Genomic DNA, 55,871 nt, shown 5'->3' on the forward strand with positions numbered 1-55,871 from the left:
CTGCGCGGTCGCCTCGGCGACGGTGCCGACCTCGGCGCCGTCGGCGGGGCAGACGATGGTGCGGGTGCCGCCCTCGGCGGCGGCCTGCCACTGGCCGTCGATGAACAAGGTGCTGCTCACGGGTGTGCCTCCTTCGCCGCGGGGATCTGCCCCGTCGGCACGTCGTGGATGTCGGTGGACCAGTCGGGGTGGCCCTGCTCGCCGTCCTGGATGACGGACGGCCCGTCGTGGATGCTCAGGAAGGCCAGGTGCGCCTCCCAGCTGTCGAGGACGTCGTTGATGACCTGCTCGTGGCTCCAGTCCATGACGTCCGTGCCCTGGGAGCCGGTCTCGTTGAAGACCTCCAGGCGGTAGTACAGGTCGGAGTCCGGGTTGGTGCGGAACCCGCCGAAGGCCGGCACGGGCGTGGCCACCGGATAGATCTGGTAGCAGAAGTCCCGGTCCTCGCCCATCCGCACGGTCAGCGTGTGCTCGGACAGGTCCTGGTAGCCGACCACCGAGCTGGTGAGCTCGGCGTCGAGGCCCTGGGCCCGGAACTCCTCGACGACCTCCGCGAGGGCGGGGACGAGCGCCTCGTCCTCGTAGCGGCGCACGGCCTTCGGGCCCGGGAACGAGCCGGTCCGGGAGAGCCGCCGGCGCCAGTGGCTGTCCGGGCCGGGGATGCGGGACGCGGCCGCGGAGCGGCGGGTGGAGCTGCGCCCCTCGCGCTGGGAGCGCTCGGCGCGCAGGGCCTTCCAGAACCCGATCATGACCAGGTACATCACAATCGAGAAGGGCAGGCCGATGATCAGCGTGGCGGCCTGCAGGGTCGGCACCCCGCCCACCAGCAGCATCGCCAGGGTCAGCAGCCCGGTGGCGGCGGCCCAGAAGATGCGCAGCCACTTGGGCCCGTCCTGGGTCGGGTCCTGGATCGTCGAGGTGAACGTCGACATCACGAGCGCGCCCGAGTCGGCGCTCGTGACGTAGAACAGCAGTCCGGCCAGCGAGGCGAGCGCGATGAGCACCGGCGCGCCCGGGTACTGCTCGAGCAGCGAGTAGAACGCCCGCTCGGGGGTGTTCATGGCGGCCTGGCCGAAGGCGTCGTCGCCGCCCGTGACGATCGCCAGGGCGCTGTTGCCGAAGACCGAGACCAGGATGAGGATGAACAGGAACGGCACGGTCAGGGTCGCGATCACGAACTCGCGCAGGGTGCGGCCCCGAGAGATCCGCGCCAGGAAGAGCCCGACGAACGGCGCCCAGGCGATCCACCAGGCCCAGAAGAAGAGGGTCCACCCCGCCATCCACTCCGCCGCACCGGTGTAGGCGAACGTCTCCATGGTCATCCCGGGCAGCGAGGAGACGTAGTCGCCGAGGTTCTGCACCGTGGCGTCGAGCAGGAACGAGGTCCGGCCGGCCACGAGCACCCAGACGATCAGCGCCACGGCCATGAGCACGTTGAGCTCGGAGAGCCGGCGGATGCCCTTGTCCACGCCCGAGACGCACGAGGCGGTGGCCATTACCACGGCCACGACGATCAGCCCGATCTGCGCCGCGGTCCCCTCCTCGATCCCGAAGAGCAGGTAGAGGCCGTAGTTGAGCTGCACCACGCCGATGCCCAGCGAGGTGGCCACGCCGAAGATCGTGCCCAGCAGCGCCGCGATGTCCACGACGTCCCCCGTGCGCCCCTGCACCCGCTTGCCGATCAGCGGGTAGAGGGCCGAGCGGATGCTCAGGGGCATGTTCCACCGGTAGGCGAAGTAGCCGAAGGCCATGCCCATCAGCGCGTACATCGCCCAGCCGGTGACGCCGTAGTGGAACAGCGTCCACACCACGGCCATGCGGGTGGCCTCGGCGGTGGCCCCGTCCCCGGCGGGCGGGCCGTAGTACTGGGTGACGGGCTCGGCCACGGAGAAGAACAGCAGGTCGATGCCGATGCCGGCGGCGAAGAGCATCGCGGTCCAGGTGAACAGGTTGTACTGCGGCTTCGAGTGGTCGGGGCCCATCTTGATGGTCCCCTCGCGGGAGAACGCCACGACCAGGACGAACACCGTCACCACCGTGGCGGTGAGGACGTAGAACCAGCCCATGTTGGTCGCGATCCAGCCGACCACGGCGTTGATCACCGCGGAGGCCTGGTCGGGGGCGAGGATCGCCCACAGGGAGAACAGGATGATGGTGACGCCCGAGCCGGCGAAGACCGTCCGGTTCACGGCCGGCCGGGAGCGCCCGGCGGGTGGGGTGCCGCTCTCGGGCGGTGACTGGTGCAGGGCGGAAGTCATGGGACGAGTCCTCCTGGAAGTGGTGATCCGGGTCGGGGAGCACCCGCCGGATCCAGCGCGGACCGGGCAGGGGCGGGACGTCGTCGTGCCCGCGGACCGGTGCGGCGGCCGAGGCCCGCGCACCGGGGATGCTCAACATCGTGTCACCACCCTTCCGGTTGGTAAAGTTCTTTCTCATGAGCACCTCCTCCCGCGAGCGCATCCTCGACGGCGCCCTCGAGCTGATCCGGGGCGGCGGCACGGTCTCCCTGGCGTCGGCCGCGCGGCAGGTGGGCCTGACCAAGCCCGGGGTGATGTACCACTTCCCCACCAAGGAGGCGCTGATGCTCGCCCTGGTGGACCGGGTGATGGACGGGTGGGACGCGCAGATGGCCCGCCGCCTGCCCGGCCCGCCGGAGCAGGTGCCCGCGGAGGAGCGGCTGCGCGCCTACCTCGACTGGTGCCTGTCCGGGGAGGTCGACGAGACCGACCTCGTGATGCTCACCGACCAGCGGCTGCGCGCCACGCTCAAGAAGCGCTGGGTCGCGCGGGTGGAGCCGTGGGTGGATCTGCCCGCGGACCTGCCCGCCGAGCGCCGGAGCCGGCTGCTCGCCGTGCGGCTGCTCGCCGACGGCGTGTGGTTCGCCGACGCCGCGGGCGTCTTCGCCCCCGACCCGCAGGAGCGGGCCCGGATCAGGGTGGTCGCCGACGAGCTCCTGGCGGGCTGAGCCGTGCTGCGCCGGCTGCTGCTGCTCGCCGCCGTGCTCGCCGAGGTGGCGGCCACGCTGTCGCTGAAGGCGGCTCTGGACGAGCCCGCCTGGTACGTGCTCGTCGTCACCGGCTACCTCGCCGCGTTCACCCTCCTGGCGGCCGTGCTCCGCCGCGGCATGCCGGTGGGCGTCGCCTACGGCGTGTGGGCCGCCCTCGGGGTGATGCTCACCGCCCTGGCGGCGGCCGTGGTCTACGGTGAGCGGCTGAGCCCGGCCGTGCTGGCCGGGATCGTGCTGGTCGTGGCCGGCGTGCTGTGCGTGGAGCTCGGTTCCCGCCGCCCTGCCCGCAGCTCTGTCGACGGCCGTGCCCCCGAGACCGGGGAGGCAGCCTGATGGCCTGGCTCTTCCTCGGCGTCTCGATCCTCACCGAGGTCGCCGGGACCCTGTCCCTGCGGATGGCCGCCCGGGGCCGCCCCCGCTGGTACGCCGCCGTGGCCGTCGGCTACCTGGTGGCGTTCACCTGCCTGAGCCTCGTCCTGGACGAGGGCATGGCCCTGGGCGTCGCCTACGGCATCTGGTCGGCCTCCGGCGTGGCGCTGACGGCGCTGGCCGGCCGGGTCCTGTTCCGCGAGCCGTTCACCTGGGTGACGGCGGCCGGGGTGGCCCTCATCGCCGGCGGAGTGCTCCTCATCGAGCTCGGCGCCCCGCCGGTCTGAGCGGTCCCCGGTTCTGAGCGGTCCCCGGTGCCGGGCCGGGTGCGGCGCACCGCCCCGGGTGGTGCGGCGCCGGATCTCGTGTAGAGTGGTCCGCAGTTGTTGAGGTTCGTTTTTGTCTTTCAAGCAGTTCGGCCCACTCGGGTGCAGCAGTTTTTCTGAGAAGACGTTTTCCATGCATCACAACTGTTTTGTTTCTCGAACGTCGGGAAACGTTCATCTCATGAAGGATCAGGTCTCCCATGACTACCGGTATCGTCAAGTGGTTCAACGCTGACAAGGGCTTCGGCTTCATCACCCCCGAGGACGGCTCCAAGGACGTCTTCGCCCACTTCTCCGCGATCAACTCGAACGGCTTCCGCTCGCTGAACGAGAACGACCGCGTCGAGTTCGAGACCCAGGACGGCCCCAAGGGCCCCCAGGCTGCGAACATCAACGTCATCTCCTAAGGATCTTCCGCGGGCTCCGGCCCGTTGATCCTCCAGAACCGTCGTCGGGCTGCGCCCGGCGGCGGTTCTGTCGTCGTACCCGTCGAGCAGCACCGGGAGGAAGCGCCGTGACCGTTCCCGATCCGCTCCCCGCCGCGGAGGAGCCGGAGGACCCCTTCGTGGTGAACCGGGTCTCCGACGCCGAGCTGGACGTCTCCGTGCCGTTCGAGGTCGAGGCCTCCGAGTGGGGATTCGACGACTCCGCCGACGAGGCCGGCGGCGGGTGGGGCTCGGCGGGGGACTACGGCCTCGAGTGAGCACCCCGCGGGTCCCGCCGGCGCTCCGGACGTCACCGTCCTCCCGCACGACGGAGGCCGCAGCCCGACGGGCTGCGGCCTCCGTGCGCTCCTGTCCGCCGGCTATGCCGACAGCGGGAGGGACGAGGGGTGGAGCTTGAAGAACGGGTGCCGTCCGGTCGCCGCGAGGGCTCCGGGAACGAGGAGCTGGCGGTACTTGGCGCACCATTGCGCCGTACCCTCCGTGTGCTCCGCCGCGGCGGCCAGGTCGTCGGCCTCGGGGCTCAGGTACTCCTGCACGTCCCCGTCGGTCGAAGTGAGACGGACGAGGTGCAGATCGGGGAGGGCGGTGACGGTCACGTCGATCCACTCCTCGCGCTGGTCGGTGGTGATGGCTGTTCTTTCTTCGGACATGGTCATGTTTTCTCCTGACGTTCTTGCAGGCATCCGATGGCGTTGCCCGCCGCTTCGTCATCCGATCCACCCGGGAACATCGGGTTGGCGCGCAGCGGGTCGGAGCCCCTCCACGGTTCCGCCGGGGATCGTCGATCTCCGGTCGAGGGCGTGGACGCCGCATCTCGAGAAGCAGGTTCAGGCTACCCCGCGGCACCGACACCTCGACAAGCGAGTCGTGAGTTGTGTCACTGAAACGTAATGCGCGGGGTCGTCGCCTGCGCCGTCCCCGGTCCTACGGGACCCATTCCAGCGCAACGATGTGTCGTCGAGATGTCCGAGCGGTGACACCCCGGGGAAGGCCTGTGCACAGGAGGGGGGCACCGGATCCGGCCGGGGTGCCGCCCGCGGACACGGTTCGGCCGATGTGGTTCAATGGAGGGAGCTTCAAGAGACCCGGTCGGCAAGCTCCGACTTGACCGGGCACCAACCCCATGTTCACGGGTGGTTCGGATGACGAAGCGGCTCGCATCGCCGCAGCAGCGGTACCCGGTGCGAGCAAGAGCGCACGAAGGATCCCGGTCATGTCCGACCCCCGCCACTCCGCCGCCCGCACGGGCGCGTTCTCCCAGCCCTCCCACGCCGTCCCGGCCACCGGGGACGGGACACGCCGCGATCCCGCGCCGAGCGTCCCCGCGATCAGCGTCTCCGCCATGAGCGTCGAGGACTACGCCCGCGTGGTGCAGGTCCGCACCGAGTTCGTGGACTTCCTGCTGGCTCCGGCCCGCGGGGAGCTCGCCGCCGCGGCCTGAGGCCCGCCGCCGTGGACCTCCTCCTGGACCGTTCCGTGCTGCTGGGGGTGCGCACCCCGGAGCGCTGCCCCGAGCTGGCCGAGGTCCTGCGCCGGCACGGACACCGGCGGCTGTTCCTGCCCGCCACGGTGCTCGGGGAGCTGCTCGCCGAGCGGCCCGACGAGACGCTGTGGGCGGAGCAGCTCGAGCTGCGCTTCCCGGGCCGGGTGCTCCCCGCGGACGCCGCCGTGGCCCGGGCGTGGGGAGCACTGGTAGCGACGGCGGCGGCCGACCCGCTCGCCGGGCTCACCGCGGCCACGGCCCTGGTGCACGGGCTGACCGTGCTGACCGCGGAGCCGGGGCGGTACGCCGGCACCGGGGCGCCCGTGCTGGACGCGTCCCCCGCCCGCCGGTAGCCCTCAGACGGCCCGGCGGTGCCGGCGGCTACGCCCCTGCCCCTGCCCCTGCGCCGAGAGCGCCACGGCGCGCTCGTAGTGCTCGAGCAGCTGCCCGACCAGCACGTCCCACGTCCGGCCCTGGACCGCCGCGTGCGCCGCGACGCCGAACGCGGCCCGCTTCGCCTCGTCGCCCAGGAGGTCAGCCACGTGCCCGCGCAGCGCCCCGAGGTCGCCCGGGGGATAGAGCCAGCCGGTGCGGGAGCGGTCCACGAGGTCGAGGGGACCGCCCCGGCCGGTCGCGACGACCGGCACCCCCGAGGCCATGGCCTCCTGGATCGTCTGGCAGAACGTCTCGAACTCGCCGGGGTGGACGAACACGTCGAAGGACGCCATGATGCGCGCCAGGTCGGCACCGCTGCGGCGCCCGGTGAAGTGGGCCTGCGGGAGCCGGCGGCGCAGGGCGTCCTCCTCCGGGCCCGAGCCCACCACCACCAGACGGGTGCCGGGCAGGTCCGCGACCGCGGAGAGGTCCTCGACCTGCTTCTCCGGGGCGATCCGGCCCACGTAGCCGACGATCCGCCGGCCGCCGCCGACCTCCTCCCGCCACCGCTCGTCCCGGTGCCGGGGGGAGAAGCGGGTGGTGTCCACCCCGCGCCGCCACAGGTGCACGTCCTGGACGCCGTGCTCGGTGAGCTGCCGGACCGCCGCGGTGGACGGCGCGAGCGTGAGCGTGGCGAGGTTGTGCATGGAGCGCACGTGCCCCCACAGGAGCTGCTCGAGGAACGGGGCCCCGTACTTGGCCGCGTAGCCGGGCACGTCGGTCTGGTAGACCGCCACGCACGGCACCCCGAGCTGCTGGGCCGCCAGGATCGCCCGGCGGCCCAGCACGAACGGGGAGGCCACGTGGACCACGTCCGGCCGGAAGCGCTCCAGCTGCCGCCGCACCCGGGCCACGGTCCCGCCGGCCACCCGCACGGCGGGGTAGCCGGTGAGCGGAACCGCGGGCAACCGGTGCACCGGCACCCCGTCGAGGTCCTGGACGACCTGCTCCGCCGGGCGCCCGAGCGGCGCGGGGTCGTAGGAGGGCGCCACGACCACGACGTCGTGCCCGCCGGCGACCAGCTGCTCGACGACCCGCAGCACCGAGTGGGTGACTCCGTTGAGGTGGGGGAGGAACTGCTCGGCGACCACGGCGACTCTCATGCTCACGAGCCTGCCGGGGCCGGGCGACCGGACGGCAAGCGGGGCGTGGCCCGCCGGTGAAGGCGCCGTGAAGCCTCGGCCGGGGTGCCGCCCGGGCGTGGGAGGATGGTCGGTGATGAACTCCCAAGGCCTGTCCTCCCCCGCTGCACGCCCGGACCGCCGGGGTGTGCCCATGCCGCTGTGGCTGCAGGGCGTGCTGGAACTCGGCTCCGTGGCCGTGGTGTCCTACCTGCTGGTCCTGCTGACCGTCCTCATGGTGTGGCTCGCCGACGGCTTCGACACCCTCGGCCTGACCGGCGGGTTCGTGCTCTCCGGTCACGTGTGGCTGCTCGCCCACCTCACCCCGCTCCAGGTGGCCCTGGACCCGGGCGCAGGGCTGCCCGCGACCACCGGGACGCTCAACCTCGTCCCGCTCGGGCTGACCCTCGTGCCGTTCGCGCTCTCCTGGCACGCCGGGAGACGGCTGGCCCGCGCCTGCTGGGAGGGCCAGTTCTGGCAGCCGTACCTCAGCGGCCTGGCCGCCTACTCCTCGTTCGGCGCCGCCGCCGCGCTGCTCTTCAGCGGAGGGGAGGTCTCGGCGAGCCCGGCCGCGGCCGCCGTCTTCCCGCTCGTCCCCGTGGCCCTGGGCGGCTTCGTGGGCGCGTACCGGGCCTCCCGGTCGCTGCCGGGACTGATCGGCGTCAACGCCGCCGCGTGGGTCGAGCGCACGAGCCAGTACTCCCGCTGGGCCGGGTCCTACGTGTGGGCGGTGCTGCGCGCCGGCTTCGTCGCGGCCGTGGCCGGGGTCGGGGCCGGGTCCGCCCTGCTGGCCGCCGCCCTGTTCTGGAACTGGAACGACGTGGTGGGCGTCTACCAGCGGCTGGGCACCGGCGTGCCGGGGGACACCGCGCTGACGGGGCTCCAGCTCGGCTACCTGCCCAACCTCGCGGTCTACGCCCTGGCCTGGGCCACGGGCGCGGGCTTCGAGCTCGGCTCCGGCACGCACGCCTCTCCGCTGGGCACCGAGGCCGGGCCCGTGCCGCTGCTGCCGGCGCTCGCCGCGCTGCCGCCCGCCGAGCTCCCGGCCTGGGCGCTCGTGGTGGTCGTGCTGCCGGTCCTGGCCGGTGTCCTCGCCGGCTGGTGGTTCCTGCGCGAGGGGGAGAACCACCTGGACGACTGGATGGCGCTGCGGCTGCCCGCGCGCTGGATCACGTACCCGCTCTCGACGCTGCTGACCGGGGTCTTCGTGGGCGCCGTCGCGGGCGTGCTGGTGATGCTGCTGAGCTGGCTCGCGCACGGTTCGCTGGGGCTCGGCCGGCTCACGGAGGTGGGGCCGGACGGTCCCGCCGTGCTGCTGCTGTTCGGCGCCGAGGTGGCCGTCGGGGCGGCGGTCGGCTGCGTGGTGGGACCGTGGCTCGAGCACGAGCCGCCGTTCGCGCCGCCCCGCGGCGGCGAGGACGGCGAGGACGGGACACCGGCCGGCCGGCGGGCGGCGCGCCGGCGGCGCCGGGAGGAGACCGCGGCCCGTCGCGCGATGCGCTCGGCCGGCCGGCGGAGGCCGCGGCCCGCACGCGGGCACGGGGCTGACCAGCACGGGACCGAAGGGCACGGCGCCGACGGAGCCGGGGCCGGCCGCAGCACCGCGGACGGGCGCCGGGACGCGGGCCCGTGGGCGGCTCAGGGGCCGGCCGTGGCGGAGACCGGGTCCGCGGAGGCGTTCGACGTGGACGCGGCCGAGGCGCCCGCGGCGTCCTCCGACGCCGGCGCCGCCGGGCCGCCGGAGAGATAGCTCCAGATCCCGTCCTCGAGCTCCTGCTGGCACTGCGCCGCCCCGGAGAGGGTCAGGGTGCCGGCGACGCACTCCTGGTAGGCCTCGGCCACCGGCCACAGGGCCAGACGGGCCCCGCCGGTGAGCAGGCTCAGCGCGCCCAGCACGATCGCGGCGACCGCGCTCAGCACCAGCAGCCGGCGCTTGCCGGTCCCGCGGGAGCGCACGAGGGCCGCGACGCCCAGCCCGATCCCGAGGGCGGCCAGCGCGACCCCGGCCACGGTCGGCCACAGGGCGGAGCCGACGAGCACCAGGGCGACCGCCGCGCACACCAGCGCGCCCCCTGCCGTGCGGGTCGCGGCGGCGCGTCGTGCGTCCGCGGGGGCTGCCTCGGGGGTCGGGCGGGGAGGGGTCATGCCCTTCACTCTAGGGCACCCCGGGGGCCCCTCCCCGCCCGCCCGACTAGACTCGGGGGCATGCGCATCGTGGTCATGGTCTCCGGCTCCGGCACCAATCTGCAGGCGGTCCTCGACGCCGTCCGGGAGGGCCGGATCGACGTCGAGATCGCCGCCGTGGGTGCGGACAAGCCCTGCACCGGCTTGGAGCGGGCCCGGGAGGCCGGCGTCGAGACGTTCCTCGTCCGGCCCGGCGACCACCCCGACCGGACGCGGTGGAACCGTGCCCTGCAGGAGGCGGTGGCCGCCCGGGAGCCCGACCGGATCGTCTTCGCGGGGTTCATGCGGATCGTGGACGCCGAGTTCGTCGAGGCGTTCGCGGGGCGCATCGTCAACACCCACCCCTCGCTGCTGCCGTCCTTCCCGGGGGCGCACGCGGTGCGGGACGCCCTCGCGCACGGGGTGAAGGTCACCGGCGTCACCGTCCACGAGGTCGTGGCCGACGTCGACGCCGGTCCGATCCTGGCGCAGGCGGCGGTGCCCGTGGAGGAGGGGGACACCGAGGCGCAGCTGCACGAGCGGATCAAGGCCGCCGAGCGCGAGCTGCTCGTGCGCACGCTCGACGCGGCGGCCCGGCAGGGAGCCCTGCACGACGCCCGGTGAGCAGGCCCGGCGAGGGTCCGTAAAATGGTTCCCGGCGGACCCCGCCGGCAACCCCAGACCTCGAACGCTTGGAGAACCTGTGAGCCCCACCCAGCTTGACCGCGTGCCCCTCAAGAGGGCGCTGGTGTCCGTCTACGACAAGACCGGGCTGGAGGGTCTCGCCACGGGGCTGCACCGGGCCGGCGTCGCGATCGTGTCCACCGGCTCGACCGCACGGCGCATCGCCGACCTGGGCGTGCCCGTGACGGAGGTCGCGGAGGTCACCGGGTTCCAGGAGTGCCTGGAGGGGCGGGTCAAGACCTTGCACCCGCGGGTGCACGCGGGCATCCTCGCGGACCGCCGGAAGCAGGACCACATGGACCAGCTCGCCGAGCTGGAGATCGAGCCGTTCGACCTCGTGGTCGTGAACCTCTACCCGTTCGTGGACACCGTGCGCTCCGGCGCGGGCCAGGACGAGGTCGTCGAGCAGATCGACATCGGCGGCCCCTCCATGGTCCGGGCCGCCGCGAAGAACCACGCGGCCGTGTCCGTGGTCGTGGACCCGTCCTCCTACGACGCGGTCGTGGAGGCGGCGGCCTCGGGCGGCTTCGACCTGCGGGCACGCCGCCGGCTGGCCGCCGCGGCGTTCGCGCACACCGCCGCCTACGACACCGCGGTGGCCACCTGGACGGCCCAGCAGTTCGAGCAGGACGAGGACGCCAACTTCTGGCCGCCCTACGCCGGCCTGGCCCTGCAGCGCTCGGCCTCCCTGCGCTACGGCGAGAACCCCCACCAGAAGGGGGCGCTCTACGTGGACGAGGCCGCGTCCCCCGGCATCGCCCAGGCCGACCAGCTGCACGGCAAGGAGATGTCCTACAACAACTACGTGGACGCCGACGCCGCACTGCGCGCCGCCTACGACTTCGACGAGCCGGCCGTGGCCGTGGTCAAGCACAACAACCCCTGCGGGCTGGCCGTGGCCACCCCCGGCGCCGAGGACCCGATCGCCGACGCCCACCGCAAGGCCCACGCGTGCGACCCGCTCTCCGCCTACGGCGGGGTCATCGCCGCGAACCGGACCGTGACCCGGGCGATGGCCGAGACCGTGCAGGACATCTTCACCGAGGTCGTCGTGGCCCCCGGCTTCGAGCCGGCGGCCCTGGAGATCCTGCAGGCCAAGAAGAACATCCGCCTGCTCGAGCTGCCCGAGGGCTTCGCGCGGGACGTCCTCGAGTACCGGCAGATCTCCGGCGGCGCGCTGCTGCAGGTCTCGGACCGGCTCGACGCCGCGGGCGACGACCCCGCCGGCTGGACGCTGGCCGCGGGGGAGCCGGCGGACGAGCGGACGCTCGCCGACCTCGCCTTCGCGTGGACGTCGCTGCGGGCGGTGAAGTCCAACGCGATCCTGCTCGCCGACCGCGGCGCGTCCGTGGGCATCGGCATGGGCCAGGTCAACCGGGTGGACTCCTGCAAGCTCTCCGTGGAGCGGGCCAACGCCCTGGGCGAGGACGGCGCCGAGCGCGCGCGCGGCGCCGTGGCGGCCTCGGACGCGTTCTTCCCGTTCGCGGACGGCCTCCAGGTGCTCCTCGACGCCGGCGTGCGCGCCGTGGTCCAGCCCGGCGGCTCGATCCGGGACGAGGAGGTCGTGGCCGCGGCCGAGGCCGCCGGCGTGACGATGTACTTCACCGGGGCGCGGCACTTCTTCCACTGAGCTATCTCCCGGGGCCGTCTCCCGGGGCCGTCTTCCGGCAGGCGCCCCAGGGTGGCATGCCCCGCGCACGGCAGCGGCCGCACTCCCCGTGGGGAGTGCGGCCGCTGCCGTGCGTGCTGCCCGTGCCGGTGCGCGCGGTCGGCCCGCGCGCTCAGCTCAGGCGATCAGCTCACGCGCTGAGCGAGGAGAGGACCCGGTTGAAGGTCTCCGAGGGGCGCATCACCGAGAACGTCTTGGCGTCGTCCGGGCGGTAGTAGCCGCCGATGTCGGCGGGACGGCCCTGCACGGAGAGCAGCTCCTCGTTGATCGCGTCCTCGTTGGCCGCCAGCTGCTCCGCCACGGAGGCGAAGGCCTGGGCCAGCTCGACGTCCTCGTCCTGGCGGGCCAGCTCCTGGGCCCAGTACAGGGCCAGGTAGAAGTGGCTGCCGCGGTTGTCGATCTCGCCGGCCTTCCGGCTCGGGGACTTGTTCTCCTCGAGGAACGTGCCCGTGGCCCGGTCGAGGGTCTCGCCGAGGATCCGGGCACGCTCGTTGTCGGCCGTGGTCGCCAGGTGGTCGAGGCTCGCGGCGAGGGCGAGGAACTCCCCGAGGCTGTCCCAGCGCAGGTGGTTCTCCTCCACCAGCTGCTGGACGTGCTTCGGCGCGGACCCGCCGGCGCCGGTCTCGAAGAGCCCGCCGCCGTTGATGAGCGGGACCACCGAGAGCATCTTCGCGGAGGTGCCCAGCTCGAGGATCGGGAACAGGTCCGTCAGGTAGTCGCGCAGCACGTTGCCGGTGACCGAGATGGTGTCCTCGCCGCGGCGGATCCGCTCGATCGAGAACGCGGTCGCCTCCTCGGGGGACATGATCTCGATCTGCAGGCCCTCGGTGTCGTGCTCGGCCAGGTACTCCTCGACCTTGGCGATGAGGTTGGTGTCGTGGGCGCGGGTGCGGTCCAGCCAGAACACGGCCGGCGTCGCGGAGGCCCGCGCGCGGGTCACGGCGAGCTTGACCCAGTCGCGGATCGCGACGTCCTTCGTCTGGCACGCCCGCCAGATGTCCCCGGGGGAGACCTCGTGCTCGATGAGCACGGCGCCGGAGGAGTCGACGACCTGGACGGTGCCCTGCACGGGGATCTCGAAGGTCTTGTCGTGGGAGCCGTACTCCTCCGCCTTCATCGCCATGAGGCCGACGTTGGGCACGGAGCCCATGGTGGTCGGATCGAACGCGCCGTGGGCGCGGCAGTCGTCGATGACCACCTGGTAGACCCCGGCGTAGGAGCTGTCCGGCAGCACCGCGAGGGTGTCCGCCTCCTCGCCCTCGGGGCCCCACATGTGCCCGGAGGTGCGGATCATGGCCGGCATCGACGCGTCGACGATGACGTCGGAGGGCACGTGCAGGTTCGTGATGCCCTTGTCGGAGTTCACCATGGCGAGCTTCGGGCCCTCGGCGAGACCCTTGTCGATCGCGGCCCGCACGTCGTCGCGCACGTCGGCGGGCAGGGCGTCGAGGCCGTTGAGGATCGCCGCGAGCCCGTTGGCGGGGGAGAGGCCCGCCTTCTCGAGGGCCGCGCCGTGGGCGGCGAAGAGCTCCGGGAAGAACGCCTCGATGACGTGGCCGAAGATGATCGGGTCGGAGACCTTCATCATGGTGGCCTTCAGGTGCACCGAGAGCAGGACGTCCTCCCGCTTGGCGCGCTCGACCTGCTCCGCGAGGAACGCGTCCAGGGCGGCGGCCCGCATCACGGTGCCGTCGACGACCTCGCCGGCCAGCACGGGGACGGACTCCTTGAGCACCGTGGTGCTGCCGTCCTCGGCCACGAGGCGGATCGTCAGGGTGTCGTCGCCGTCCATGACCACGGACTTCTCGTTGTCCCGGAAGTCGTCGGCGCCCATCGTGGCGACGTTCGTCCTCGACTCCGCCGTCCACTCGCCCATGCGGTGCGGGTTCTTGCGGACATAGTTCTTGACCGAGGCGGGGGCGCGGCGGTCCGAGTTGCCCTCGCGCAGCACCGGGTTGACCGCGGAGCCCTTGATCTTGTCGTAGCGGGCCCGGGTCTCCTTCTCCTCCTCGGTGCGGGGCTCGTCCGGGTAGTCGGGGAGGGCGACGCCCTGCTCCTGCAGCTCCTTGACCGCGGCCTTCAGCTGCGGGACGGAGGCGGAGATGTTGGGCAGCTTGATGATGTTGGCCTCGGGCTTCTTGGCCAGCTCGCCGAGCTCGGCGAGGGCGTCGTCCACCCGCTGCTCCTCGGGGAGGCGGTCGCTGAACGCGGCGATGATGCGCCCGGCCAGGGAGATGTCACGGGTCTCCACCTCGACGCCGGCGGTCGAGGCGTAGGCCTCGATGATCGGCTTGAAGGAGTAGGTGGCGAGCAGGGGCGCCTCGTCGGTGCGGGTGTAGATGATCTTGGCCATGTGCGGGCTGTCTCCCAGGATGTCGTCGGATCGGTGGTGGTGCTTCCTGGTGCCAAGATACCCGAGGCGGCGCCCCGCCCGCTGGCCGGGCCCGCCGTCCGGCCGGAGGTCGCGGGCGGCCCGGGCACGGCGGCGGGCCCGTTCCCCGCGGGGAACGGGCCCGTGGCCGTGGAGGCCCCGCCCGGGGCGTGCCGGTGCCGGGGACCGGGCTCAGCCCTCCGTGGACTGGGTGGACCCGGCGCCGTTGACGAGCTCGCCCTCGCCGATCACGCGGTCGCCGGACTCGTCCCGGCCCTCGCCCAGGGCCTGCTGCTCGCCCTGGCCGGAGACCACCTGGATCTTGCGCGGCTTGGCCTGCGCCGAGACGGGGATCGTCACCGTGAGCACGCCGTTGTCGTAGTTCGCGGCGATGTTCTGGATGTCGATGCCCTGGCCCAGGTTGAGCTGGCGGACGAACGAGGAGCTCTGCCGCTCCCGGGTGATCCACTGGACGTCCTGCACCTCGGGCAGCTCCCGCTCCGCGCGGATCGTCAGCAGCTGGCCGTCGACGTCGACGTCGACGCTCTCCGGGTCGATGCCGGGCAGGTCCGCCCGGAGGATGTACTGGTCGCCGTCCCGGTACAGGTCCATGGGCATCTCGCGCAGGCCCTGCCGGGCGAACAGCGAGGCGGCGAGCCGGTCGAAATCGTTGAACGGGGTGAACATCGTGGCCACGTCAATCATCTCCTCAACCATATGAGCAATGTCTTCGACATTTAGTTGAGTCGAACCAACTCAACTGTCGACCATGATAATCCCGCTCCCCGCGGTCTTCAACGGGTCCCGGCCCCTATCGCCCAGGGCGAACCGCCCTCAGCGGGCGTCGTGGGGATACCGCACGCCGATCTGCGCCCGCACCCGGTCGAAGAGCTCCACGAGCTCGAGGGAGTCGGCCCACGGCATCACGGGGGACTCGAGCAGGCCCTGCTGCACGCAGCGGGTGGCCTCGCGCATCTCGAACACGTATCCGGCGCCCGCCACGTCCACGCGCTCCACGACGGGGGCGGCGCCCGTGCGGGCGCCCTCGGCGGTCTGCAGCACCAGGGTGGTCGGGCAGTTGATCCGTCCGTCCACCCGCAGCCAGCCGTCCGTGCCGCTGATCGTCACCTGGTGGGGGACCGTGGCGGACAGCGTGCCGCTCACGTGCGCCCGGCCGTGCCCGAAGTCCAGGGTCAGGGCGGTGTCCAGGTCCACGTCCGTGGCGCCGAGCTCCGCGCGGGCGCTCCAGCGCTCCGGGGCCCCCAGGACCGCGGAGGTCCACGTCAGGGGGTAGACCATCATGTCCAGCAGCACCCCGCCGCCGTCGGCCCGGCGGAACAGGCGGTGGGCCGGGTCCAGGGCCCGGTGCGTGCCGATGGACCCCTCGACCGAGCGGACCCGGCCGAGCCGGCCCTCCCGGACCCAGCGCATCGCGGTGCGGAAGCCGGGGGTCATGCGGGTCCAGACGGCCTCCATGAGGAAGACGCCGTGCTCGCGGGCCAGGCGGCACAGGTCCCGGACCTCCGCCGCGGTCATGGCGAGGGCCTTCTCGCACACCACGTGCTTGCCGGCCCGCAGCAGCGCCGAGACGTCCCGGTGGTGGTAGCCGTGCGGGGTGGCCACGTAGACGATCTCCACGTCCGGATCGGCCGCGAGCCGGTCCAGTCCCGTGCTCGTGGCGGTGCCGCCGTAGGCCCGCTCCACCCCGTGCCGGCGGGCGAAGTCCTCGGCGCGGTCCTGGTCCCGCGAGCTCACGGCCACGAGCCGGGCGTCGGGCAGCGCCGCGATGTCCGGGACCACCTTCTCCGCGATGTCGGCGGTGCTGACCACACCCCATCCGAGCGTGCGGCCGGTCGCGGTGCCGGGGTCGTCCAGGTGGGCGGCGTCGAGGGAGGCGTCGACGAACGGGCTGAGGGTCTGGGCAGGCATGGGCGCATTCTGCCACGCCGCGCGCCGCCGGGGTCCCGCCCGCCGGCTCCGATCGAACGACCGTTCGTGGCGTAGGCTGAGCCCGTGCCCCGGGTGAGCCAGCAGTACAAGGACGAGCGCCGCCGCGAGATCGTGGCCGCCGCCAGCGAGTGCTTCCTCGAGCACGGCTACGAGGGGGCGTCGATGCACCGCATCATCGCCGCCACGGGACTGTCCGCGGGGGCGCTCTACAACCACTTCCCGAGCAAGCAGGAGCTCGTGGCCGCGGCCGCCCGCGCGGCCCTGGACCGGGTCCTCGCGGCCGCGGAGGACGAGCCCGGCGCCGACCCCGCGGCGTGGGTCGTGGGACTGCTGGAGCGGCTGGCCGCGGATCACGCCACCACCCGCCTGCTGCTCATCACGTGGGGCGGGGCGGTGAGCGACCCCGGTCTGGCCGCGCTGGCCGGGGAGCACCTGGGGCGCGTGCGGGACCGGGTGGAGGAGCGCTACGGGCGGTGGGCGGTCGAGGAGCTGGGCCTCGACGACGACGCGGCCCGCGAGTGGGCCGGCATGTTCGCCCAGGCCATCCTCTCGGTGCTGCAGTGCTGGGTGGTGCAGTCGTGCCTGCTGCCCGGCTTCGACCACGGCGCGTACCTGGACTACGCGCGCACCCTCGCGGCGCAGTGACGGGCCGCCGGGCCCGGCTCAGGCGGTGAGCCGGCGGTGCTCGGCGGAGAGCCGGACGTAGGTGCGCGCGTTGGCGCGGACCTTCTCCTGCTCCTCGTCGGTGAGCTCGCGCCGGACCCTGGCCGGCACCCCCGCCACGAGGGACCGGGGCGGCACCACGGTGCCCTCGAGGACGACGGCGCCCGCGGCCACCAGCGAGCCCGTGCCGATCACGGCGCCGTTGAGGACGGTCGCGTTCATCCCGATCAGGACCTCGTCCTCCACGGTGCACCCGTGCACCACGGCGCCGTGGCCGACGCTCACGTCCGCGCCGATCGTGCACGGGTGGCCGGGGTCGGAGTGGACCACCACGTTGTCCTGCAGGTTGGACCGCGCGCCCAGCCGGACGGGGGAGCGGTCGCCGCGCACCACGGCGCCGTAGAAGACCCCGGACTCCGGTCCCAGCTCGGCGTCGCCCACGACCGTGGCGGTCGGGGCGACGAAGGCGGAGGAGTCGATCCGGGGCTCGTGCCCCCCGTGCGGGAGGACCGGTCCGGGCGTCGTGGAGTGTGCCATGGGCCCAGCCTAGCGGCGGGCCCGCCGCCCGCGGCTCAGACGCCCTGCCGCGTGACGGCCGGCCGCTGGGCGCGCTGGTGCCCGTGCTGGATGGCCACGCGGATCTTCTGGCCGCCCTTGAGCACGTACTCCGCGCCGTGCACGTGGATCGTGACGTCGTCCGCGCGCCGGGAGGCCCCCTCGAGCTCCAGGACGTGGTGGTCGATGCAGACCCGGATCACCTGGCCGCGGTACAGCACCGTGAACGAGACGGTGTCCAGCTGGCTCGGCAGGGCCGGGTCGAACTCGAGCCAGCCGCCGCGCACGCGCAGCCCCGCGTAGGCTCGGGTCACGACGTCGACGGAGCCGGCCATGGCGCCCAGGTGGATGCCCTCGCCCGTGGTCCCGCCCTGCGTGTCGTCGAGGTCCACCAGGAGGGAGTCCTGGAACGAGGACCACGAACGGTCCGGGTTCAGCCAGGCGAGCACCGAGGCGTTGACCACCCGGGACAGGGAGGAGCCGTGCGAGGACCGCGCGATGTAGAAGTCGACGGTGCGCTCGATGGCGGCGTGGTCCACCTCGTAGCCCATCCGGCCGAGCTCCTCGACGAGGCCGTCGGGGCCGAAGAGGTAGACCAGCATGATCGTGTCGGCCTGCTTGGCCAGCTTGTAGTTGTTGGTCATGTCGCCCTCGTTTTCCAGCAGGAGGTCGAGGCGGCCGATGTTGCGGTACTTGGCCCGGTAGTACTCCCAGTCCAGCTCGTCGAGGTCGTCGTAGCCGTGGAACTGGCTGATGGTGCCGTCCGTGTTGAACGGCACGAACATCCGCTCGGCCATCCGCTGCCAGGTCCCGACCTCCTCTGCCGAGAGGTCGAAGCGGGCGGAGAGCTCCTCGCGCTGGTGCTCCACCATGTCGTGGAAGATGTGGGCGCTGTGCCGGAACAGCCAGGCCGCCAGCACGTTCGTGTAGGCGTTGTCCTTCAGCCCGCCGCCGTGCTGGCCGCGCGGGCCGTCGTGGTACTCGTCCGGGCCCATGACGCCGGCGATGTGGTAGCGGCCGTCCGCGGGGTCGTAGTCGGTGAGGGACGCGAACAGCCTGGTGATTCCGATGATCAGCTCCGAGCCCTGCCCCGCCAGCCAGTCGAGGTCACCGGTGGTCTCGTAGTAGATCCAGGCGTTGTAGGCGATCGCGAGGCCCACGTGGAACTGCCGCCACGAGTTGTCCGGCAGCCACCGGTTGGAGTGGTGGTTGAACAGCTCCGGCGGGGTCTCCTCCCGGCCGTCCGAGCCGGACTGCCACGGGAACGCCGCGCCCTCGAGCCCGAACTCGGTGGCCCGGTGCTTGGCCATGGGCAGCCGGCGCCACCGGTAGGAGAGCAGCGCGCGCGTCACCTGCGGCTGGTGCAGGTTGACGACCGGGAGGATGTAGAGCTCGTCCCAGAAGATGTGCCCCCGGTAGCCCTCGCCGTGCAGGCCGCGGGCCGGGACGCCGGCGTCGCGCAGGGACATGTGCGGCGCCAGCGTCTGGGCCACGTGGAACAGGTGCACCCGCAGCGCCAGCTGGGTGATGGGCAGCTCCCCGGTGCGCTCCTCCGGGTCCGGGCACACGTCCACGTCGAAGCGGTCCCACAGCAGGGACCACTCGATCTCGTGCGAGGGCAGCAGGCCCCGGACGCCGCTGGGGTTGCGGTCGAGCTCCGCGAGGGCGCCCTCGCGGGGGGAGCCGATCGCGGCGTCGCGGCTCGTGACCACGGCCGTGGTCGAGTCGATGATCACCGGGCGGCCGTCGGCGATGTTGACCTGGTGGCGGCGGAACTCGGTGCCGCCGGGCCGGATCTCGCGGCGCTCCCGGACGTTCTGGCCGCCCTCGATGGTGGTGCGCTGGGCCGTGGTGATCTCGATCTTGGACTGGGTGGTGCGCACGTGCGAGAGCAGGGTCTCGTGGTCGTCGGGCAGCGAGGTCGACTCGAGGTCCACGAGGTGGTGGTCGTTGAGGTCCTGGTACTCCGCGACCCCGTTGTTGCGCACGCTGGGGTCGATGCCCGTGCGCAGGTGCAGCCGCCCCGAGAACCCCCGGGCGGTCACCGTGGTCTCCTGCGCCCCCAGGTGGCGGAAGCGCAGCGACACGAGGCGGCGCTGGACGATCTCCAGCCGGGCGTGGGCCCCGTCCTCGCCCCGGTCGCCGTTGAGGTCGGTGAGGATCAGGGACCGGATGAGCAGCCCGCGGCGCAGGTCGAGCTCGATCCGCTCGTCGGACGGGCGCAGCCCGCCCTCCGACCACCAGTCGCCGCCGGAGACCCGCAGGTCCAGGTGGGTCCAGTTGGGGGCGTTGACCATGGACTCGTGCTCGACGTCGCGGCCGCTCAGGTGGCTCACCACCCGGTTGAAGATGCCGGCCAGGTAGTTGCCGGGGTAGTGCACCCCGTTGTCGGGGAACTCGCAGGCCGACCCGCGCACGCCCATGTAGCCGTTCGCCAGCGTCAGCAGGGTCTCCCGCCGGGCCTCGGTGGCCGGGTCGAAGCCCTCGAAGACCAGCTTCCAGGGGTCGTCGCGGCGGGCGCCGAGGTCGAGCTCGCCGACGTCGTTGAGCACGACCGTGGCACCGGCCCGGTACAGGTCCTTGCGCTCGCCGTGGCGGCGGATCCCCACCACCATGCCGAAGCCGCCGGCGGCCGCGGCCTGCACCCCGGACACGGCGTCCTCCACCACCGCGGAGCGGGCCGGGTCCACCCCGAGCATCTTCGCGCAGGTCAGGAACGTGTCCGGCGCCGGCTTGCCGGGCAGCCCGTGCTCGGCGGCGAAGTGGCCGTCCACGATGATGTCGAAGGAGTCCTGCAGCCCGGCCGCCGCCAGCACGGGGACGCTGTTGCGGCTCGCGGTGACGAGACCCACCGGCACCCCGGCGGCGCGCAGCCGCTCGATGAGCGCCACGGTCTTCTCGAACACCCGGACGCCCTGGACCTGCAGGGCGTCCTGGAAGTAGGTGTTCTTCAGCACGGCCTGGCCCTGCACCGTCCAGGCCCCCGGCGTCTCGTCGCCCTCCGGCAGGCAGGCGCCCCGGGCGGCGAGCAGGGAGCGGATCCCGTCCTCGCGCCGCCTCCCGTCCACGTAGTGGCGGTAGTCGGCGTCGGCGTCGAAGGGCCGCCGGTCCACCGTGGTGCCGGCCTCGGCCGGCTCGAGCCGGTCGTCGGCCAGGATCGCGTCGAAGAGGGTCTTCCAGGCCGCCGCGTGCACGGCCGCGGTGTCCGTGACCACCCCGTCCATGTCGAAGATCACGGCCTCGTGGGGGATGCGCAGCTGGTCGACCGCCTGCGGCAGCGCGTCCGCGCCCTGGATGCGCGGCAGGGAGGCGGTGAACGGGGCGGTGGGCAGTGCGTTCACGAGAGTTCCTCCGGAAGGTGGGTGCGGCGTCCGCGACCCCTCGGAACCGCACGGAGAAACCCCCAGCACGCGGCACGCGACGGACCCCGGACGCGGCGTTGCGGTTTGGCACTGGAGCGGGGACGGCCGTCCGTGCCGACGGTTCCTGACCAGCTCATTAAACGGCTCGGGGGCCGCGGGGGCAAGCCGCGTCCGCTCAGCGGTCGGCCAGGGGGAGGCGGACGGTGAACCGGGTGCAGCCCGGGACGCTGCTGACGTCGATCCGCCCGTGGTGGGCGCGCACGATGGCGTCGACGATCGAGAGCCCCAGGCCGGCGCCGCGGGAGCTCGCGGCGCGGGCGTGGTCCTCCCGGGCGAAGCGGGAGAAGATGTGCTCGAGGAAGTCGGCGCCGATGCCGGGACCGTCGTCGCCCACGGCGAGCACGGCCTCGCCGCCGGGCCCCGGTCCGGCGTTCGCCTCCGTCCCGAGCGAGGCCGTGACCGTCGTCCCCGCGGGCGTGTGCTGGTGGGCGTTGGCGAGCAGGTTGATGAGCACCTGGCGCAGCTGGGCCGGGTCCCCGCGCACGAGCACGGGCTCGTCGGGCAGCTCGAGCCGCCAGACGTGGCCGGGCGCCGCGACCCGGAGGTCGCTGACGGTCTCGACCACCAGCTCGAGGAGGTCGACGTCCTCGGTGACCACGGCCCGTCCCTCGTCCAGGCGCGCGAGCAGCAGCAGGTCCTCGACGAGCGCGGTCATCCGGGCCGCCTCGGACTCCACCCGGGACAGGGAGCTGCGGCCCTGCGCGCTCATCGGCTCCGTGAGCCGGATCAGCTCCGCGTAGCCGCGGATGCTGGCCAGGGGGGTGCGCAGCTCGTGGCTGGCGTCGGCCACGAACCGGCGCACGCGCGTCTCGCTGCGCTGGCGGGCGGTCAGCGCGTGGGCGACGTTGTCCAGCATCCGCCCGAAGGCGTGGCCGAGCCGGCCCACCTCCGTGTCCGGGTGCGCGGCCGGCGCCACGGCCCCCACCGGCAGGACCACCTCCCCGTGGTCGAGGTCGAGCTCCGAGACGCGGGTCGCCACGTCGGAGAGCCGCTCCACGGGGCGCAGGGTGCGCCGGACGACGACGAGCCCGACCAGCCCCGTGGCGGCGATGGCGCCGGTCGAGATCGCCGCGGTGCTCACCCCGAAGCTGCGCAGGGTGTCCTCCTTGTCGGCCAGCGGCAGACCGGTCAGCACGAGGCCCCAGTCCCACGGGTCGTCGACCACGAGCACGCGGTAGCCGCCCACGGCCAGCTCCACGTCCACGGGGCCCCACTGCCGGCCCCCCTCGTCGTCCGACTCGGCGCCGAGCGCCGTCACGAGCTTCCCGATCCGCCGCCGGTCCTCGTCGGTCAGCTCCTGCCGCGTCCCGTCGGGGGCGAAGAGCCCCGCGCGGACCACCTCGCCGTCCACGACCCGGGCGTTGAGGGTGCCGGCGCCCTGCGCGGGGACGTCCATCATGGCCTCGAGCTCCTCCGAGGGCCCGGCGGCGGCACGGACCCCGTACTCGATCGTGCGGAAGGAGGCGTCCCTGACCCGGCCGTCCAGCTGCTCGCCCAGGGACACGTTGAGGACCGCGAGGCCCAGGGCGCCGACGGCGGCGCACGCGACGGTCAGCAGCGCCAGGACCGTCAGCAGCAGCTTGGTGCGCAGCTGCAGCGCCCGGCCCGCGCCCCGCGGCCGGGCCCGCGTCCCGGTCGCTTCCGGGCCCGTCGGATCGGTGCCCGTCGGATCGGTGCCCGTCGGGCCGGTGCCGGTCGGATCGGTGCTCGTGGGACCGGTGCTCATGGGGCGGCACGTCCTCGGCGGGTGCTCACTCGGCCGGTTTGAGCACGTAGCCGGCGCCGCGCACGGTGTGGATCATGGGCGGGCGCCCGGCGTCGATCTTCTTGCGCAGGTAGGAGATGTAGAGCTCCACCACGTTGGTCTGGCCGCCGAAGTCGTAGCCCCAGACCTGCTCGAGGAGCTGCGGCTTGCTCAGCACCCGCCGCGCGTTCTCCATGAGGCAGCGGAGCAGGTCGAACTGGGTGGCCGTCAGCGCGATCTCCTCGCCCCCGCGGCTGACCTCCCGGGTGTCCGCGTTGAGCACGAGGTCGCCCACGACCAGCTCCGCGGCGTCCGGGTGGGCGATGCCCGCGCGCTGCACCAGGCGGTGCAGCCGCAGCAGCAGCTCCTCCATGTCGAACGGCTTCGTCACGTAGTCGTCCCCGCCCGCCGCCAGGCCGGTGATGCGGTCCTCGGTGCTGTCCTTCGCGGTGAGGAACAGGGCCGGGACGGTGGGGGAGAAGGAGCGGATCCGCTCGAGCACCTCCACCCCCGAGCACCCCGGGAGCATGACGTCCAGCACCAGGACGTCGGGCCGGAAGCCGCGGGCCTCGGCCACCGCGGCGTCCCCGTCGTGGGCGGAGCGCACCTGCCAGCCCAGCATCGACAGCCCCATGGACACCATCTGGGCCAGCAGCGGCTCGTCGTCGACGACGAGGGCGCGCACCGGTGCGCCGTCGGGGTGCCGCAGGCGCGGGAGGTCCACGGCGGTGGGCCGCTGCACGGGCTCGGTCACGACGGAATCCCTCCTGGTCCCCGCCGGCGGCACCGGCGTCCTCGGACCGTCCTCAGCGTAGCGCCGCACCGGCCCCCGATCACCCGCGGATCGTTTGCGGACGCACTTCACAGCCTCGGCACAGGAAGCCGATAAGAGCGCCACATCCCCGTCTGCTGGAGTGGATCCACGACCGGGCCAGGAGGCCCGGACCCCCGGGCAGGTGCCCGCGGGACACCACGAGAGGGGAACCACCGCCATGCTGCACACCCGCCACCCCGCCGGACAGGCCCGGGCCGCGGAGCCGTCCGCGGGCCCGCCCGCCCGCCGGCGCCTGGTCGGGATCGACGCGGCCCGCGGCCTCGCCCTGCTCGGCATGGTCTCCGTGCACATCCTGCCGTCCTGGGACCCGGAGACCTTCGAGGCCACCGCCCAGTGGACGCTGTTCTCGGGCCGGGCCGCCGCCCTCTTCGCCCTCCTCGCCGGCGTGGGCCTGGCCCTCGGCTCGGGCGGGACCCGGGTGCACGAGGGCCGGCGGACGACCGCCGACCGGGCCGGTCTGCTCGTGCGCGCGGTGCTCATCACCGCGCTGGGACTGCTGATCAACCAGCTCTCGCCCGGCGACCCGCCCGCCTACAACATCCTGGTCTACTACGGCGTGTTCTTCCTGCTCGCCCTGCCCTTCCTGCACCTGTCCGTGCGCGCCCTGCTCGCCTGGGCGGCGGGGCTCGCCGTGCTCGGTCCCGTGCTGGTCCACTCGCTCGGCCCCGCGCTGCCCGGGTTCACCGTCTACAACCCCGGCCTCGCCGAGCTCCTCACCCAGCCGGGCACCACCCTCGCCCAGCTGCTCGTGACCGGTTCGTACCCCGGGGTGACGTACCTCGTCTACCTCCTCGCAGGCCTGGCCCTGGGGCGGCTGGACCTCTCGGCCGTGCGCACGCAGGCCGGCCTCGCGATCGGCGGGGCCGCGCTCGCGGTGTTCTCCTCCGTCACCTCCTGGTTGCTGCTGCACCCCCTCGGCGGCATCGAGCGGCTGCTCGCCGCGAGCCCCTACCTGGACCGGGGGGACGTCCAGGACGTCCTCGTGTACGGGCCGGACCCCGTCCTGCCCTCCGCCACCTGGTGGTGGCTGGCCGTGACCGGGCCGCACACCAACACCCCGCTCGCCCTGCTGAGCGGAGTGGGCACCGGCGCCCTCGTGCTCGGCCTGTGCCTCCTCGTGGCCCGCCGGGCCGAGCAGGTGCTGCTGCCGCTGGTCGCGGCCGGCTCGATGACGCTCACCCTGTACTCGGCGCACCTGCTCGGGCTCTTCCTGGAGCTGCACTACGAGCAGCCGGTGCTGTGGTTCCTCGTGCACGTCCTGCTGGGCACCGTGTTCGCCGTCCTGTGGCACCGCGCCCGGGGCCAGGGACCCCTCGAGCGGGTCGTCGGCCGGGCCGCCCACGCCGGACGGGACCGGGTGCTGCGCCATCGCCTAAACTCGTAGACGGTCCACCCAGGTCCCCGACTTCAGGAGCGGCATGTCCACGAGCACGTCCCCGTCCGTCACCAACCAGCCCCTCACCGAGGTCGATCCGGAGATCGCGGCGGCGATCGCCGACGAGCTCGGCCGCCAGCGCGGCACCCTCGAGATGATCGCCTCCGAGAACTTCGCGCCCCGGGCGGTCCTCGAGGCCCAGGGCTCGGTGCTGACGAACAAGTACGCCGAGGGCTATCCCGGGCGCCGCTACTACGGCGGCTGCGAGTTCGTCGACGTCGTCGAGAACCTGGCCCGGGACCGGGCCACGGCCCTGTTCGGCGCCAAGCACGCCAACGTGCAGCCGCACTCCGGCGCCCAGGCCAACACGGCCGTCATGCAGGCGCTCATGACCCCCGGCGACAAGCTGATGGGCCTCTCCCTGGCCCACGGCGGCCACCTCACCCACGGGATGAAGCTCAACGTCTCCGGCAAGCTCTACGAGATCGCGGCCTACGAGGTCGACCCCGACACCTACACGATCGACATGGACAGGGTCCGGGAGCAGGCCCTCGCCGAGCGCCCGCAGGTCATCGTGGCCGGCTGGTCCGCGTACTCGCGGGAGCTGGACTTCGAGGCGTTCCGCGCGGTCGCCGACGAGGTCGGGGCGAAGCTGTGGGTGGACATGGCCCACTTCGCGGGCCTCGTGGCCGCGGGCCTGCACGCCAACCCCGTGCCGCACGCCCACGTGGTCACCTCGACCGTGCACAAGACCCTCGCCGGACCCCGCTCCGGCGTGATCCTGACCACGGGTGAGCTCAAGAAGAAGATCGACTCCGCCGTCTTCCCTGGCCAGCAGGGCGGCCCGCTCATGCACGCCATCGCGGGCAAGGCCGTGGCCTTCAAGATCGCGGCCACCGAGGAGTTCCGCGCCCGCCAGGAGCGCACGGTCGAGGGCGCCCGGATCCTCGCCGAGCGCCTCGGGGCCGACGACGTCGCCCGGGCCGGGGTGTCCGTGCTGACCGGCGGCACCGACGTGCACCTGGTCCTGGTGGACCTGCGCGACTCCGAGCTGGACGGCAAGCAGGCCGAGGACCTCCTGCACCGGGCGGGGATCACCGTCAACCGCAACGCCGTGCCGTGGGACCCGCGGCCGCCGATGGTCACCTCCGGGCTGCGGATCGGCACCCCCGCGCTGGCCACGCGCGGCTTCGGCGCACCGCAGTTCGAGGAGGTCGCCGAGATCATCGCCACCGCCCTCAAGCCCGGGGCCGACATCGACGCCCTGCGGGCCCGCGTGGACCGGCTGGCCGCGGACTTCCCGCTCTACGACGGCCTCGAGGAGTGGTGAGCGTGGGCGCACGGATCCTCGACGGACGGGCGGCCTCCGCCGCCATCAGGACCGAGCTCGCCGAGCGCGTGGCCGTGCTGGCGGAGCGGGGGATCACCCCCGGCCTCGGCACGGTGCTCGTGGGCGACGACCCCGCCTCGCACTCCTACGTGGGCGGCAAGCACAAGGACTGCGCCGAGGTCGGCATCTCCTCGATCCGCCGCGACCTGCCCGCGGACGTCTCCCAGGAGGAGCTCGAGCGCGTCCTCGACGAGCTCAACGCGGACCCCGCGTGCACCGGCTACATCGTCCAGCTGCCGCTGCCCGGGCACATCGACACCAACGCGATCCTCGAGCGCATCGACCCGGACAAGGACGCCGACGGGCTGCACCCGACCAACCTCGGCCGCCTCGTGCTCAACGTCTCCGAGCCGATGACCTCCCCGCTGCCGTGCACGCCGAACGGGGTGATCGAGCTGCTGCGCCGCAACGACGTCGAGCTCGCGGGCCGGCACGTGCTCGTCGTGGGCCGCGGCGTGACCGTCGGACGGCCGATCGGGCTGCTGCTGACCCGCAAGGAGATCAACGCCACGGTCACCCTCGCCCACACCGGCACGCAGGACCTCGACGCGCTGCTGGCCCAGGCCGACGTCGTCGTGGCCGCCGCCGGGCGGCCGCACATGATCACGGCCGACAGCCTCAAGGACGGCGTGGTGCTCCTCGACGTCGGGGTCTCCCGCGTGGAGGACCCCGAGACCGGGAAGAAGAGGCTCACCGGGGACATCGACCCGGCCGCCGCGCAGAAGGCCTCCTGGATCTCCCCCAACCCCGGCGGGGTGGGGCCCATGACCCGGGCCATGCTGCTGCTCAACGTGGTGGAGACCGCCGAGCGGCACGCCGGCCTCCGCTGAGCACCGTCCACCGCGCCGCGCCCCCGGGAGCCCTCGCTCCCGGGGGCGCGGCCGTCCCCGGGACCGGGCGGGGACGGCGCCCGCGCCGGTTCGTGGCCCGGGCCGGGATTTGAGACAATGGGGACCATGCGCTCCCTCGGATCCCCGACCCCGTCCACCGCCCCGGCCGCCGAGCCCGCCTCCCGCACCGCCCTGTGGGGCACGGTGATCGGGCTGGCCGTGCTCGTGGTGATCTTCGTGGTGGCGCTGCTGCAGGCCGCGAACGCCAACTCGTGGCTGGGCTGGGCGCTCGCCGGCATCGCCCTCGGCTGGCTGCTGCTCGCCACCTGGGTGGTGCTCATGGTCCGCAAGGCCGCCCGCTTCGGCCGCCGGCAGGTCGACGAGGCCCGGGAGCAGCTGCGCAGCGGCACCGGCCGCGCCCCCACCGTCACCGGGTCCGCCGCCGGCTCCATGCGGGACGAGAAGCTCTCCCACAGCTTCCAGATCGTCCTGGTCCAGTCCAAGGTGATCAAGCAGGAGCTCGCCGCGCTGCCCGTCGAGGGCCCCGAGCGCGAGGCGCTGGACCGCGCCCTCGACACCATCGACATCACGGCCGGCAACGGGATGAGCATGCTGCGCCAGGAGCCCCTCAGCGGCACCGTGGTCGACTGACCCCGACCGCCCCGCGGCACGAACCCCCACAGCACGACCCCCGCTCACCACCACCCGGAAGCCAGGTGCCCCCGCATGTCCCGCCCCGAGAACGTCCTGCGCGTCGCCACCGTCAACGTCAACGGCATCCGCGCCGCCTACAAGCGCGGCATGGCCGACTGGCTGGCGGGCCGTGACGTCGACATCCTGTGCCTGCAGGAGGTCCGGGCCCCCGACCGGATCGTCCGGGACCTGCTCGACGAGCAGGTGTGGGACGTCCACCACGCCGAGGCCGCCGACAAGGGCCGGGCGGGCGTGGCCGTGGCCACCCGCCGGGACGCCCGGGACGGGTCCCTGCTGTCCGTGCGGCGGCGCGACTCCATCGGCCACGAGCACTTCGAGACCGCGGGCCGGTGGGTCGAGACGGACCACGACCTGGCCGACGGCACCACGCTCACCGTGGTCTCGGCCTACGTCCACTCCGGGGAGGTCGGCACCCCCCGCCAGGACGACAAGTACCGCTTCCTCGACGTCATGACCGAGCGGCTGCCCGAGCTCGCCCGCACCCGGGAGCACGTGCTCGTCGTCGGAGACCTCAACGTGGGGCACACGGAGCTCGACATCAAGAACTGGAAGGGCAACGTCAAGAACGCCGGCTTCCTGCCCGAGGAGCGCGCCTACTTCGACCGCTTCTTCGGCGAGCACGGGTACAAGGACGTCGCCCGGGAGCTGGCCGGACCGGTCCCCGGGCCGTACACGTGGTGGTCCTACCGCGGCAAGGCCTTCGACACCGACGCCGGGTGGCGCATCGACTACCACATGGCCACCCCGGGGCTCGCGGCCCGGGCGGTGACCGCCGCCGTGGACCGCGCCCCCAGCTACGACACCCGCTTCTCCGACCACGCGCCCGTGGTGGTCGACTACCAGCTCTGACCCGTTCGCCCGCTCCGCGCCCCGACGGCGCCCGCCCGATCGAAGGACCCCGCACCGTGACCCCTGAGCCCGTACCGTTCGACGTCCCCACCGCCTCCGGCAAGCCCCGTGTCGTCTCGGGGGTGCAGCCCTCGGCGGACTCCCTGCACCTGGGCAACTACGTGGGGGCCGTGCGCAACTGGGTGGACCTGCAGGACGACAACGAGTGCGTGTTCTTCGTGGCCGACCTGCACGCCATCACCGCCGAGCAGGACCCGGCCGCCCTGGCCCAGCGGACCCGCGTCACGGCGGCCCAGTACATCGCCGCGGGCATCGACCCCGAGCGCTCCACCCTGCTGGTGCAGTCCCACGTGCCCGAGCACGCCCAGCTGGCCTGGGCGCTCAACTGCATCACGGGCTTCGGCGAGGCGTCCCGGATGACGCAGTTCAAGGACAAGTCCGCCCGTCAGGGTGCCGAGAACGCCACGGTCGGCCTGTTCGCCTACCCGGTGCTCATGGCCGCCGACATCCTGATCTACCAGGCGCACCAGGTCCCGGTGGGGGAGGACCAGCGCCAGCACCTCGAGCTGACCCGCAACCTCGCCCAGCGCTTCAACACCCGCTTCGGGGACACGTTCGTGGTGCCGGACGCGAAGATCCTCGCCGAGTCCGCCAAGGTCTACGACCTGCAGAACCCCACCGCCAAGATGTCCAAGTCCGCCGCGTCCGAGAGCGGGCTGATCAGGCTGCTCGACCCGGCCAAGAAGAACGCGAAGAAGATCAAGTCCGCGGTCACCGACGACGGCACGGAGATCCGCTTCGACCGCGAGACCAAGCCGGGCATCGCCAACCTGCTGACCGTGTACTCGGCGCTCACCGGACGGCCCGTGGCCGACCTCGTGGCGGAGTACGAGGGGAAGCTGTACGGCCACCTCAAGGTGGGGCTGGCCGAGGTGGTCACCGAGACCCTGGACCCGATCCAGGCCCGCGCCCAGGAGCTGCTGGACGACCCCGCGGAGCTGGACCGCCTCCTCGCCCGGGGCGCCGAGAAGGGCCGCGAGATCACCGTCCGGACCCTGGCGGGGGTCTACGACCGGATGGGCTTCCTGCCGCGCCTGGGCGGGTCCGGGGGGCTGGGCTAGGCTGGGTCCCGTCCTGTGAGGAGTTGAGTTGACCCGAACACAGCAGTCCCCCACCATCCGCCCCGGCCAGGTGTACGCGGGCGTGGTGATCGAGCTGCCCGAGCCCGTGGGCCGGGAGCTCCAGGACTGGCGCGCGTCCTTCGGGGACCCCGCCTCCTACGCCGTGCCGGCGCACATCACGCTGATGATCGCCCCGCAGGCGGAGCGCTGGGCGGACGTCGTGCAGCGGGTCGGCGCCGTGGCCCGCGAGTGGGAGCCGTTCCGGGTGGAGATCAACGGCACCGGCACGTTCCGCCCCGTGAGCCCCGTGGTCTACCTCCGCATCCAGGAGGGCGAGGAGCAGTGCCGCGCGCTGCACGACGCCCTGCACGAGGAGCAGCTCGTCTCGGCGTCCCCCTTCGAGTTCCACCCCCACGTCACGATCGCCCAGGCCGTGGAGGAGGAGGATCTCGACCGCGCCCAGGAGATGCTGCGGACCTACCGCGCCGGGTTCCTCGTGGACCGGATCGGTCTCTACGAGCTCGACGGCCGGGGCGTCTGGCGGATCCGCGAGGAGTTCCCCTTCTCGGGGCGCGACCGCGACCGGCGCTGAGCCGCCCGGCCATGAGCACCCGCGCCGGTCCCCGCACCGGCCCCGCCCCCGAGCTGCCGCCGCGCGCGATCGACCGCCACGGCATGCGGCGCGAGGCCCTGCGCCAGCGGGCGCTGCTGCGCGAGAAGCGGGCCGCCGGCGCCGGCGCCCTCGGGCTGGCCGGCTCGGTGCTCGCGGTGGCGCTCGCCGAGACCTACCGGCGGATGCCGGTCCGCGTGGTCCTGCACTACCTCTTCCACGGCGGGCCCCTCATGGCGGCGGGCCTGTCCTTCGTGCTGATCTTCGCGTCCACCGCCCTGCTGGTGATGGGCTTCTCCGTGATCGGCGTGTTCCTCGGCAACGACCCCCTGGTGCGCGACGCCGTGGTGGAGGCCGTGACCGAGCGGGTCCCCGGCCTGCTGGACACCGGGGACGGGGGAGTGGTCCCCCTCGAGCTGCTCGAGGACACCCGCCCCTTCACCCTGGCCACGGTGATCGGCGGCGCGGTCCTGTTCTTCTCCGGCTGGCGCTGGGTCTCCGGGGTGCGGCTCGCGTTCCGCCGGCTCTTCGAGGTGCCCCCCGCGCAGGGCCTGCCCATCGCGGCCGTGCCGCGCGACCTGCTGGGGCTGCTCCTGCTGGGCGTGCTGCTCGCCCTCTCGGTCGTGGCCAACGGCGCGGCCTCGGGCCTCCTGGGCTTCCTGCTGGACACCGCCGGGGAGCTCGGCTGGGGCAGCGGCCCCGACTGGCTGCGCACCGGGCTGATCTGGGCGCTGAGCACCCTGCTCGTCGTCGTGCTGGACGCCCTGTTCGCCCTCGAGCTCGTGCGGGGCGTGGCCGGGCTGCGGATCACCCGCCGCGCCCTGGCCGTCACCGTGCTCGCCGCGGCGGCCGGCAGCTTCGCGCTGCGCTACATCGGGGGCACGGTGGTCGCCGGGGCCACCACCAACCCGTACCTGCTCTCGGTCGCCCTCGTGGTGGGCGTGCTCCTGTGGTTCTACCTGTTCAACCAGATCCTGCTGTTCTCGGCGGCGATCGGGGCGATCGTGCACGCGGACCAGCGCGGCGGGCGGGTGCACCCCGACGGCGAGACCGTGGCGATCACCGTGGTGCCCATGGCCACCCTGACCGGGCGCCGCTGAGCCGCCGCCGCGCACGGACGACGGCGGCCCGCCCCCTGCCGTGCAGGGGACGGGCCGCGGCGGCCTGGGGGCACGCTCACATGGAGCGGCTCAGGATGGCGTTCTTGACCTCGGCGATGGCCTTCGTGACCTGGATGCCGCGCGGGCACGCCTCGGTGCAGTTGAAGGTCGTGCGGCACCGCCACACGCCCTCCTTGTCGTTGAGGATCTCCAGGCGCAGGTCCCCCGCGTCGTCGCGGGAGTCGAAGATGAACCGGTGCGCGTTGACGATCGCCGCCGGACCGAAGTACTGGCCGTCGGTCCAGAACACGGGGCAGGACGACGTGCACGCGGCGCACAGGATGCACTTGGTGGTGTCGTCGAAGCGCGCCCGGTCCTCCTGGGACTGGTAGCGCTCCATGGTCGGCTCGTTGCCGCCGGCCACGAGGAACGGCATGATCTCGCGGTAGGACTGGAAGAACGGCTCCATGTCCACGATCAGGTCCTTCTCGCACGGCAGGCCCTTGATGGGCTCCACCGTGACGGGCTTGGACAGATCGAGGTCCTTGAGCAGCACCTTGCAGGCGAGGCGGTTCTGGCCGTTGATGCGCATGGCGTCCGAGCCGCACACGCCGTGCGCGCAGGAGCGGCGGAAGGACAGCGAGCCGTCGATCTCCCACTTCACCTTGTGCAGGGCGTCCAGCACACGGTCGGTGCCGTACATGGTGAGCTTGAACTCGTCCCAGCGGACCTCGTCGGAGACCTCCGGGTTGTAGCGGCGGATCTGCAGGGTGAGGTCGAAGGTCGGGATCTCCTCGCTGCCCTGCTGCTCCTCGGGCAGGTCCACGCGCGCGGCGGGCTCCCCGCCCTCGGCGTTCTCCGCGGCGGGGTCCACGGCCGGAGCCGCGGCCTCGTCGCGCTCGTCGACCGACCCTGCGTCCGCGTCGGTCTTGTAGCCGGCGCGGTCGTCCTGGGCGTGGCCCGGGGCGTGGCCGTGCTCGGGGGCGCGGTCCTGGGGGTCGTCGTCGCGGCCGTCCTCGGGCCGGTCGGGAGTGTGTGCGGTAGACATCAGTACTTACGCTCCATGGGCTCGTAGCGGGTGAAGATGACGGGCTTCGTCTCCTGCCGGATCCCCGCGGTGGGGGAGGAGGGGTCGAGGTAGACCATCGAGTGCTTCATGAAGTTGGCGTCGTCGCGCTCCGGGAAGTCCTCCCGGAAGTGCCCGCCGCGGGACTCGGTGCGGTGCAGGGCGGCCACGGTCATGACCTTCGCGAGCTGCAGGAGGAAACCGAGCTCCACGGCCTCCAGCAGGTCCAGGTTGAAGCGCTTGCCCTTGTCCTGGATGGAGATGTTCGCGTACCGGGCCTCGAGGGCGGCGATGTCGTCCAGCGCCGTCTGCAGGGTGTCGGCGGTGCGGAACACCTGGACGTTGAGGTCCATGGTGTCCTGCAGGTCCTTGCGGATCGCGGCGACCTTCTCGGTGCCGGTGCCGTTGCGGGCGTTGTCGAGCAGCGCCACGGTGCTGTCCAGGGCGGTGTCCGGCACGGGCACGAACTCGGCCCGCTGCGCGTACTCGGCGGCGTAGATGCCGGCGCGCTTGCCGAACACGTTGATGTCCAGCAGCGAGTTGGTGCCCAGGCGGTTGGAGCCGTGCACGGACACGCAGGCGACCTCGCCGGCGGCGTACAGGCCCGGGACCACGTTCTCGTTGTCCTGGAGCACCTCGGCCTTGATGTTGGTCGGGATGCCGCCCATGGCGTAGTGGCAGGTCGGGAACACCGGGACGGGCTCTGTGTAGGGCTCCACGCCCAGGTACGTGCGGGCGAACTCCGTGATGTCGGGCAGCTTCGCGTCGATGTGCGCCGGCTCGAGGTGGGTGAGGTCGAGCAGGACGTAGTCCTTGTTCGGCCCGGCGCCGCGGCCCTCGCGCACCTCGTTGGCCATGGAGCGGGCCACGATGTCGCGGGGGGCGAGGTCCTTGATGGTCGGGGCGTAGCGCTCCATGAACCGCTCGCCGTCGGCGTTGCGCAGGATCCCGCCCTCGCCGCGGGCTGCCTCGGAGACGAGGATGCCCAGCCCGGCCAGGCCGGTGGGGTGGAACTGGATGAACTCCATGTCCTCGAGGGGCAGGCCGTTGCGGAATGCGATGGCCATGCCGTCGCCGGTGAGCGTGTGGGCGTTGGAGGTCGTCTTGTAGACCTTGCCCGCCCCGCCGGAGGCGAAGACCACGGACTTGGCCTGGAAGACGTGCAGCTCCCCGGAGGCGAGGTCGTAGGAGACGACGCCGGCGACGCGGCGCTGGCCGTCGACCTCGGTCATGATCAGGTCCAGGACGTAGTACTCGTTGAAGAACTCCACGTTGTGCTTGATGCAGTTCTGGTACAGCGTCTGGAGGATCATGTGGCCGGTGCGGTCCGCGGCGTAGCAGGCGCGGCGCACGGGGGCCTTGCCGTGGTCGCGGGTGTGGCCGCCGAAGCGGCGCTGGTCGATCTTGCCCTCGGGGGTGCGGTTGAACGGCAGGCCCATCTTCTCGAGGTCGAGGACGGCGTCGATGGCCTCCTTGGCCATCACCTCGGCGGCGTCCTGGTCGACCAGGTAGTCACCGCCCTTGATGGTGTCGAACGTGTGCCACTCCCAGTTGTCCTCCTCGACGTTGGCGAGGGCCGCGCACATGCCGCCCTGCGCCGCGCCGGTGTGGGACCGCGTGGGGTACAGCTTGGTCAGTACGGCAGTGCGGGAGCGCTGACCGGCCTCGATGGCGGCGCGCATACCGGCACCACCGGCGCCGATGATGACCACGTCGTACTTGTGAACCTGCATACCGGTTGTTCTTTCTGTTGGGTGTTCCGTCGGATGTGCTGGGGCCCGGTCGCCTGTGACCGGACGGCGGAGACGGCCCGCCGCGGGGCGGGCCGTCTCCGGCAGGGATCAGCCCGCGGTGCAGAAGCTCGCGAGCAGCGCGGGGTCCGCGCCGGCCGGGCAGGGCTCGAAGGTGAAGATGACGAGGGTGCCGAGGAGGATCACGAAGGCGGACGTGGTGAAGAGGAAGACCTTCAGCCAGAACCGGGTCCGGTCCTTCTCCGCGTAGTCGTCGATGATCACGCGCAGCCCGTTCGTGCCGTGCAGCATCGCCAGCCACAGCAGGAGCATGTCGAAGACCTGCCAGAACGGGCTGGCCCACTTGCCGGCCACGAACGCGAAGTCGACGGCGTTCACGCCGCCCTCCGGGCCCACGAGGTTGACCCAGAGGTGGACGAAGACGAGCACCAGCAGGATCACGCCGGACAGGCGCATGAACAGCCACGCGAACATCTCGAAGTTGTTGCGGCGGGACGAGGAGCGGTTGTACTTGATGCCGTTGACCTCGAGGTCCTTGCTCCGGGGGACCGAGATGCTTGCCTTGAGCGGAGTGCTCATAGTGATTAACCCCCGAAGACGTGGGACAGATGACGGATGAGGAAGGGGATCATGACGACGACCCACAGGGCCAGGACGCCCCAGAGCATCTGCTTCTGGTACTTGGTGCCGCTGGACCAGAAGTCGACCATGATGATGCGCAGGCCGTTGAAGGCGTGGTAGACGATGGCCGCCACGAGGCCGGCCTCGCCCAGGCCCATGACCGGGTTCTTGTAGGTCGCCATGACCGCGTTGTAGGCCTCGGGGGAGACCCGCACGAGCGCCGTGTCCAGGACGTGGACCAAGAGAAAGAAGAAGATGGCCACGCCGGTGATGCGATGGGCCACCCAGGACCACTGGCCATGAGCCTGGCCGCGGTACAGGGTGCCCTTGGATGTCTTCGCCACTGAAAAACCTCCCTGAGTCGCTCGCCGTCGTGCGCTCTAGAAATGTTCGGGAATTCGCACTGCGCACGACGTGAGCGGAGCCCTCCGGCTCTGTGTCGGATGATGCGCGAGTTCCCTCCCACGATACCAGCACGACCGGTGTTTACTGACAGGCTGTCCCGCACGGGCGCACGGGTTCCGCCGCGCGCGCACGTCGTTTTCCGTGGGCTCCCGGGCGACGTCGTATGGTGTTGTCCGTGACCTCCCCACTCGCGCACTTCCACCCCTTCATCCCTGCCGGAGGGGTGGGCTCCCGGCTGTGGCCCCTCTCCCGGGCCGACGCCCCCAAGTTCCTGCTCGACCTCACCGGCTCCGGCTCCTCCCTGCTCCGCGCCACGTACGACCGGCTCGCGGGCCTGGGCGACGGCCCGGTCATGGTCGTGACCGGGCGCACGCACGCGGCCGCGGTCTGCCGCCAGCTCCCGGAGCTCTCCACCGGCGACCTCGTGCTCGAGCCGTCCCCGAAGGACTCGGCGGCGGCCATCGGCCTGGCCTGCATGCTCGTCCAGCGCCGCGACCCCGAGGCGATCATCGGGTCCTTCGCGGCCGACCACGTGATCGAGCCCGCCGGTGCCTTCCAGGACGTGGTCCGGGAGGCCGTGGCCGCGGCGGCCTCGGGGCGGATCGTGACGATCGGGATCCCGCCGAGCTCCCCGGCCACCGGCTTCGGCTACATCCGGGCCGGCGCCCAGCTCGGGCTGCCGGACGCGCCCCACGCCCTGCAGGTCGAGGAGTTCGTCGAGAAGCCCGACGAGGACACCGCCCGGCACTACGTGGCGAGCGGCAACTACACGTGGAACGCCGGGATGTTCGTGGCGCCCGCGTCCCTGATGCTGCGCCACCTCGCCGCGAGCCAGCCGGAGCTGCACGCGGGGCTCACCGAGATTGCCGACGCCTGGGGCACGCCCGCCCAGGACGAGGTGGTGGACCGGGTGTGGCCCGGGCTGCCCAAGATCGCGATCGACTACGCCGTGGCCGAGCCCGCGGCGGCCGCCGGGGACGTGGCCATGGTCCCGGCGAGCTTCACCTGGGACGACGTCGGGGACTTCGCCGCGATCCGGCGGCTCAACCACGTCGACCCCGAGACCGACCCCGACGTCACGGTCCTCGGCGACAACAGCCGGGTGCTCTCCGACAGCTCCAGCGGCATCGTCGTCTCGGACACGGGCCGGCTGATCGCGCTGATCGGGGTCGAGGACATCGTCGTCGTCGACACCCCGGACGCGCTGCTGGTGACCACCCGGGAGCACGCCCAGCGCGTCAAGGACGCGGTGGCCTCCCTCAAGCAGAGCGGCAACACGGACGTCCTGTGAGCGTCGGGGGCGGCGCGCGCCCGGGAGTAGTCTGGACAGATGCCTGACGCGCCATCCTCCGCCGCGGCCCTGGAGGCCGGCCTCCCGCCCGCCATCGGCCCCCTGCTCAAGCGCTACCTGCCCGACCTGATCGCCTTCCGGCGGGACCTGCACCGCCACCCGGAGCTGTCCTACCAGGAGTTCCGCACCACGGACCGGATCGTGGGCGCCCTGGAGAACATGGGCCTGTCCCCGGTGCGGCTCTCGGACACCGGGTGCTACGTGGACATCGGGCACGGCCCGATCGGCGTGGGCCTGCGGGCGGACATCGACGCGCTGCCGATCCAGGAGGGCACGGGCCTCGAGTGCTCCTCCGTCAACGACGGCGTGGCGCACTCCTGCGGGCACGACATCCACGCCACGGTGATGGTGGGCGTGGCCAAGGTGCTCGCGGACCTGCACCGGACCGCGCACATCGCCGGGACCGTGCGGATCGTCTTCCAGCCCGCCGAGGAGCAGCTGCCCGGCGGCGCCCTCACCGTGCTGCGCCAGGGCGTCCTCGAGGGCGTGCCCCGGATGTTCGCCCTGCACTGCGAGCCCAAGGTCGACGTCGGCCAGGTCGGCACCCGGATCGGCGCGATCACGTCCGCCTCCGACACCGTGCGCATCGAGTTCACCGGCCGCGGCGGGCACACCTCCCGCCCCCACCTCACGCAGGACCTCGTCTACGCGATGGCCCAGATCGCCGTCAACGTCCCGGCCGTGCTCTCCCGGCGGATCGACGTGCGCTCCGGCGTGGCCGTGGTGTGGGGCCAGATGCACGCCGGCGTGGCGCCCAACGCCATCCCCGCCACCGGCTTCATGTCCGGGACGATGCGCTGCCTCGACGCCGACGCCTGGCACCGGGCGGGCACGCTGCTCGACGAGGTCGTGCACCAGGTGGCCGCGCCCTACGGAGTGGACGTGGAGCTGGAGCACATCCGCGGCGTCCCTCCCGTGGTCAACGGGGAGGTGGAGACCACGCTCATCGAGAACGCCGCCCGCGCCGAGCTCGGCGAGGACGCGGTGGTGCTGGTGCACCAGTCGATGGGCGGGGAGGACTTCGCGTGGTTCCTCCAGGAGGTGCCCGGGGCGATGATGCGACTGGGCACGCGCACGCGGGGCGGGCACACCTACGACCTGCACCAGTCGGACTACGTGGCGGACGAGGCCGCGATCGGCTGCGGCATCCAGGTCATGGCCAACACGGCCCTGCGCGCCATCCGGCTGCACTCCCGGCAGACCCGGCCGGACGTCACCACGAATTAACGCGGGCCTCCGGCGCCCCGCCACTACCCGTGGGTAGAGTGGCACCACGTCGCGCTTGTCGCGTGACCGGGATCACCGCCCGGCCGCGCCCGTCACCTGGAGGAACCATGACCTTCCCGCCCCGGACGTCCCGAGGAACCCGCCCGCTCTCCGCCGCCGCGCTGCTCGGCGCCTCCGCCCTCGTGCTCGCCGGCTGCGGCGCGGCCCCCGAGGAGGGCGGCGAGGCGCAGGAGCAGGCCACCGACTTCACCGGCTGCATCGTCTCCGACTCCGGCGGGTTCCAGGACCGCTCCTTCAACCAGAACTCCTACGAGGGCCTGCAGGCCGTCGAGGAGTCCATGGGCATCGAGGTCAACCAGGCCGAGTCCCAGGCCGAGACCGACTTCGAGCCCAACCTGACGTCCATGGTGCAGTCCGGGTGCGACCTCACGCTGTCCGTGGGCTTCCTCCTCGCCGACGCCACCCGGGCCGTGGCCGAGGCCAACCCCGAGTCCAACTTCGCGATCGTCGACGACGCCTCGATCGAGCTCGACAACGTCAAGCCGCTCGTCTACAACACGGCCGAGGCCGCGTTCCTCGCCGGCTACGTGGCGGCGGGCAGCACCCAGAGCGGGACCGTGGCGACCTACGGCGGCATGGACATCCCGACCGTGACCGTGTTCATGGACGGCTTCGCCGACGGCATCGACCACTACAACGAGACCAAGGGCGAGGACGTGCGACTCCTGGGCTGGGACAAGGACTCCCAGGACGGCACCTTCGTCAACAGCTTCACCGACACCTCCGCGGCGAAGACCACCACGCAGAACTTCATCAACGAGGGCGCGGACATCGTGCTGCCCGTGGCCGGGCAGGCGGCTCTCGGCACCCTCGACGCCGTGGTCGAGGCCAACGGCGGCGGCGGCGACGAGGTCCGCTTCGTGTGGGTCGACGCCGACGGCTACGAGACCCTCGACCAGGGCCAGGAGTACCAGCTGACCTCCGTGCTCAAGCAGATGAGCACCTCCGTGCAGGACGTCGTCGAGTCGGCCGCCGAGGGCGAGTTCAACAACGAGCCCTACGTCGGCACCCTCGAGAACGACGGCGTGGGCATCGCCCCGTTCCACGACCAGGAGGAGGCCGTGGGCGAGGAGCTCGCCGCCGAGGTCGAGCAGCTGCGCCAGGACATCATCGACGGCACGGTCACCGTCGAGTCCGAGAACTCGCCGCAGGCCTGATCCCGGACGACACCGACCACCGCACCCACCGCCGCCAGCGAGGGCCCCGGCCGCAGCTGGCGGCGGTGGCGTGCCCGCCCGGGGCCGGCGGACGGCCCAGGAGGAGGACCACCCCACCATGAAGCTGGAACTGCAGTCCATCACCAAGCGGTTCGGCTCCTTCGCGGCCAACGAGGACGTCGACCTCGTCGTGGAGCCCGGGCAGATCCACTGCCTCCTCGGCGAGAACGGGGCGGGCAAGTCCACCCTGATGAACGTCCTCTACGGCCTGTACCGGCCGAGCGGGGGGCGCATCCTGGTGGACGGTGCCGAGGTGTCCTTCCGGGGCCCGGGGGACGCCATGGCCGCCGGGATCGGCATGGTGCACCAGCACTTCATGCTGGTGCCGGTGTTCACCGTCGCGGAGAACGTGGCCCTCGGCGCGGAGAGCACCCGCGGCGGCACCCTCGACCTCGAGACCACCCGCCGCCGGATCCGGGAGATCTCGCAGCGCTACGGCTTCCACGTGGACCCGGACGCCGTGGTCGAGGACCTGCCCGTGGGCGTGCAGCAGCGCGTCGAGATCATCAAGGCCCTCGTGCGGGAGGCGCAGGTGCTCATCCTCGACGAGCCCACCGCGGTGCTCACGCCCCGGGAGACCGACGAGCTGCTCGAGATCATGCGCCAGCTGCGCGGGTCCGGGAAGTCGATCCTGTTCATCTCCCACAAGCTGCGGGAGGTCAAGGCGATCTCCGACGTCATCACGGTGATCCGCCGCGGCCGGGTGGTGGGGCAGACGTCCCCGGAGGCCTCGACCTCCGAGCTCGCGGCCCTCATGGTCGGCCGGGACGTGTCCCTGACCGTCGCCAAGGGCGAGGCCGAGCCGGGGGAGCGGGCCCTGGAGGTCTCCGGGCTCACCGTGGTCGCGGACAACGGCGTGAAGCTGCTCGACGACGTCGGATTCGACGTGGCCCGCGGGGAGATCCTCGCGGTGGCCGGCGTGCAGGGCAACGGCCAGACGGAGCTGGCCGAGGCGATCCTCGGCCTGCGGGAGCGGGCCACCGGCTCGATCCGGCTGGGCGGCACGGAGCTGCTCGGGAAGTCCGTGCGCCAGGTCCTCGACGCCGGCGTGGGCTTCGTCCCGGAGGACCGCTCCACGGACGGGCTCGTGGGCCCGTTCACCGTCGCCGAGAACCTCGTGCTGGACCTCTACGGTGACGACCGCTTCTCCCGCGGCCCGTCCCTGCGGCTGGGCGAGGTCCAGGCCAACGCCCGTCGCGCCGTCGAGCAGTTCGACGTCCGCACCCCCTCCGTGGACGCCCCCGTGCAGACCCTCTCCGGCGGCAACCAGCAGAAGGTCGTCATCGCCCGGGAGCTCTCCCGGCCCCTCGAGCTCTTCCTCGCCTCCCAGCCCACCCGCGGGGTGGACGTGGGGTCCATCGAGTTCATCCACGAGCAGATCGTCGCCGAGCGGGACAAGGGCGTGGCCGTGCTCATCGTCTCGACCGAGCTCGACGAGGTGTACGCGCTCGCGGACCGGATCGCCGTGTTCTTCCACGGCCGGATCATGGGCATCGTGGGCCCCGACACCCCGCGCGACGTCCTGGGCCAGATGATGGCCGGGGCCACCGCCGAGGAGCTCCGCGCGGCCGGCGTCCGGCCCGACGGCGCGCGGCGGACCGGGACGCAGCCGGCCGTCCCCCCGCAGACCGACGCCCCACCGACCGATGCCCCGCAGGCCGGCGCCCCGCAGGCCGCGGCGCAGCACCCGAAGGAGCAGGCATGAGTGCCACCGGAGCGGCCCCCGCGGCCGCCGACCAGCAGAAGGCGCCGCCGCCCACGGCCGTCAGCCCCGGGAGCCCCCGGCGGGACTGGACCGGCTCCGCGGTGCAGTCCGTGCTCGCGATCGTCGCCGCCCTGCTCCTGGGCGGGCTCCTCATCGCCCTGACCGACGACCGGGTGGCCGACGCCGCGAGCTACCTCTTCGCCCGCCCCGGGGACACGCTCGCGGCCATGTGGGCCGCCGCGTCCTCCGCCTACGAGGCGATGTTCTACGGCGCCGTCTACAACCCGAACGGCAGCACGTTCGCGCAGCGGGTCTACCCGCTCGCGGAGACCCTCACCGTGGCCACGCCGCTGATCCTGGCGGGGCTCGGCGTGGCCGTGGCCTTCCAGGCCGGGCTGTTCAACATCGGCGCCCAGGGGCAGCTGCTGATCGGCGCGGCGCTCGCCGCCTGGGTCGGCTTCGCCTGGCAGCTGCCGGTGGGCGTGCACCTGCTCGCCGTGATCCTCGCCGGGGCCCTCGGCGGCGCGCTGTGGGGGGCGATCGTGGGCGTGCTCAAGGCCCGCACCGGCGCCCACGAGGTGATCCTGACGATCATGCTCAACTACATCGCGCTCAACCTCGTCGCCTGGCTGCTCACCCGCCCGGCGTTCCTGCGCCCGGGCTCCTCGAACCCCGTGAGCCCCCAGGTCGCGGACACCGCGATGTTCCCCAAGCTGCTGGGCGAGCAGTTCCGGCTGCACTGGGGGTTCGTGCTCGCGGTCCTCGCCACGGTGTTCGTCGCCTGGCTGCTCAAGCGCTCCACGATCGGCTTCGAGCTGCGGGCCGTGGGCGCCAACCCGCGCGCGGCCCGGACCGCCGGCATCTCGGTCACGCGCGGCTTCGTCGTCGTCATGGTCCTCGCGGGCGCCCTCGCGGGACTGGCGGGCGTGGCCCAGATCTCCGGCACCGAGCGCGCGCTGACCGCGGGCGTCGCCGCGTCCTTCGGCTTCGACGCGATCACGGTGGCCCTGCTGGGCCGGTCGAAGCCGTGGGGCACGTTCTTCGCGGGCCTGCTCTACGGCGGGTTCCGCGCCGGGGGCGTCACCATGCAGTCGATGACCGGCACGAACATCGACATCGTCCTGGTCGTGCAGTCCCTGATCGTCCTGTTCATCGCCCTGCCGCCGCTGGTGCGGACCGGGCAGGACCGGGTCCGATCCCGCCGCGGCGGGAGCGCCACCGCCACCACCGCCGCCACCGCCACCGAGGGAGGCCGGGCATGAACTCGCAGCATCCGGAACCGCGCCCCGAGCAGGCGCCCTGGGACTCCGGCGGCCCGGCCGGCGGCCCGGCCGGCGGCACCGCCGCGACGACCCTGCCCCCGCCGGCCGAGGCGGAGCTGTCCACGACCGCGGCCAACGAGGTCGTGGGCGTCACCAGCTGGCGCACCCCGGTGGTCCTCGGCCTCCTGAGCCTCGTGGCCCTGCTGCTGTTCGGGCTCAACGCCCCGGACAACACGGTGAGCTTCCGCGTCTCGGAGGCCGGCGACCTCTTCCGCGTGCCGGACCTCGTGGTGCACGGCGTGCTGTGGGGCTGGCTCACCGTGGCCGTGCTCGCCGGGCTGACGGTCCTCGCGGTCCTGCGCGCCCGGGCCGGGGCGCACCTGCCCCGGTGGGCGGTGCTCGTCTTCGGCTTCTTCTTCGTCAGCGGCTTCCTCGTGTGGGTCGTGGGCAGCGCGCGCAGCCCGGACGTGTCCCTGTCCGGGCTGCTGGCCGGGTCCGTGGCCCTGGCCATCCCGCTGATCTTCGGGTCCCTGGGCGGCCTGCTGTGCGAGCGCTCCGGCGTGATCAACATCGCGATCGAGGGCCAGCTGCTGTTCGGCGCGTTCTCCGCGGCGGTGGCCGGCTCCCTCTCCGGCAGCGCCTGGGTGGGGCTGCTCGCCGCCGTGCTGGGGGCCGGGCTCGTCTCGCTCGTCCTGGCGGTCTTCGCGATCACCTACCGGGTCAACCAGGTGATCGTGGGCGTGGTGCTCAACGTGCTCGTGTCCGGGCTGACCGGCTTCCTCTTCGCCACGGTGCTGGAGTCGGACCCGGGCGTGTTCAACTCCCCGCCGCGGCTGCCGCGCTTCGCCGTGCCCGTGCTCTCGGAGATCCCCCTGATCGGGCCGATCGTCTTCGACCAGTCCGTGATCGGCTACCTGATGTACGCCGCGGTGGCGCTCGTGTGGTTCGCGCTCTACCGGACCCGCTGGGGGCTGCGCACCCGGTCCGTGGGGGAGCACCCCAAGGCCGCGGACACCCTGGGCGTGAAGGTCAACGCCCTGCGCTTCCGCAACGTGCTGCTCGGCGGGATGGTCGCCGGCCTCGGCGGCGCCTTCTACACGCTGGTCTCCGTCTCCGCGTTCACCCGGGACATGACCTCCGGCGCCGGCTACATCGCGCTGGCCGCCCTGATCTTCGGCCGCTGGAACCCGGTCGGGGCGCTGCTCGCGTCCCTGCTGTTCGGCTTCGCGTCCAACCTGCAGTCGATCCTGTCCTTCCTGGGCACGCCCGTGCCCAGCCAGTTCCTGGCCATGCTCCCGTACGTCGTCACGATCCTGGCCGTGGCCGGGCTCGTGGGGGTCTCCCGCGGTCCCGCGGCCATCGGCAAGCCCTACACCAAGGAGTGAGCGCCCCGTGAACGAGCCCCTGCGCCCCGGCGGCGAGGCGACCGACGACGGGTCCCGGATCGACTGGGACCGGCTGCGGGAGGCGGCCGTGGCCGCCCGCGAGCACGCCTACGTCCCGTACTCGCGCTTCCCCGTGGGCGCGGCCGCCCTCACGGAGGACGGGCGGGTGGTCTCCGGGTGCAACGTGGAGAACGCCTCCTACGGCCTGACCCTGTGCGCCGAGTGCGCCCTGGTGTCCGCGCTGCACATGTCCGGCGGCGGGCGGCTCGTCGCGTTCGTGTGCGTGGACGGGCACGGCGACGTCCTCATGCCCTGCGGACGGTGCCGGCAGCTGCTGCACGAGCACCGCGCGCCCGGCCTGCGGCTGCTCACCGTCTCCGGGGTGCGCACCATGGCCGAGGTGCTGCCCGACGCCTTCGGCCCCGAGAACCTCTAGTCCCCGAAAGGACCCCACATGACCGAGCAGTTCGACGCCGTGGACGTCATCCGGACCAAGCGCGACGGCGGTGCGCTCTCGCCCGGGCAGATCGCGTGGGTCCTGGACGCCTACACCCGCGGGGTCGTGGCCGAGGAGCAGATGAGCGCCCTGGCCATGGCGATCTTCCTGCGGGGCATGGACCGGGACGAGATCGCGGGCTGGACGCGGGCGATGATCGCCTCGGGCGAGCGGATGGACTTCTCCGCGCTCGTGCGCTCCGGGGCGCGCTCGGCCACCGCGGACAAGCACTCGACCGGCGGGGTGGGGGACAAGATCACGCTGCCGCTGGCGCCGCTCGTGGCCGTGTACGGCGTGGCCGTCCCGCAGCTGTCCGGGCGCGGCCTCGGCCACACCGGCGGCACCCTGGACAAGCTCGAGTCCATCCCCGGCTGGCGGGCGGCCCTGTCCAACGAGGAGATGCTGGCCCAGCTGCGGGACGTGGGCGCGGTGATCTGCGCCGCGGGCTCCGGCCTGGCGCCCGCGGACAAGAAGCTCTACGCGCTGCGGGACGTCACCGGGACGGTCGAGTCGATCCCGCTCATCGCGTCCTCCATCATGTCCAAGAAGATCGCCGAGGGAACCCAGTCCCTCGTGCTCGACGTCAAGGTGGGCTCCGGGGCGTTCATGAAGGACCTGGCCTCCGCCCGCGAGCTGGCCCGCACGATGGTCGACCTCGGCACCGGCGCCGGGGTCACGACCACCGCCCTGCTCACCGACATGTCCACGCCCCTCGGGCTGGCGGTCGGCAACGCCGTGGAGGTCCAGGAGTCCGTCGAGGTGCTCGCCGGCGGCGGCCCGGCCGACGTCGTGGAGCTCACCGTGGCGCTCGCCGCGGAGATGCTCGCCGCGTCCGGGCTCCCGGACGCTGATCCGGCGGAGGCGCTGCGGGACGGCCGGGCCATGGACGTGTGGCGGGCCATGGTGGCCGCCCAGGGCGGCGACCCCGACGCCCCGCTGCCGCGGGCCCGGGAGTCCGAGACCGTGGTGGCCGAGGCCGACGGCGTGCTCGCCGAGCTCGACGCCCACCAGGTGGGGGTGGCCTCCTGGCGCCTCGGAGCGGGCCGCGCCCGGCGCGAGGACCCCGTCCAGGCCGGCGCCGGCGTGCTGCTGCACGCCAAGCCCGGGGACGCCGTCCGGGCCGGGCAGCCGCTGCTGACCCTGCTCACCGACACCCCCGAGCGCTTCGCGCGGGCCCGGGAGGCCCTCGAGGGCGCCGCCGTGATCGCCCCGGAGGCGCCGGTGTCCCGGCCGGACCGCGCCGTGGTCCTGGAGGCCGTGCGGTGATCGCCGGCCGCTGAAGCGCCGGGGCCGGCTGCCGGGCCCGCCTATACTGCGGAGAGAACCAGCGCGAAACGAGAACCGAGGGCGTGCGCACACGCTCGGAAGGGTGGGTCCAGTTGGGTCTGCGAGGCATTTTCCGGAAGAACACCGAGGACAGCACACCGCGCCACGAGACCGGACGGCCCGAGCAGCCGGCCGGTCCGACCGCCGGCCCCGACACCGGGACCCGGGAAACGGGCCAGGACGGCGGCGACCGGGGCACCGGTTCCCGGGGTCCGGACGGGCACGGTCACGAGGAGCACGGCCCGGGGGAGGTCCGCCCGCTGCCGGACCGCGGACCGCTGCCCTTCCTCGTGGACCGGCTGACGTCCCGGGGGGCCGACCGTGCCGTGCTCACGCTCGTCCAGCGCGGCAACACCATGACCCACCAGACCCAGCAGTCCGTGGGGGACGCCGACCCGTCCGTGGAGTCCGGCACCGTGGACCAGGACTCGCCGCTCTTCGACCCCGTGGCCGACCTCTACAGCGAGGCCATGTCCTCGCCGCGCGGCGCGTGGCAGAACGCCCGCATCGAGGTGGGCCCGGAGCAGGACGGGGTCCGCTCCGTGGTGACGACCTACGGTTTCGCCGACGGCAGCGAGGACGTCCGCACCTGGCGGTCGGGGCGGCCCACGCCGGGCGCCGCTGCCGCGGACACGCGGTCCGCCGCGGAGACGAGCTCCGCCGAGGACCGGCCCGCCGGTGAGCGCCCCACCGGGGAGCGGTCCGACGACGAGCGCCAGGCGGCCGGGACCGGCGCCGCGTCCGAGCCGACGGGCCCGGCCGCGGAGCACTCGGCCGGGGGAGTCCCCGCCGTCGCCGCGGCCGCCGCTGCCGGTGGAGCCGCTGCGGGCGGGACCGGGTCCTCCGCGACCGGCGCCGCCCGTGGCCCCGTCCCCGAACCGACAGACGGCCCGGTCTCCGCGCAGAGCGCTGAGCCGGTCGCCGAGCCGATCACCGAGCCGACCACCGGGGCGGAGCCCGTTCCCGGGACTGCTCCCGCCACGGAGGTCCCCACGGCCGGCCGGGAGCAGGACGAGCACCGCACCGCCGACCGGGAGGCCACCGCCCACGACGTCCCCGACCACGGCGCCGCCCAGCACGAGGTCCCCGACCACGTCGACCACGAGGAGTGGCACGAGGACGTCGAACCGGCCGCGCCCACCGGGGCGGCGGCCGCGACGGCCGCCGCGGCCGCCGCCGGCACCGCCGCCGGGGACGACCACGACTCCTCCGCCCCGGAGACCGCGGTCTCCACCGACGTCTCCCCGTCCTACCGGGCCCCGGCGGGGGTCCAGGACCGGCCCTCCCAGGACAAGCTGGCCGAGGGCAACCTCGTGCTCAAGGAGGTCGACGTCCTGCGCAGGCTCGCGGACGCCCAGCGGCGCCTGTTCGGCGAGGACGGCACGGCGATGGACGTCTCCACCGTGCTCGTGCGGGTGCGGGCCCTGGGCACCTACTACGACGCCCTGACCCACGTGCGGAAGAACGGCTTCTGGGACCAGCGCCGCACCTTCGACCTCGTCCCCGAGGAGCTGCTGCACGTGCAGGAGTTCAAGGACGAGTCCTACGTGGAGGGCAACGGGGCCCCGCTGGCGATGATGTTCCGCTTCCGCCCGGGCATCCCCCCGGAGGTGTCCTTCGACTACGCGGACGAGGAGGCCTTCGTGCGCTACGAGGACCGGCTGCCCGCGCAGAACTACCTCGAGGAGCTGCGCATGTACCCCCGCACCGGGGCGCACATCCCGCAGCACATGAACGAGGCCCTGCAGGACTGGAACTACTGAGACCGACCGAGACAGGGGCCGTCCCGACCGTGATGCTGACCTCCGCCGAACAGCACCCGGGCCGCGTGCCGGACCGGGTCCTGCGCGACCTGCCCAAGGTGTGCCTGCACGACCACCTCGACGGCGCCCTGCGCCCGGCCACGGTGGTCGAGCTGGCCGCCGCCGCCGGGCACCGGCTGCCGGCCGAGGATCCCGAGGCGCTGGGCCGGTGGGTGCGGGAGAGCGCCGACTCCGGCTCGCTGCTGCGCTACCTGGCGACCTTCGAGCACACGGTCGCCGTGATGCAGACCCCCGAGGCGCTCGTGCGCTGCGCCCGGGAGTACGTCGAGGACCTCGTGGCGGACGGGGTGGTCCACGCCGAGGTGCGCTGGGCCCCGGAGCAGCACACCGCCGGCGGCCTGTCGATGGCGGAGGCCGTCGAGGCCGTCCGGCTCGGGCTCTCGGAGGGCGTGCTGGCCGCGGAGGACGCGGGCCACATCGTGTCCGTCACCCAGATCCTCTGCGCCATGCGCCACGCCGAGCGCTCCCTCGAGGTCGCCCGTCTCGTGGTGGACAACCGGGACCGCGGCGTGGTGGCCTTCGACCTCGCGGGACCCGAGGACGGCTTCCCGCCCGCCCGCCACCGGGCCGCCCTCGAGCTGCTCGCGGACGAGCTGGTGCCCGTCACCCTCCACGCCGGGGAGGCCGCCGGCATCGAGTCGATCCGGGACGCGCTGGCCACGGGCCGCGCCCTGCGCCTGGGCCACGGGGTGCGCATCGCGGAGGACATCGACATCGACTACCTGGAGGACGTCGCCGTCGTCGACCTCGGCCGCACGGCCGAGTGGGTCCGGGACCGGGGCATCGCCCTCGAGGTGTGCCCCACGTCCAATCTCCAGACCGGGGCCGTGGCAGCGTTCGGCGGCGGTCCCGAGCGGCACCCGGTGGACATGCTCTACCGGACCGGCTTCACGGTGACCATCTCCCCGGACAACCGGCTGATGAGCGGGACCACGGTCACGGACGAGCTGGCCCTGCTCGTGAAGCACTTCGGCTACGGGCTCGAGGACCTGGAGCGGCTGCAGCGCAACGCCGCGGCCGCCGCCTTCCTCCCGCTCGAGGACCGCACCGCCCTGGACGGGATGATCACCGACGGCTTCGAGGGGATGCACGCATGAGCCAGGGGCACGGCACCGACGACGTCGCGGCGGGGCTCGGCGTCCCGGAGCGGACCGGGCAGCGCTTCGCGGAGCTCGTGGCGGTCATGGACCGGCTGCGCTCCCCGGGCGGGTGCGCGTGGGACGGGCAGCAGACCCATGAGTCCCTCGTGCGCTACCTCGTGGAGGAGGCCTACGAGGTGGTCGAGGCCGTGGAGGCCGAGGGCGGGCCGGCGGCCCACGCCGGGCTGCTCGTCGAGGAGCTCGGGGACGTCCTGCTGCAGGTGGTCTTCCACTCCCGGGTCGCCCAGGAGCGCCCGCGCGCCGAGGGCGGCTTCGACGTGGCCGACGTGCTCGAGGCCATCACCGCCAAGCTGGTCCGCCGCCACCCCCACGTCTTCGACGCCGGCGCCACCGGGGACGTCGCGGGGGAGCAGACCCTCGAGCAGCTGCACTCCCGCTGGGAGGACCTCAAGCGGGCCGAGAAGCCCGAGCGGACCGGGCCCTTCGACGGCATCCCGCCGCACCTGCCGGCCCTGGCCCTCGCGGAGAAGACCCTCGCGCGGGCCCGCAAGCACGACCTCGAGCCCGGGCTCCCCGCCGCGGAGGAGCCCGGCGGCCCGCACACCGAGGAGGAGCTGGGCGAGGCGCTGTTCGCGCTCGTGCGCTCCGCCTCCGCCCGCGGGCTCGACGCCGAACGGGCCCTGCGCGGGGCCGCCCGCGCGTACGCCGCCGCCCGGAACGGGGACTGATCCCGTCACGGGCCGCCCCCGCGGCCGGCCACCGGCGCCGAGTCGCTAGGCTGGAGCCGCCGGGGGCGCCCGGCCCCGCCGGTGCGGACCCTCGGCCGGTGCCCCGCACCGGGCCCCGACCGCCCCACCACGCACGTTCCACCCACGTCAGCGACAAGCTCAGCACCAACGTCAGGAGCAACCCATGGCCATGATCACCGCAGTGCACGCCCGCCAGATCCTCGACTCCCGCGGCAACCCGACCGTGGAGGTCGAGGTGCTGCTGGAGGACGGCAGCTACGGCCGGGCGGCGGTGCCCTCGGGCGCCTCCACCGGTGCCTTCGAGGCCGTCGAGCGCCGTGACGGCGACAAGAAGGTCTACCTCGGCAAGGGCGTCCTCGACGCCGTGAAGGCCGTCGACGAGGAGATCGCCGAGGCCGTGATCGGTCTCGACGCGACCGACCAGCGGCTGGTCGACCGCACCATGCTCGACCTCGACGGCACGGACAACAAGGGCAGCCTCGGCGCCAACGCCATCCTGGGCGTCTCCCTGGCCGTGGCCCGCGCCGCCGCCAACGCCTCCGACCTCGAGCTCTACAAGTACCTGGGCGGACCCAACGCCCACGTCCTCCCGGTGCCCATGATGAACATCCTCAACGGCGGCTCCCACGCCGACTCCAACGTGGACATCCAGGAGTTCATGATCGCCCCGATCGGCGCCGCCACCTTCTCCGAGGCCCTGCGCACCGGCGTGGAGGTCTACCACTCCCTCAAGGGCGTGCTCAAGGAGCGCGGCCTGGCCACCGGGCTGGGCGACGAGGGCGGCTTCGCCCCGAACCTCGAGTCCAACCGTGCCGCCCTCGACCTCATCTCCGAGGCGATCGAGAAGGCCGGGTACACCGTGGGCACCGACGTGGCCCTCGCCCTGGACGTGGCCTCCTCCGAGTTCTTCGAGAACGGCAAGTACAGCTTCGAGGGCAAGCAGCTCAGCGCCGCGGAGATGACCTCCTACTACGAGGAGCTCGTGCGCGACTACCCGATCGTGTCCATCGAGGACCCGCTGGACGAGGACGACTGGGCGGGCTGGCAGGCCCTCACCGCGTCCGTGGGCACCCAGGTCCAGATCGTGGGCGACGACCTGTTCGTCACCAACCCGGAGCGGCTGGCCCGCGGCATCGACGAGGGCGCCGGCAACGCCCTGCTCGTGAAGGTCAACCAGATCGGCTCCCTCACGGAGACCTTCGACGCCATCTCGCTGGCCCAGCGGCACATGTTCCACTGCATGATCTCCCACCGCTCGGGCGAGACCGAGGACACCACGATCGCGGACATCGCGGTGGCCACCAACGCCGGGCAGATCAAGACCGGGGCGCCGGCCCGCTCCGAGCGCGTGGCCAAGTACAACCAGCTGCTGCGCATCGAGGAGGAGCTCGGGGACGCCGCGCGCTACGCGGGGGCCTCCGCGTTCCCGCGCTACACCGCGAAGTGACCACCGGCGGCTGACCGGCCCCGCCGGCCCGTCGTCGTGTAGGGGGAGCGGCCGTTCCCAGCGGCGGCCGCTCCCCCCGTGAGCGCTACACTGGTCCCCGTCCCCGCCCTTCCCCCGTGAGGTCGCCATGCCCGCTCCCCGCCCGCGCACCACCCGCCTGCTCGGCGGGCGCGACGCCGCGCCGGGCACCCGCGGGCGCGACGGCGGGACGGGCGGCGGCCCGGGCAACGGGCCGGGCGGCGGGTCCAGCGCCGTGGGGTCACCGGTCCCCGCCCGCACCTTCAGCGGGCGGTTCCTGATCCTCACCCTCGTGGCCGTGCTCATCGTGTTCCTGGCGGCGCCGACCACCAAGATCTTCCTCGAGCAGCGGGCGGAGATCGCCCAGCTCGAGCGCGCCATCGCCGACATGGAGGCCCAGCAGGCCTCCCTGGAGGACCAGGTGGACCAGTGGTCGGACGAGACCTACGTCAAGCAGCAGGCCCGGGACCGGCTCCTCTACGTGATGCCGGGGGAACGGTCCTACCTCGTGGTGGGCGCCGAGGAGATGGACGGCGCCGTGGTGGACTCCTCGGCGGCGCAGGTCGAGGCCGAGAAGCCCGCCTGGGTGGACGCCCTCTGGCAGTCCGTGGTGGCCTCCGCCTACGAGGACGCCCGTCCCGCGGCGGGCACCGGAGCCGCCGGGGATGCGGACGCCGACGGGGAACCGGCCGGCAGCGAGGACGCGGGCACCGCCGAGGACGCGGACACGGACGCCGAGCCGGGCGGCACCGACGAGCCCGCGGCCCCCGGACAGGCGGGCAGCACGGACGAGCCCGGCGCGGGCCAGGACCCCGGCACCACCGAGCAGGCAGAGCAGACAGAGCAGAGCGTCCCGGCCGCCCCGGCGGACGGGGCCGGCGCGCCGCAGGACGCGGCGACGGACAGCCGCGGCAGCGCCGCGGAGTGAGGAACGGCGTGAACCCCCAGCACGGACACGAGCCCGGCGACCGGACGGCCCCCGCACCCCGGGGACTCGGCGTGACGGCCGCGACGGTCGAGCCCACGGCCCTGGACCTCCAGGTGCTCTCCCGGCAGCTCGGGCGTCCCGTGCGCGACGTCGTCGAGATCCCGGCCCGCTGCACGTGCGGGAACCCGCTCGTGGCGGCCACCGCGCCGCGGCTGGCCAACGGCACCCCGTTCCCCACGGTGTTCTACCTGGCCCACCCCGTGATCACCGCGGCGGTGTCCCGGCTCGAGGCCGCCGGCCTGATGTACACGATGACGGACCGCATCGCCGAGGACGAGGCGCTGGCCGCCGCCCACCGGGCCGCGCACGAGGACTACCTCGCCGAGCGCGCCCGGATCGGCGCCGCGGCCGGCACCGGACCCGTCCCCGAGATCGAGGGCATCTCCGCCGGCGGCATGCCCGTGCGGGTCAAGTGCCTGCACGTGCTCGCCGGCCACGCGCTCGCGGCCGGGCCCGGCGTGAACCCGCTCGGCGACGAGACCCTCGCCGCCATCGCCGAGTGGTGGACCCCCGACGCCTGCCACTGCGACCCCGCCTGGCGCGAGGCCTGAGACCCACCCGCCCCCGACACCCCCGAGGACTCCCCATGCGCACAGGCGCCATCGACTGCGGCACGAACTCCATCCGACTGCTCATCGCCGACACCCGGGAGGAGCAGGGCCGCACGGTGCTCGACGACGTGGTGCGCGAGATGCGCGTGGTCCGGCTCGGCCAGGGCGTGGACGCCACCGGGTGGCTCGCCGAGGCGGCGCTCGAGCGCACGTTCGCGGCCACGGACGAGTACGCCCGGCTGCTGGCGGAGCACGGGGTGGAGCACCTGCGCTTCGTGGCCACGAGCGCCACCCGCGACGCCGGCAACCGGGACGTCTTCCTCGCCGGGATCCGCGAGCGCCTCGGCGTGACCCCCGAGGTCATCAGCGGCGACGAGGAGGCCGAGCTGTCCTTCCGCGGCGCCGCGGCCGCCGTGGGCGGCACGGATCCGGAGGACCGGGTCCTGGTGATCGACCTCGGCGGAGGGTCGACCGAGTTCGTGCTGGGCAACGCCCAGGGGGTGCGCGCGGAGCGCAGCGTGGACATCGGCTGCGTCCGCCTGACCGAGCGCCACCTCGGCTCCAACCCGCCCACCGCCGCCCAGCAGGAGGCCGTGCTGCGCGACGTCGACCACGCCGTGGACGTGGTCCTGCAGACCGTGCCCCTCGCGGAGGCCACCCACCTCGTGGGCGTCGCGGGCACCATCACGACCGTCACGGCGCACGCCCTCGGGCTGTCCGCCTACGACCCCGCGGCCATCGACGGCGCCGAGCTGCCCGCCGAGCGGATCGCGCAGGCGTGCCGGGAGCTCACGGCCATGACCCGCGCGGAGCGCGCCGCGCTGCCCTACATGCACGAGGGCCGTGTCGACGTCATCGGCGGCGGCGCCCTCGTGTGGCGGCGGATCGTCGAGCGGGTGGGCGCCGCCACCGGTGGACGGGTGGACTCGGCGATCGCGAGCGAGCACGATATTTTGGACGGGATCGCCCTGTCCCAGGTCGGCTGACCCGCCCGGACCCCCCCGACCCGGAAGGACACATGTCTTCCAGCGCACCCCGCCACCGCCCCCCGCGCCACCGCGCCCTCACCCGGTGGGGCGCGGTGGGGGCGGCCTCGGCCGTGGTCGGCGCCGGCGCGCTGGTCCTGCCCGGGACGGGGCCGGCGCAGGCCCGGCCCCCGGAGCCCGGCCCCGCCCCCAGCATCCCGCTCGAGGACCCCGTCAGCGTGGCACCCACGCCCGGTGACGGCGCCACCCCCGCCCCGGACACCTCCCGCATCGCCGAGGACGGGATCCGTCCGCTGCAGTACTGGCTGGACGAGTACGGCGTGCGGGAGGCCTGGGCGGAGTCCACGGGGGAGGGCGTGCGCATCGCCGTCATCGACACCGGGGTGGACGGCTCGCACCAGGACCTGGAGGGCGCCGTGGTGGGCGGCACCGACGTCTCGGGCGGCGGTTCCGCCGACGGTCAGGAGGGTCTCGGCACCGAGCCCGAGCACGGGACCCTCGTGGCGTCCGTGGCCGCGGGCCGCGGCCACGTGCCCCCGGGCGGGCGGGACGACGACGCCCCGGGCCGGCCCGCCGGCATCGTGGGCGTGGCCCCGGACGCCGAGGTGCTCGCCGTGTCCACCTGGCTGGGCGACGAGAGCCCGGAGGTCCGCAGCGTCGACGAGCAACTCCCGGACGCCGTCCGGTGGGCCGTGGACAACGGGGCGGACGTCATCAACATGTCGGTGGGCTCCAACGCCACCTCGTGGCCCGAGAGCTGGGACGAGGCCTTCCTCTACGCCGAGGAGAAGGACGTGCTCGTCGTCGCCTCCGCGGGCAACCGGGGGTCGGGGCTCGTCCAGGTCGGCGCCCCCGCCACCATCCCCGGCGTGCTGACGGTGGGCGGCGTGGGCCGCACGGGGGAGGCGAGCTGGGAGTCCTCCTCGCAGGGGATCTCCATCGCCGTGGCCGGCCCGTCCGAGGACATGGTGGGCGCCATCCCCGGCGACCGCTACGCCTCGTGGGCCGGGACGTCCGCGTCCGCCCCGGTCGTGGCCGGCACCGCCGCGCTGATCAAGGCGAAGTGGCCGGAGATGAGCTCCGCCCAGATCGCGAACCGCATCGTCTCCACCGCCCGGGACACCGGCTCGCCGGGCAAGGACCCGCTCTACGGCTACGGGGTGCTGGACGTCGAGGCCGCGCTCACGGAGGACGTCCCCGAGGTCGACCGCAGTCCTCTCGGCAGCATGGAGCAGTGGGTGCGGGTGCACCGCCGCAGCGCCGCGGCGACCCCCACCGCGGGCCCGGCCGAGAGCTCGGCGCCCGTCACGGAGGAGGTCGAGGCGGAGGTCGCCCCGCCCGAGCCCGTCGCCCCGATCGACGAGACCGGGCTGCTGCCCGTCGTGGTGCTCGCCGGGTTCGGGCTGCTCGTGCTGGGCCTCACGGCGGGTGCCGTGGTGCACATCCGCCGCATCGTGGCCGCCGACCCGGACGGGGGCCCGGGCGGACGTCCCTGAGGCGTGCGCCGGAACACGGTGCGGAGGCCCGGGACGAGAACGGATATCGACAGCGTTCTGAGTAGACTCGGGGGCATGTCTTTCACTCAACTGGCCAAGGACCGTCCGCGCCTTCTGATCGTCGGCGGCGGCTACGTCGGCTTCACCGTGGCGCAGGAACTGCAGAAGCGGATCAAGGACTCCGGCGGAGTCGTGACCGTGGTGGATCCCAACCCGTACATGATGTACCTCCCCTTCCTGCCCGAGGTGGCCGGCGGCAACGTCTCCGCCCGCAGCGCGGTGGTGCCCCACCGGCAGCACCTCAAGGACTGCGAGATCGTCACCGGGCACGTGCTCGGGGTCGACCACGCGAACCGCACCGCGACCGTCAAGGGCATCGACGAGGGCGAGACCTTCGAGCTGACCTACGACGAGGTCGTCATCGCCGGCGGCTCCGTGACCCGCGCCTTCCCGATCGAGGGCCTCGCCGAGAACGGCATCGGCCTCAAGACCATCGAGGAGGCCGTGGCGGTGCGCAACTGGGTGCTCGAGCGCATCGAGGTCGCCTCCCTCACCACCGACGAGGAGGCCAAGCGCCGGGCGCTGACCTTCGTGGTGGTCGGCGGCGGCTACGCCGGCACCGAGACGATCGCCGAGATCGAGGACATGGCCCGCAGCGCCGTTGAGCGCAACGAGCGGCTCACGGTCTCCGACCTGCGCTTCGTGCTCATCGAGGCCATGGGCCGGATCATGCCCGAGGTCTCCGAGGAGCGCGCGGAGAAGGTTGTGGCACACCTGCGCAGCCGCGGCATCGAGGTGCTGCTCAACACGTCGCTCGCCTCCGCGGTGGACAAGCACCTGAAGCTCGTCAACATGCAGGACAAGTCCCCGGCCGGCGAGTTCGGCACCGACACGCTGATCTGGACCGCCGGGGTGCAGGCCAACCCGCTCGTCAAGAGCACGGACTTCCCGCTCGACGAGCGCGGCCGCGTCCGGGCCGGGGCCGACCTGCGGATCACCGGCGACGACGGGCCCCTCGAGGGCGCCTGGGCCGCCGGCGACGTCTCCGCGGTGCCGGACCTCACCGGTGGGGGAGTCGGCGGGTTCTGCGTCCCCAACGCCCAGCACGCGGTGCGCCAGGCGCACACGATGGCCAAGAACATCATGGCCGCCCGCGCGGGCAAGCCGCTCGAGGACTACTACCACGAGAACCTCGGCGCGGTCGCCGGGCTCGGCCTCTACAAGGGCGTGGCCAGCATCAAGGGCCTCCCCGGTCTGCCGGCGAAGGGCCTGGAGTTCTCCGGCGTCGCCGCGTGGGCGATGCACCGGCTCTACCACGGCTACGCGATCCCCACCGTGGACCGCAAGGCCCGCGTCTTCACCGAGTGGGCCCTGAACTTCGTGTTCGGCCGGGACACCACCACGCTGCGCCACGAGCGGGACCCGCGCACGCGGTTCCAGACCGCCGCCGGCAAGGCCCCCGCCCCGCGCAAGGCCAACCTCTGATCCGATCCGTCCACCGCTCGACCCCGTCCCGGCCACGTGCCGCGGCGGGGTCGATCCGTTCCACAGGACCGTGACGCCCCCGGCCCGGCCCCCGTGGCGCCTGCCCTGGGGCCGGCAGACCGCC

At 73.2% G+C, this 55,871-nt stretch carries 52 protein-coding genes and 1 riboswitch (1 of these 53 running past the window's edge); of the genes, 36 read left to right on the plus strand and 16 right to left on the minus strand.

All coding sequences use genetic code 11. From position 1 onward, the window contains the following. Window positions 1–120: the start of an aldehyde dehydrogenase family protein gene (locus AC6CH6_RS06015; protein ID WP_498254427.1), read on the minus strand. Its footprint begins 1,374 nt before the window's first position; the window shows 120 of its 1,494 coding nt (coding positions 1–120); its start codon is at window positions 118–120; its stop codon lies beyond the left edge, outside the window. After that, window positions 117–2,258: a choline BCCT transporter BetT gene (gene betT, locus AC6CH6_RS06020; protein WP_133410635.1), complete on the minus strand. Its 2,142-nt coding sequence runs from the start codon at window positions 2,256–2,258 to the stop codon at window positions 117–119. Before betT ends, AC6CH6_RS06015 begins: the two co-directional genes overlap by 4 nt. Before the next feature lie 176 nt (window positions 2,259–2,434). Between betT and AC6CH6_RS06025 the strand changes: the two genes are divergently transcribed. The 5 genes from AC6CH6_RS06025 to AC6CH6_RS06045 all read left to right on the plus strand — a co-directional run bounded on the left by AC6CH6_RS06025 (window position 2,435) and on the right by AC6CH6_RS06045 (window position 4,405). Continuing rightward, on the plus strand, window positions 2,435–2,965 hold the full coding sequence (locus AC6CH6_RS06025; protein WP_498254428.1) for a TetR/AcrR family transcriptional regulator: 531 nt from the start codon (window positions 2,435–2,437) through the stop codon (window positions 2,963–2,965). A 3-nt stretch (window positions 2,966–2,968) separates the two neighbouring features. After that, window positions 2,969–3,340, plus strand: a complete 372-nt coding sequence (locus AC6CH6_RS06030; RefSeq protein ID WP_133410633.1) for a DMT family transporter — start codon at window positions 2,969–2,971, stop codon at window positions 3,338–3,340. Continuing rightward, window positions 3,340–3,663 carry a DMT family transporter gene (locus AC6CH6_RS06035; protein WP_498254429.1) on the plus strand — a complete coding sequence of 108 codons (324 nt, stop codon included), beginning with the start codon at window positions 3,340–3,342 and terminating at the stop codon, window positions 3,661–3,663. The genes AC6CH6_RS06030 and AC6CH6_RS06035 overlap by 1 nt, the downstream gene beginning before the upstream one ends. A gap of 239 nt (window positions 3,664–3,902) precedes the next feature. After that, window positions 3,903–4,109, plus strand: a complete 207-nt coding sequence (gene cspE / locus AC6CH6_RS06040; protein WP_017832155.1) for a transcription antiterminator/RNA stability regulator CspE — start codon at window positions 3,903–3,905, stop codon at window positions 4,107–4,109. Window positions 4,110–4,216: 107 nt separating this feature from the next. Beyond that, window positions 4,217–4,405, plus strand: a complete 189-nt coding sequence (locus AC6CH6_RS06045; protein WP_498254430.1) for a hypothetical protein — start codon at window positions 4,217–4,219, stop codon at window positions 4,403–4,405. A gap of 102 nt (window positions 4,406–4,507) precedes the next feature. Here the strand turns inward: AC6CH6_RS06045 and AC6CH6_RS06050 are convergent, their stop codons facing one another. Beyond that, window positions 4,508–4,804, minus strand: a complete 297-nt coding sequence (locus AC6CH6_RS06050) for a hypothetical protein (RefSeq protein WP_017832157.1) — start codon at window positions 4,802–4,804, stop codon at window positions 4,508–4,510. 418 nt (window positions 4,805–5,222) lie between these two features. Continuing rightward, a riboswitch (SAM riboswitch) is annotated at window positions 5,223–5,348 on the plus strand. Window positions 5,349–5,361: 13 nt separating this feature from the next. Here AC6CH6_RS06050 and AC6CH6_RS06055 point away from each other — a divergent pair. Together AC6CH6_RS06055 and AC6CH6_RS06060 are read left to right on the plus strand one after the other, a co-directional pair. Beyond that, window positions 5,362–5,589: a hypothetical protein gene (locus tag AC6CH6_RS06055; RefSeq protein ID WP_133410630.1), complete on the plus strand. Its 228-nt coding sequence runs from the start codon at window positions 5,362–5,364 to the stop codon at window positions 5,587–5,589. Between the two features lie 11 nt (window positions 5,590–5,600). Then, a complete protein-coding gene (locus tag AC6CH6_RS06060; protein ID WP_498254431.1) occupies window positions 5,601–5,984 on the plus strand; it encodes a PIN domain-containing protein in 384 nt (127 codons plus the stop codon). A gap of 3 nt (window positions 5,985–5,987) precedes the next feature. On the opposite strand, the gene AC6CH6_RS06065 is transcribed toward AC6CH6_RS06060, so the two are convergent. Further along, entirely contained in the window at window positions 5,988–7,169 is a 1,182-nt protein-coding gene (locus AC6CH6_RS06065; RefSeq protein WP_498254432.1) for a glycosyltransferase family 4 protein, read from the minus strand. A gap of 115 nt (window positions 7,170–7,284) precedes the next feature. On the opposite strand from AC6CH6_RS06065, the gene AC6CH6_RS06070 reads away from it, so the two are divergent. Further along, window positions 7,285–8,937 carry a cell division protein PerM gene (locus tag AC6CH6_RS06070; RefSeq protein WP_498254708.1) on the plus strand — a complete coding sequence of 551 codons (1,653 nt, stop codon included), beginning with the start codon at window positions 7,285–7,287 and terminating at the stop codon, window positions 8,935–8,937. Here the strand turns inward: AC6CH6_RS06070 and AC6CH6_RS06075 are convergent. Further along, window positions 8,826–9,332, minus strand: coding sequence for a hypothetical protein (locus AC6CH6_RS06075; protein WP_498254433.1), 507 nt, complete (start codon window positions 9,330–9,332; stop codon window positions 8,826–8,828). The two genes, AC6CH6_RS06070 and AC6CH6_RS06075, sit on opposite strands and share 112 nt — an antisense overlap. A gap of 60 nt (window positions 9,333–9,392) precedes the next feature. On the opposite strand from AC6CH6_RS06075, the gene purN reads away from it, so the two are divergent. Then, window positions 9,393–9,974 carry a phosphoribosylglycinamide formyltransferase gene (gene purN, locus AC6CH6_RS06080; protein ID WP_498254434.1) on the plus strand — a complete coding sequence of 194 codons (582 nt, stop codon included), beginning with the start codon at window positions 9,393–9,395 and terminating at the stop codon, window positions 9,972–9,974. A gap of 79 nt (window positions 9,975–10,053) precedes the next feature. After that, entirely contained in the window at window positions 10,054–11,664 is a 1,611-nt protein-coding gene (purH, locus tag AC6CH6_RS06085; protein ID WP_498254435.1) for a bifunctional phosphoribosylaminoimidazolecarboxamide formyltransferase/IMP cyclohydrolase, read from the plus strand. Between the two features lie 169 nt (window positions 11,665–11,833). Here the strand turns inward: purH and AC6CH6_RS06090 are convergent, their stop codons facing one another. From AC6CH6_RS06090 to AC6CH6_RS06100, 3 genes are all read right to left on the minus strand, one after another. Beyond that, a complete protein-coding gene (locus tag AC6CH6_RS06090; RefSeq protein ID WP_498254436.1) occupies window positions 11,834–14,056 on the minus strand; it encodes an NADP-dependent isocitrate dehydrogenase in 2,223 nt (740 codons plus the stop codon). A 210-nt stretch (window positions 14,057–14,266) separates the two neighbouring features. After that, window positions 14,267–14,779: an Hsp20/alpha crystallin family protein gene (locus tag AC6CH6_RS06095; RefSeq protein WP_285842172.1), complete on the minus strand. Its 513-nt coding sequence runs from the start codon at window positions 14,777–14,779 to the stop codon at window positions 14,267–14,269. Between the two features lie 129 nt (window positions 14,780–14,908). After that, complete coding sequence (locus AC6CH6_RS06100; protein WP_498254437.1) at window positions 14,909–16,003, minus strand: Gfo/Idh/MocA family protein; 1,095 nt, start codon at window positions 16,001–16,003, stop codon at window positions 14,909–14,911. Window positions 16,004–16,087: 84 nt separating this feature from the next. Here AC6CH6_RS06100 and AC6CH6_RS06105 point away from each other — a divergent pair, with 84 nt between their 5' ends. Continuing rightward, window positions 16,088–16,669 (plus strand): TetR/AcrR family transcriptional regulator, encoded by a 582-nt coding sequence (locus tag AC6CH6_RS06105; protein ID WP_498254438.1) that lies wholly within the window; start codon window positions 16,088–16,090, stop codon window positions 16,667–16,669. An 18-nt stretch (window positions 16,670–16,687) separates the two neighbouring features. Here the strand turns inward: AC6CH6_RS06105 and AC6CH6_RS06110 are convergent, their stop codons facing one another. From AC6CH6_RS06110 to AC6CH6_RS06125, 4 genes are all read right to left on the minus strand, one after another. Then, window positions 16,688–17,224 carry a gamma carbonic anhydrase family protein gene (locus tag AC6CH6_RS06110; protein WP_498254439.1) on the minus strand — a complete coding sequence of 179 codons (537 nt, stop codon included), beginning with the start codon at window positions 17,222–17,224 and terminating at the stop codon, window positions 16,688–16,690. Between the two features lie 35 nt (window positions 17,225–17,259). Beyond that, window positions 17,260–20,583, minus strand: a complete 3,324-nt coding sequence (locus AC6CH6_RS06115; protein WP_498254440.1) for a beta-phosphoglucomutase family hydrolase — start codon at window positions 20,581–20,583, stop codon at window positions 17,260–17,262. 196 nt (window positions 20,584–20,779) lie between these two features. Continuing rightward, complete coding sequence (locus tag AC6CH6_RS06120; RefSeq protein ID WP_498254441.1) at window positions 20,780–22,390, minus strand: sensor histidine kinase; 1,611 nt, start codon at window positions 22,388–22,390, stop codon at window positions 20,780–20,782. A 25-nt stretch (window positions 22,391–22,415) separates the two neighbouring features. After that, the gene (locus AC6CH6_RS06125) at window positions 22,416–23,162 is read right to left on the minus strand and encodes a response regulator transcription factor (RefSeq protein WP_276321322.1); all 747 of its coding nucleotides are present in this window, start codon (window positions 23,160–23,162) and stop codon (window positions 22,416–22,418) included. 238 nt (window positions 23,163–23,400) lie between these two features. Between AC6CH6_RS06125 and AC6CH6_RS06130 the strand changes: the two genes are divergently transcribed. The 8 genes from AC6CH6_RS06130 (at window position 23,401) to AC6CH6_RS06165 (ending at window position 31,232) form a co-directional block, all read left to right on the plus strand. Further along, on the plus strand, window positions 23,401–24,627 hold the full coding sequence (locus AC6CH6_RS06130) for a heparan-alpha-glucosaminide N-acetyltransferase domain-containing protein (protein WP_498254442.1): 1,227 nt from the start codon (window positions 23,401–23,403) through the stop codon (window positions 24,625–24,627). A gap of 34 nt (window positions 24,628–24,661) precedes the next feature. After that, window positions 24,662–25,948 (plus strand): serine hydroxymethyltransferase, encoded by a 1,287-nt coding sequence (gene glyA, locus AC6CH6_RS06135; RefSeq protein WP_498254443.1) that lies wholly within the window; start codon window positions 24,662–24,664, stop codon window positions 25,946–25,948. Between the two features lie 2 nt (window positions 25,949–25,950). Then, window positions 25,951–26,838 (plus strand): bifunctional methylenetetrahydrofolate dehydrogenase/methenyltetrahydrofolate cyclohydrolase, encoded by an 888-nt coding sequence (locus AC6CH6_RS06140; RefSeq protein ID WP_498254444.1) that lies wholly within the window; start codon window positions 25,951–25,953, stop codon window positions 26,836–26,838. Between the two features lie 126 nt (window positions 26,839–26,964). Next, window positions 26,965–27,489, plus strand: coding sequence for a hypothetical protein (locus AC6CH6_RS06145; protein ID WP_498254445.1), 525 nt, complete (start codon window positions 26,965–26,967; stop codon window positions 27,487–27,489). A gap of 75 nt (window positions 27,490–27,564) precedes the next feature. Continuing rightward, a complete protein-coding gene (locus AC6CH6_RS06150; protein ID WP_498254446.1) occupies window positions 27,565–28,401 on the plus strand; it encodes an exodeoxyribonuclease III in 837 nt (278 codons plus the stop codon). 56 nt (window positions 28,402–28,457) lie between these two features. Then, on the plus strand, window positions 28,458–29,522 hold the full coding sequence (gene trpS, locus AC6CH6_RS06155; protein ID WP_498254447.1) for a tryptophan--tRNA ligase: 1,065 nt from the start codon (window positions 28,458–28,460) through the stop codon (window positions 29,520–29,522). A gap of 28 nt (window positions 29,523–29,550) precedes the next feature. After that, window positions 29,551–30,114 (plus strand): 2'-5' RNA ligase family protein, encoded by a 564-nt coding sequence (locus AC6CH6_RS06160; protein WP_133410615.1) that lies wholly within the window; start codon window positions 29,551–29,553, stop codon window positions 30,112–30,114. A gap of 11 nt (window positions 30,115–30,125) precedes the next feature. Then, window positions 30,126–31,232, plus strand: coding sequence for a YihY/virulence factor BrkB family protein (locus AC6CH6_RS06165; protein WP_498254448.1), 1,107 nt, complete (start codon window positions 30,126–30,128; stop codon window positions 31,230–31,232). 76 nt (window positions 31,233–31,308) lie between these two features. On the opposite strand, the gene AC6CH6_RS06170 is transcribed toward AC6CH6_RS06165, so the two are convergent. The 4 genes from AC6CH6_RS06170 to sdhC all read right to left on the minus strand — a co-directional run bounded on the left by AC6CH6_RS06170 (window position 31,309) and on the right by sdhC (window position 35,014). Continuing rightward, window positions 31,309–32,280, minus strand: coding sequence for a succinate dehydrogenase iron-sulfur subunit (locus AC6CH6_RS06170; protein WP_498254449.1), 972 nt, complete (start codon window positions 32,278–32,280; stop codon window positions 31,309–31,311). Continuing rightward, window positions 32,280–34,031: a succinate dehydrogenase flavoprotein subunit gene (gene sdhA / locus AC6CH6_RS06175; protein WP_017832182.1), complete on the minus strand. Its 1,752-nt coding sequence runs from the start codon at window positions 34,029–34,031 to the stop codon at window positions 32,280–32,282. The genes AC6CH6_RS06170 and sdhA overlap by 1 nt, the downstream gene beginning before the upstream one ends. 108 nt (window positions 34,032–34,139) lie before the next feature. Then, entirely contained in the window at window positions 34,140–34,628 is a 489-nt protein-coding gene (locus AC6CH6_RS06180) for a succinate dehydrogenase hydrophobic membrane anchor subunit (protein WP_017832183.1), read from the minus strand. A 5-nt stretch (window positions 34,629–34,633) separates the two neighbouring features. Continuing rightward, the gene (gene sdhC, locus AC6CH6_RS06185) at window positions 34,634–35,014 is read right to left on the minus strand and encodes a succinate dehydrogenase, cytochrome b556 subunit (RefSeq protein ID WP_017832184.1); all 381 of its coding nucleotides are present in this window, start codon (window positions 35,012–35,014) and stop codon (window positions 34,634–34,636) included. Window positions 35,015–35,238: 224 nt separating this feature from the next. Here sdhC and AC6CH6_RS06190 point away from each other — a divergent pair, with 224 nt between their 5' ends. The 17 genes from AC6CH6_RS06190 (at window position 35,239) to AC6CH6_RS06270 (ending at window position 55,747) form a co-directional block, all read left to right on the plus strand. After that, window positions 35,239–36,366 carry a sugar phosphate nucleotidyltransferase gene (locus AC6CH6_RS06190; RefSeq protein ID WP_419968049.1) on the plus strand — a complete coding sequence of 376 codons (1,128 nt, stop codon included), beginning with the start codon at window positions 35,239–35,241 and terminating at the stop codon, window positions 36,364–36,366. A gap of 39 nt (window positions 36,367–36,405) precedes the next feature. Then, complete coding sequence (locus tag AC6CH6_RS06195) at window positions 36,406–37,653, plus strand: amidohydrolase (protein WP_133410612.1); 1,248 nt, start codon at window positions 36,406–36,408, stop codon at window positions 37,651–37,653. 107 nt (window positions 37,654–37,760) lie between these two features. Continuing rightward, on the plus strand, window positions 37,761–38,870 hold the full coding sequence (locus tag AC6CH6_RS06200; RefSeq protein ID WP_133410611.1) for a BMP family lipoprotein: 1,110 nt from the start codon (window positions 37,761–37,763) through the stop codon (window positions 38,868–38,870). A 118-nt stretch (window positions 38,871–38,988) separates the two neighbouring features. Next, window positions 38,989–40,635: an ABC transporter ATP-binding protein gene (locus AC6CH6_RS06205; RefSeq protein ID WP_498254450.1), complete on the plus strand. Its 1,647-nt coding sequence runs from the start codon at window positions 38,989–38,991 to the stop codon at window positions 40,633–40,635. Beyond that, window positions 40,632–41,897 carry an ABC transporter permease gene (locus tag AC6CH6_RS06210; RefSeq protein ID WP_498254451.1) on the plus strand — a complete coding sequence of 422 codons (1,266 nt, stop codon included), beginning with the start codon at window positions 40,632–40,634 and terminating at the stop codon, window positions 41,895–41,897. Before AC6CH6_RS06205 ends, AC6CH6_RS06210 begins: the two co-directional genes overlap by 4 nt. Continuing rightward, on the plus strand, window positions 41,894–43,282 hold the full coding sequence (locus tag AC6CH6_RS06215) for an ABC transporter permease (protein WP_498254452.1): 1,389 nt from the start codon (window positions 41,894–41,896) through the stop codon (window positions 43,280–43,282). Before AC6CH6_RS06210 ends, AC6CH6_RS06215 begins: the two co-directional genes overlap by 4 nt. 7 nt (window positions 43,283–43,289) lie before the next feature. After that, window positions 43,290–43,718, plus strand: coding sequence for a cytidine deaminase (locus AC6CH6_RS06220; protein ID WP_144836510.1), 429 nt, complete (start codon window positions 43,290–43,292; stop codon window positions 43,716–43,718). 18 nt (window positions 43,719–43,736) lie between these two features. Further along, window positions 43,737–45,044 carry a thymidine phosphorylase gene (locus AC6CH6_RS06225; RefSeq protein WP_498254453.1) on the plus strand — a complete coding sequence of 436 codons (1,308 nt, stop codon included), beginning with the start codon at window positions 43,737–43,739 and terminating at the stop codon, window positions 45,042–45,044. 83 nt (window positions 45,045–45,127) lie between these two features. Continuing rightward, entirely contained in the window at window positions 45,128–46,867 is a 1,740-nt protein-coding gene (locus tag AC6CH6_RS06230; protein ID WP_498254454.1) for a hypothetical protein, read from the plus strand. A 32-nt stretch (window positions 46,868–46,899) separates the two neighbouring features. Then, window positions 46,900–48,024, plus strand: a complete 1,125-nt coding sequence (locus AC6CH6_RS06235; protein ID WP_133410722.1) for an adenosine deaminase — start codon at window positions 46,900–46,902, stop codon at window positions 48,022–48,024. Next, entirely contained in the window at window positions 48,021–48,755 is a 735-nt protein-coding gene (locus AC6CH6_RS06240) for a MazG nucleotide pyrophosphohydrolase domain-containing protein (protein ID WP_498254455.1), read from the plus strand. Before AC6CH6_RS06235 ends, AC6CH6_RS06240 begins: the two co-directional genes overlap by 4 nt. A 184-nt stretch (window positions 48,756–48,939) precedes the next feature. Continuing rightward, window positions 48,940–50,223 (plus strand): phosphopyruvate hydratase, encoded by a 1,284-nt coding sequence (gene eno, locus AC6CH6_RS06245; RefSeq protein ID WP_017832195.1) that lies wholly within the window; start codon window positions 48,940–48,942, stop codon window positions 50,221–50,223. A 127-nt stretch (window positions 50,224–50,350) separates the two neighbouring features. Further along, window positions 50,351–51,169, plus strand: coding sequence for an FtsB family cell division protein (locus AC6CH6_RS06250; RefSeq protein WP_498254456.1), 819 nt, complete (start codon window positions 50,351–50,353; stop codon window positions 51,167–51,169). A gap of 8 nt (window positions 51,170–51,177) precedes the next feature. Next, entirely contained in the window at window positions 51,178–51,780 is a 603-nt protein-coding gene (locus AC6CH6_RS06255) for a DUF501 domain-containing protein (RefSeq protein ID WP_498254457.1), read from the plus strand. 35 nt (window positions 51,781–51,815) lie between these two features. Beyond that, window positions 51,816–52,766, plus strand: coding sequence for a Ppx/GppA phosphatase family protein (locus tag AC6CH6_RS06260; RefSeq protein ID WP_498254458.1), 951 nt, complete (start codon window positions 51,816–51,818; stop codon window positions 52,764–52,766). Window positions 52,767–52,798: 32 nt separating this feature from the next. Further along, window positions 52,799–54,262: a S8 family serine peptidase gene (locus AC6CH6_RS06265; RefSeq protein WP_498254459.1), complete on the plus strand. Its 1,464-nt coding sequence runs from the start codon at window positions 52,799–52,801 to the stop codon at window positions 54,260–54,262. Window positions 54,263–54,337: 75 nt separating this feature from the next. Next, complete coding sequence (locus tag AC6CH6_RS06270) at window positions 54,338–55,747, plus strand: NAD(P)/FAD-dependent oxidoreductase (RefSeq protein WP_017832200.1); 1,410 nt, start codon at window positions 54,338–54,340, stop codon at window positions 55,745–55,747. Window positions 55,748–55,871 lie beyond the last annotated feature (124 nt).

Source organism: Kocuria sp. GQ42 (genome assembly GCF_059758435.1).

What these genes read in the sequence shown, in the direction of transcription:
- AC6CH6_RS06200 (WP_133410611.1), top strand. Translation starts at nt 37,761, where the DNA reads ATGACCTTCCCGCCCCGGACGTCCCGAGGAACCCGCCCGCTCTCCGCC.
- purN (WP_498254434.1), top strand. Translation starts at nt 9,393, where the DNA reads ATGCGCATCGTGGTCATGGTCTCCGGCTCCGGCACCAATCTGCAGGCG.
- cspE (WP_017832155.1), top strand. Translation starts at nt 3,903, where the DNA reads ATGACTACCGGTATCGTCAAGTGGTTCAACGCTGACAAGGGCTTCGGC.
- AC6CH6_RS06035 (WP_498254429.1), top strand. Translation starts at nt 3,340, where the DNA reads ATGGCCTGGCTCTTCCTCGGCGTCTCGATCCTCACCGAGGTCGCCGGG.
- AC6CH6_RS06180 (WP_017832183.1), bottom strand. Translation starts at nt 34,628, where the DNA reads ATGAGCACTCCGCTCAAGGCAAGCATCTCGGTCCCCCGGAGCAAGGAC.
- betT (WP_133410635.1), bottom strand. Translation starts at nt 2,258, where the DNA reads ATGACTTCCGCCCTGCACCAGTCACCGCCCGAGAGCGGCACCCCACCC.
- AC6CH6_RS06075 (WP_498254433.1), bottom strand. Translation starts at nt 9,332, where the DNA reads ATGACCCCTCCCCGCCCGACCCCCGAGGCAGCCCCCGCGGACGCACGA.
- AC6CH6_RS06225 (WP_498254453.1), top strand. Translation starts at nt 43,737, where the DNA reads ATGACCGAGCAGTTCGACGCCGTGGACGTCATCCGGACCAAGCGCGAC.
- AC6CH6_RS06025 (WP_498254428.1), top strand. Translation starts at nt 2,435, where the DNA reads ATGAGCACCTCCTCCCGCGAGCGCATCCTCGACGGCGCCCTCGAGCTG.
- AC6CH6_RS06120 (WP_498254441.1), bottom strand. Translation starts at nt 22,390, where the DNA reads ATGAGCACCGGTCCCACGAGCACCGATCCGACCGGCACCGGCCCGACG.
- AC6CH6_RS06050 (WP_017832157.1), bottom strand. Translation starts at nt 4,804, where the DNA reads ATGACCATGTCCGAAGAAAGAACAGCCATCACCACCGACCAGCGCGAG.
- AC6CH6_RS06070 (WP_498254708.1), top strand. Translation starts at nt 7,285, where the DNA reads ATGAACTCCCAAGGCCTGTCCTCCCCCGCTGCACGCCCGGACCGCCGG.
- AC6CH6_RS06215 (WP_498254452.1), top strand. Translation starts at nt 41,894, where the DNA reads ATGAACTCGCAGCATCCGGAACCGCGCCCCGAGCAGGCGCCCTGGGAC.
- AC6CH6_RS06265 (WP_498254459.1), top strand. Translation starts at nt 52,799, where the DNA reads ATGTCTTCCAGCGCACCCCGCCACCGCCCCCCGCGCCACCGCGCCCTC.
- sdhA (WP_017832182.1), bottom strand. Translation starts at nt 34,031, where the DNA reads ATGCAGGTTCACAAGTACGACGTGGTCATCATCGGCGCCGGTGGTGCC.
- AC6CH6_RS06205 (WP_498254450.1), top strand. Translation starts at nt 38,989, where the DNA reads ATGAAGCTGGAACTGCAGTCCATCACCAAGCGGTTCGGCTCCTTCGCG.
- AC6CH6_RS06145 (WP_498254445.1), top strand. Translation starts at nt 26,965, where the DNA reads ATGCGCTCCCTCGGATCCCCGACCCCGTCCACCGCCCCGGCCGCCGAG.
- AC6CH6_RS06190 (WP_419968049.1), top strand. Translation starts at nt 35,239, where the DNA reads ATGGTGTTGTCCGTGACCTCCCCACTCGCGCACTTCCACCCCTTCATC.
- AC6CH6_RS06110 (WP_498254439.1), bottom strand. Translation starts at nt 17,224, where the DNA reads ATGGCACACTCCACGACGCCCGGACCGGTCCTCCCGCACGGGGGGCAC.
- glyA (WP_498254443.1), top strand. Translation starts at nt 24,662, where the DNA reads ATGTCCACGAGCACGTCCCCGTCCGTCACCAACCAGCCCCTCACCGAG.
- AC6CH6_RS06130 (WP_498254442.1), top strand. Translation starts at nt 23,401, where the DNA reads ATGCTGCACACCCGCCACCCCGCCGGACAGGCCCGGGCCGCGGAGCCG.
- AC6CH6_RS06170 (WP_498254449.1), bottom strand. Translation starts at nt 32,280, where the DNA reads ATGTCTACCGCACACACTCCCGACCGGCCCGAGGACGGCCGCGACGAC.
- AC6CH6_RS06090 (WP_498254436.1), bottom strand. Translation starts at nt 14,056, where the DNA reads ATGGCCAAGATCATCTACACCCGCACCGACGAGGCGCCCCTGCTCGCC.
- AC6CH6_RS06065 (WP_498254432.1), bottom strand. Translation starts at nt 7,169, where the DNA reads ATGAGAGTCGCCGTGGTCGCCGAGCAGTTCCTCCCCCACCTCAACGGA.
- eno (WP_017832195.1), top strand. Translation starts at nt 48,940, where the DNA reads ATGGCCATGATCACCGCAGTGCACGCCCGCCAGATCCTCGACTCCCGC.
- AC6CH6_RS06100 (WP_498254437.1), bottom strand. Translation starts at nt 16,003, where the DNA reads ATGCCTGCCCAGACCCTCAGCCCGTTCGTCGACGCCTCCCTCGACGCC.
- AC6CH6_RS06260 (WP_498254458.1), top strand. Translation starts at nt 51,816, where the DNA reads ATGCGCACAGGCGCCATCGACTGCGGCACGAACTCCATCCGACTGCTC.
- AC6CH6_RS06055 (WP_133410630.1), top strand. Translation starts at nt 5,362, where the DNA reads ATGTCCGACCCCCGCCACTCCGCCGCCCGCACGGGCGCGTTCTCCCAG.
- AC6CH6_RS06210 (WP_498254451.1), top strand. Translation starts at nt 40,632, where the DNA reads ATGAGTGCCACCGGAGCGGCCCCCGCGGCCGCCGACCAGCAGAAGGCG.
- AC6CH6_RS06150 (WP_498254446.1), top strand. Translation starts at nt 27,565, where the DNA reads ATGTCCCGCCCCGAGAACGTCCTGCGCGTCGCCACCGTCAACGTCAAC.
- AC6CH6_RS06250 (WP_498254456.1), top strand. Translation starts at nt 50,351, where the DNA reads ATGCCCGCTCCCCGCCCGCGCACCACCCGCCTGCTCGGCGGGCGCGAC.
- AC6CH6_RS06095 (WP_285842172.1), bottom strand. Translation starts at nt 14,779, where the DNA reads ATGATTGACGTGGCCACGATGTTCACCCCGTTCAACGATTTCGACCGG.
- AC6CH6_RS06165 (WP_498254448.1), top strand. Translation starts at nt 30,126, where the DNA reads ATGAGCACCCGCGCCGGTCCCCGCACCGGCCCCGCCCCCGAGCTGCCG.
- AC6CH6_RS06235 (WP_133410722.1), top strand. Translation starts at nt 46,900, where the DNA reads ATGCTGACCTCCGCCGAACAGCACCCGGGCCGCGTGCCGGACCGGGTC.
- AC6CH6_RS06195 (WP_133410612.1), top strand. Translation starts at nt 36,406, where the DNA reads ATGCCTGACGCGCCATCCTCCGCCGCGGCCCTGGAGGCCGGCCTCCCG.
- AC6CH6_RS06270 (WP_017832200.1), top strand. Translation starts at nt 54,338, where the DNA reads ATGTCTTTCACTCAACTGGCCAAGGACCGTCCGCGCCTTCTGATCGTC.
- AC6CH6_RS06240 (WP_498254455.1), top strand. Translation starts at nt 48,021, where the DNA reads ATGAGCCAGGGGCACGGCACCGACGACGTCGCGGCGGGGCTCGGCGTC.